This is a genomic window from Mesorhizobium sp. ES1-6 (genome assembly GCF_020164775.1).
Lineage (GTDB): Bacteria > Pseudomonadota > Alphaproteobacteria > Rhizobiales > Rhizobiaceae > Mesorhizobium.
Genome location: NZ_JAIUGU010000013.1, coordinates 111,215 through 167,110, shown reverse-complemented (window position 1 = coordinate 167,110; position 55,896 = coordinate 111,215). Strand labels below are relative to the sequence as shown.

Below are 55,896 nucleotides of genomic sequence, written 5' to 3'. Positions count from 1 at the left end.
AATCGTGCCAGGCAACTTTGCCTGGTGCTACTTCGTCCCGTACATGCGGTCGCCGGCATCGCCGAGGCCGGGCATGATGTAGCCCTTCTCATTGAGCTGGCGATCGATCGACGCGGTGAAGACCGGGACGTCGGGATGCGCCTTGGTGAAGCGCTCGATGCCTTCGGGCGCGGCCAGCAGGCACAGGAAGCGGATGTTGGTGGCGCCGCGCTCTTTCAGCTTGTCGATCGCCGCGATCGCCGAATTGGCTGTCGCCAGCATCGGGTCGACGACGATGACCAGCCGGTCGTGCAGATCACTCGGCGCCTTGAAGAAATACTCGACCGCTTCCAGCGTTTCATGGTCGCGGTAGAGCCCGACATGGGCGACGCGGGCCGCCGGCACCAGGTCGAGCAGGCCTTCGAGCAGGCCGTTGCCGGCGCGCAGCACCGAGGCGAAGACCAGCTTCTTGCCCTCGAGCGTCGGCGCCTCCATGGTTTCCATCGGCGTTTCGATCGTCGTCGTCGTCAGTTCAAGATTGCGGGTGACCTCGTAGCCGAGCAGCAGCGATATCTCGCGCAGCAGCCGCCGGAAACCTGCCGTCGAGGTCTCCTTCTTGCGCATGATGGTCAGCTTGTGCTGGACAAGCGGATGGTCGACGACGGTGACGCCCTTCATGATGTTCTCTCCTGATGCGGTGTCGCCCGATGCGCGCGTGCGCGGCAGGCAGCTCGGGAGACCCTAGCGACTATGCGCCGGGCAAGGAACCGCCTGGCTTCACCGGACCACAGATTTCGCCGAAATCAGCGAGAGGCACCATTCAGCCGGGCAAGAAGTGCCGTCTTGGTCTTCCTATCGACGAAAGCCGCCTCGATAGCCGTCCTGGTGACAGCTGCGAGCGCCTTCTCATTCATCGCGAAATGCTCCGCGGCGATATCGTATTCACGCTTCAGCGAGGTCCAGAAATAAGGCGGATCGTCGGAGTTGAGCGTCACCTTGCAGCCGGCGGCCCGCAGGGCCGGGAACGGATGGTCGGCGAAACTGTCGAACACCTTGAGCGCGATGTTGGAACCGGGGCAGCACTCCAGCACGACGCCCTCGTCGGCGATGCGCCGGACAAGGTCGGGGTTTTCGATGGCGCGCACGCCATGGCCGATGCGCGACGGACGGATGTGGTCGAGAGCCGCCTGGACGGTCTCCCAGCCCGTCAGTTCGCCGGCATGGATGGTGATGCCGAGCCCCGCCTCGCGCGCGATCTCGAAAGCCCTGACATAGTCTTCCATGTCGCCCATGCGCTCGTCGCCGGCGACGCCGAAACCGGTGACCAGCGGGTGCCCGCAGCGCGCGGCGAAACGGGCCGCCTGTTCGATCGACTCGACACCGACATGACGCACGCCGGTGACGATCATGCGCCCTTCGATGCCGGTCTTGGCCTTTGCGCGCAGTATGCCCTCGCCGAGCGCGTCGGTGTAGGCCTTGGGCGATAGCCCGGCCTTCGCCGCGTGGTCCGGCGACGTGAACACCTCGGAGTAGATCGCTCCGTCGCGGGCCAGGCTGGTCAGATAGTGGTCGGCCAGCCGCGCATAATCCTCCTCCGTCCGGAACAGGTCGGCGGAAAAGTCGTAGGCCGCGAGAAAGGAGGTGAAGTCGTGCCAGACGAAGGAACCGTTCTGGATATAGGGTGAGGTGTCCTTGCCGTATTTCTGCGCCTGGCGGATGACGAGATCGGGCGCCGCTGCCCCTTCAATGTGGCAGTGCAATTCCGCTTTCAAAGGCATTCAAACATCCCGTCGGTCAGTCCAGGTCTTGAAAACCCGCCACCTGGAAGCGCGGCCGAACACCGCGCCTTAAACAATAGCGCCCGCACCATCGATCGGCTATGGTCCCGCCGGTTTTATGACGGATCAAAAAAATGCCAGTTGAGAGAACCACGGCCGCCGGCGGCATGGAAACCTCCTATGGTTTCAAGCGTGTAGGGGAAGGCGAGAAGCAGTCTCTGGTCAACGATGTTTTCCACAAGGTCGCCAACCGCTACGACCTGATGAACGACCTGATGTCGGCTGGCCTGCACCGGCTGTGGAAAGATGCCATGGTCGCCTGGCTCAATCCGCCCAGGCGCGCGGGCTGGAAGGTCCTGGACGTGGCCGGCGGGACCGGCGACATCGCCTTCCGCATCGTCGATGCCAGCCATGGCCATGCCCATGCCACCGTGCTCGACATCAACGGCTCGATGCTCGCCGTCGGCCGCGACCGGGCCGAAAAGAAGGGATTGTCCGCCAACACCGATTTCGTCGAGGCCAATGCCGAGGAGCTGCCCTTCCCTGACGCCAGTTTCGACGCCTACACCATCGCTTTCGGCATTCGCAATGTCCCGCGCATCGAAGTTGCTTTGACTGAAGCGTTTCGCGTGCTGAAGCCCGGCGGCCGGCTCCTGTGCCTGGAGTTTTCCGAAGTCGAGATGCCGCTGCTCGACAAGGCTTATGAAGCATGGTCGTTCAATGCCATCCCCAGGATCGGCAAGCTCGTCACCGGTGACGGCGAGCCCTATTCCTATCTGGTCGAATCGATCGCGAAATTCCCCAATCAGCAAAACTTCGCCGCGATGATTTCCCGCGCCGGCTTCGACCGCGTCTCCTTCCGCAATTATTCCGGCGGCATAGCGGCCCTGCATTCGGGCTGGAAGCTTTGAAGCCGTCGTCCATATCCGACATGCGATATACCTTGTGCCAGTTCGATGAACCGGCGGGGCGGACGCGGCCATGAGCACCCTCAGCGCTGGGTTCCGGTTGGTACGGGCCGGTTGGGTCCTGGTGCGCGAGGGCGTCGTTGCCGCCTTGCCCGGCGAGGAACTGTCCGGCCTGCCGAAATTCGGCTGGCGGCTGGCGCGGCTCTTCACCCGCCGCCGCGCGCTCGCCTATGAGCGCAGCGATCGGCTGGCCAAGGCGGTGGTCCGGCTCGGCCCGTCCTACGTCAAGCTTGGCCAGTTCCTGGCGACGCGGCCCGATGTCGTCGGCAACGACATGGCGCTCGATCTCGCCATGCTGCAGGACAAGATGCACACCTTCCCCAAAGCCGAGGCCGTCGCAGCGATCGAAGCCTCGCTCGGGCGCAAGATCGGCGATCTCTATGCTGAGTTCGGCGACCCGGTCGCCGCCGCCTCCATCGCTCAGGTCCACGTCGCCGAAACCCTCCATGACGGCGCCGCGACCAAGGTCGCGGTGAAGGTCATCCGGCCGGGCGTGCGCCGCCGCTTCTTCCAGGACCTGGAGAGCTATTTCCTCGCCGCCCGCCTGCAGGAAAAATACATCCCCTCCTCGCGCCGGCTGCGGCCGGTCGAGGTGACCGAGACGCTGGCCCAGACCACAAAGATCGAAATGGACCTGCGCCTCGAGGCGGCCGCACTCTCCGAACTTGGCGAGAACACCAGGGACGATCCCGGCTTCCGCGTGCCCTCCGTCGACTGGGAGCGCACCGGCCGCGACGTGCTGACCATGGAATGGGTCGATGGCGTCAAGATGAACAACATCGCCGGCCTCGAAGCCGCCGGCCACGACCTCAAGGCGATCGCCGCCAACCTCATCCAGTCGTTCCTGCGCCATACGCTGCGCGACGGCTTCTTCCACGCCGACATGCATCCGGGCAATTTGTTCGTCGAGGCCAACGGCACCATCGTCGCCGTCGATCTCGGCATTGCCGGCAGGCTGGGCAAGAAGGAGCGCCGCTTCCTCGCCGAGATCCTCTATGGCTTCATCCAGCGAGACTATCTGCGCGTCGCCGAGGTGCATTTCGAGGCCGGCTATGTCCCGCGCCAACACAATGTCGCGGCTTTCGCCCAGGCGATCCGGGCGATCGGCGAGCCGATCCACGGCCAACCGGCCGAAACCATCTCCATGGCCAAGCTCTTGACGCTGCTGTTCGAGGTGACAGAACTCTTCGACATGGCGACGCGGCCCGAACTGATCCTGCTGCAGAAGACCATGGTGGTGGTCGAGGGCGTGGCGCGCACGCTCGATCCCGCCTTCAACATGTGGAAGACGGCCGAACCGGTGGTGGGCGGCTGGATCGCCGGCAACCTCGGACCGCGCGGCATGATGATCGATGCGCGCGACGGCGCCAAGGCGCTACTGACCCTGGCCCGCCAGGCGCCGGAACTGGCCGCACGAACCGACCGGCTGTCGCGCGAGATCGACCTGATGGCCGAGCACGGGCTGCGCTTCGACGAGACCACGGCGCGCGCCATCGGCAAGGCCGAGGCCCGCTACAGCCGCTCCGGCCGCGTGGCGCTGTGGGTGATCGCGCTGACGCTGGTCTATATCGCCTGGAAGCTGCTCTGAGCGATTGCAATGACAGCGGTGCTGTCATTGCAATCATTCTACCGGTGGCCTAGATTTAGGACACAGGAGCGATCTTATGAGCACGATAACAGTCCGCAATCTCGATGACAGGGTGAAGCAGAGATTGCGGCAGCGAGCTGCGGTCAGGGGAGTGTCTATGGAGGAGGAGGTTCGTAGTATTCTTGCCACCAGCGTTCTTTCAGAAGGCTCCGACCAGAGTGATCGAGGCGAGTCGCTTTACGCTGTAATTCGTAGGTTGGTGGAACCCCATGGTGGTTTCGATATCCACTTGCCCGAGCGCGGTCCTGCGCGCGAGCCACCGAAATTCGACTGACCATGTTCGTGCTGGATACGAATGTCATTTCGGAAATTTTCAAACCAATACCCGATGCAGGAGTGGCTGCCTGGATGGACAGTTCGTTTTCGATCCATTCATACGTCACCGCGATGACCAAGGCAGAACTGCTTTTGGGACTTGCGTCTATGCCCGGTGGAAAACGCAAGGCTGCGCTGGGCGATGTAATCGGGGCCTTCTTTGCCATCTGGCTCAAGACTCCGGTGCTCGCATTCGGTGACCGAGAAGCAGAAACCTATGCGGAGATTGTTTCGAAAAGGCGATTTCTGGGACACCCCATCCATGAATTCGACGCCCAGATCGCCTCGGTTGCGCGGTCACACGGTTTTACGGTTGTTACCAGAAATGTTGCCGATTTTGCCGATTGCGGCATCAACATAGTTAATCCTTGGGAAGCTGCATGACCCTCTCCGGCAAGCGCATCCTGCTCATCATCGGCGGCGGCATCGCTGCCTACAAGGCGCTCGACCTGATCCGAAGGCTGCGCGAGCGTGGTGCGGCTGTGCGAGTGGTGATGACTGCCGCAGCCCAGGAATTCGTCACCACGCTGTCGGTCGGCGCGCTGTCCGCCGACCATGTCTTCACCGACCTGTTCGATCGCAATGATGAACACGATGTCGGCCATATCAGGCTGTCGCGCGAGGCGGACCTGCTGGTGGTGGCGCCGGCTACCGCCGACCTGATGGCCAAGCTCGCCAATGGCCATGCCAACGATCTGGCTTCGACCGTACTCCTCGCCACCGACAAGCCGGTGCTGATGGCCCCGGCGATGAACCCGAAAATGTGGTCGCACCCCGCCACCCGCCGCAACCGCGCGACCCTCGGCAAGGACGGCATCAGCTTCGTCGGCCCCGCCAGGGGTGAGATGGCCGAGAGCAACGAGGCCGGCGAAGGCCGCATGGCCGAGCCGCTGGAAATCGTCGCCGCCGTCGAGGCGCTGCTCGATGCCGGCCCCAGGCCGCTGGCGGGACGCAAGATCATCGTCACGTCAGGCCCGACGCACGAGCCGATCGATCCCGTGCGCTATATCGCCAACCGCTCGTCCGGCAAGCAGGGCCACGCCATTGCCGCCGCACTGGCAAGGCTCGGCGCCGATGTGCGCCTCGTCTCCGGTCCCGTCACCATCGCCGACCCGGCCGGGGTGAAGACCATCCATGTCGGACGGGCGCAGGAGATGCGCGAGGCCGTTGAACAGCTTCTGCCCGCCGACGCCGCGGTGTTCGTCGCCGCCGTTGCCGACTGGCGCACCGAGAATTCCGCCGGCGAGAAGATCAAGAAGGTGGCGGGCGAAGGTCCGCCGGTGCTGCGCATGGTCGAGAACCCCGACATCCTGGCTGGCGTCGGCCACCACGAGCAGCGACCAGGCCTGGTCGTCGGCTTCGCCGCCGAGACCCAGGATCTCCTGCGCAACGCCGAGGCCAAGCTCAGGAAGAAAGGCGCCGATTTCATCGTCGCCAACGACGTGTCGCACGAAAGCGGCATCGGCCCTTCAGGCGTGATGGGCGGCGATCGCAACCGGGTGCGGATCGTATCGAAGGCGGGCGTCGAGGAATGGCCTGAAATGACCAAGGACGAGGTGGCGACGCGGCTAGCCGCGCTCATCGCCGAGCGGTTGAAAACGATCGTCGTTTGAAGTGTATTGGCGGCAGCCCCCTGCCGCCAATCACTTGCTAGAGCAATTCCAGAAAAATGTGCAGCGGTTTTCCCGGGAGAAGCGCGTAGCGCTTCCCCTTGGGAATTGCTTGGAAACAAAGAGTTAGAGCGGTTCGGCGATTCTATCAAACGCTGAACCGCTCTAGCCGCACCACGGTCGACCCAGCCGTCAGTTGGCCAAAAGCTCCGCCGTGCGGGCAAGCGCCCCGCCAAAGCCATTGAGCGGAATGGAAAAACTTACGACTTGGCCCGTATCGGCCGCGACCGCGTCGATCTTGAGCGTGGTGCCGTTCTTGAGCAGCGGCGTGACATTGGCATCGAACGCCACCGGCACCAGGCAGCCGACCACCTGGCAGGTGTTGAACGGCAGGCTGCCGTCGAGCTTCTGGTCGTCGATGGTCAGGGTGACGCCCTTGGCGAGCGCCAGACCGAACGGCAAGGCAAGCGTTCCGGTCGCATCCTCGCCGGTCTTGCTCGACAGCTCGATCGCCAGAAGCCGCTGGTTGTTTTGCTTGTTGAACTGCTGATGCGACAGGCTGCAGACCTTGTTGGTGCCCGCTATCTGGCAATTGACCGTCCAGTCGCCATGGGTTTCCGACAATGCCGAGGCACCACCGGGCAGTTGCGGCGCGTCAGCCGCGGCGGGCGGCGTTGCCGCCACTTTGTCGCCTTTGGTCTGCGCCGCCATGGCCGGCAGGCCTGCGATACAGGCCACACCCAGCACTGCTGCGAAATACGCGTACTTCCTCATCAAGACCCTCCCGCCCGGCACCGCCCCAGGCCAGCTAGAAACTGACCTTGAGAGACGCGCTGACTGCGTTCTGTTTCACTGTTTCGCCGAAGGCGCCATTATACCTGACGGACATGCCGACGCCATTGACGCCATTCAGCTCGAGGCCGGCGCCGACCCGATAGAGCGGCGAATCGATCGCTTCCGTCAAGTGCAATGCCGGGTTGCCGGGCAGATTCTCAGCCGCGGCGAAGCGTCCTTCGATTTCCCACTCCTTGGTGGAAAACTCCACCCCGGCCTTTCCATAGAGGCGGATGCTGGCAATGTCGCTGAGTGGGATGTCGGTTCCGATCTCGAGCGCCGGCGTCGCCGCATAGAAGGTGTTTGCCGAACCGTCGAAGTTGAAACCGGCAACCGACCCTTCCTCCTTGCCCGAAACACGCAGCCAGCGCGCGTCGAACTGCAAGGTCGGCTGCAGGTAGAACGCGCCCATCTGTTGCGTGAAGCCAAGCCGCGCCGAGCCGCCGAACTGCGCGGTCTTCTGCGTGTAGGTGACGCTGTTACCGATCCCGGGCAGCATTTCCTCGTCCAGATAGATGCCTTCCAGCGTTTCGCCGGGAACGAAGAACGCCGGATCGATATGGGTATCGCGTTCGCCCTTGAACGAACCGGTCCCGCCGCCGAGCGCGAAATCGACGAAGTAGTTCTTGTCGGCGTACTTCGCCAGCGCGTAAGCCTGCCAGGCTTCGCCGCTGGTTTGCGACAGCGGCTCGCCATTGAAGCCGATCCGGGAATCGAACTCCGTGCGGCCGATCGTGCCGCCAAGCGACCAGTTCTGGCCGACCTCGCCGATGCCGCCGAGCGACATCGTCTTCAGCACGTCGTCGCGGGTCGTGGTTCCGGCACCCGCATCGCGGGTGTATTCGGCCTGCGGGCTGATCGTTGCCCAGACGCAGCGGCCGTCGGGGTTCTTGTAGGCGGGAACGCCGGTGCATTCGCGCGCCGTTTCCAGCATGATGTCGGTTTCGCGGTTGATCATGTCGAACGTATGCACGGCATAGTGCGGCGTCAGCCGCGTCAACGCCGCGCCGATCTCGGCTTTGCTCGGCAGGAAACGAACCAGATTGATCAGGCGCGCCATCGGGTTGTCCGGCGTGGACGCCGCCTCGATGTCATCGAGATATTGCGCCAATTGGAACACGCCCGGATCGTTGACGCCGGACTGCGGATCCTGCGCGAGTTCCAGGAATGTGTCATTGTCGGTGGTCAGCACCAGATCGGTGCCGTTTTCGACCTGGAAAATGAAATTGAAACCCGCCGCCGGATGCAAGGTCTTCGCCACGATGCCGGAATCGGCCATCGCCGAGCCCTGTGCCAGCGTATAGGCGGTAAACAGCTTGTCGATGGACAGGAAGTTGAGAGGCGCCGTGCCGTCGAAATCGCCGGCTCCCGTCAGTGCCACGGCATCCGTGATCTGGTTGTTGAGATCTATATCGGTGACGAAATTGCCGCTGGCGTCCTGCGTGAAACCGCCGCCGACATCGACTTTGGCAACCACGCCGATGCCCTGGTTGGTATAAAGCCCGTCATTGGTGAACAGCCCGCCACCGAGATCGATGGTCTTAAGAGCGACCATCGAGGAGTCGGCGAAGTTTTCAAAGCTGTTGTTGCCGCCGCCCAGATCGATATTGCCGATGACGCGCCCGAGCGTGTCGGCCGTCGGCGAATTCTTGACATGATCATCGCCCGACGTGCCGGTGATGGCGAGCGGGCTGAAATCGTCCAGCAGCGATTCCAGGATCGCGTTTGTCGGCACCACCGGGCCTGGCGCCAGCAGGAAGGCTTGAAATGCCTGGAGCTGCGATGCCTGGATGTCGAATGTCGGATTCGCGCCCATCGCATAGAGCAGGCTGTGGTTGGTCAACGTGTTGTTGGCCCCGCCGACCAGCATCGCCGCGACACCCGTTCCGGCGCCACCGATCGTATACTGCCCATTGAGATTGATGGTGATGTTGCCCTTGCCGCCCTTGGCCGTGCTTTCGCCATAGACAGCCACCGAATCCGCGCCTTGTGCGAACAGGTTCGACTCCGCGGTCAGAGTAACAGCGCTGGAATTGCCTTGGCCGGTCGCGCTCTGACCGAACAGCGCATAGCTCTCCGCGCCAAGGACAGCGATCTGGCTGTTCGCCGTCGCGGCGGCGGCATTGGCATCGCCAATACCGCCGGCCGAGCCGGCGCCCTTGTTCAGGCCGCCGGCGATGCCGCCGCCGCCGCCCACCGCCTGGGCGACAATGCCATGCGAGCGCAGACCCGAGGTTTCGATCTCCCCGGTCTGGATAACGGTGACGGTGCCTCCGACGCCTTTTGAGCCGTCCAGCATTTCCAAGGTCAACCCATCGGGGCCGTCGCCGTCGTCACTGGTAGCGAACCTGCCGAAACTGGTGCCGCCGATGCCGCCACCGCCGCCTACGGATTGCGCGACGATGGCGATCGAATCCGTGCCCTCGGTGACGATCGTCCCGGTGCGCTCCACATAGACGTTGCCGCCGTCGCCGCCGGCTCCGCCGAGCCCGCCAACGCCAAGCGACACCGCGGCTTTGCCGGACGCATCCGCGCCCATTCCGCCACCGCCGCCGACGGATTGCGCAACCACGCCATGCGCCAGAGCGCCTGTTGTATGGATGTCGCCTGCGACCAGCACTTCGACATAGCCGCCTTTGCCGCCGAACCCGCCGTTCACGCCGACCTGAAGCGAGTAAGATCCGTCGCCAGCGGACGCGTTTGTCATCGAGCCGCCGAAGCCGCCGCCGCCGCCGACCGACTGGGCGAAGATGCCGATGGCACCAGCGCCGGATGTGTTGATGGTACCTGCGTTGTGATGGACGTAGACCGCACCGCCGTCGGCGCCGGCGCCGACCACCTTGTTCGGGCCGGGAAGCAGATCCTCGGGCGCCAGTTGTATGCCAATGGCCGTCTTTCCATCCGAAGCCTGCGTCAAGGAGCTAGACGCGCCGCCGCCACCACCGATGGATTGCGCGAAGATGCCGTGCGACATCACACCGAGAGTGGTGATGTCGCCGTAATTCGTGACCCGCACGGTGCCGCCGTCGGAGCCCCCGGCGCCGGTGCCGCCGAGTTGCACGGTCACGGTTGTATCACCGCCCTTGGCCTGGCTGTTGCCGGCGCCGGCCGACCCGCCGCCGCCGCCCACGGATTGAGCGAAAATGCCGTCCGCATTGTCACCGGCGGTCGTTATGACGCCCCGCGCGTTGTTGGTGACCGTTACGTCGCCACCCTTGCCGCCCTTGCCGCCCTTGCCGCTGAGCGAGGCGGCGATCTGATATTCCGCCTCCTCGCTGGTGGTACCCGCAGCTCCGCCACTGCCACCGCCACCGCCTATGGATTGCGCCTGGATGCCATGCGATCCATGACCGGTGCGCGCGCCGGTCAACAGATCTAGAGTCCCCGTCGTGATGATGCCGGAATTCTCGACGATCACGTCGCCGCCGCGACCGCCGCCATCGGCAAAGCCGCCGACGACCAGATTGACGGTCAGTGTATCGCCGGAGCCTCGGCTCTCGCCACCGCCGCCGGCGCCGCCGCTGCCGCCGATCGATTGTGCGAAGATACCGACGGACCTATTGCCCAAGGTGCGGATTTCGGCAGTGTCCGTGTTGGTGACGTGAACGAAACCACCGATACCCGCGGCGCCGCCGAAGCCACCCACCGAACCGCCAATCGCATACTCGGCCTCGACGCCCGAGGATGCCGCGCCGCCGATACCGCCGCCGCCGCCAACGGAACTCGCGGTAACGCCATTCGATTCGTCGCCGTCCGTTTGGATCTTGACGGCGTTTTTCACTTCGATCTCGCCGCCATTGCCAGCGTCGCCGCCCGCCAATCCGATGCCCGCACCGACCGAAACGGTCGCGCTGCCGCCATATTTGCCCTCGCTGCCCGCGGCCGCCGCGCCGGCCACACCGCCGCCGCCGCCAACAGACTGCGCCACGATACCGGCTGATCCATAGCCGCGCGTATGGATGTTGCCGGAGTTGTCCACCTTCACTTTCATGCCGCTGCTGCCGGCATCCACCCCAAGTGCATAGGTGCCCCATTCGGCTCCATTGGTGACGCCGTCGCCGTCCCGGTCGCCGTTGGCATCGCCGCCGCCGCCGCCGATTGCGAGGTTCGCGTCGACCGTGGTTCCCTCGCTGCTGCCGAGGTTGAGCGCCTTGGCATCGGCCGACCCGCCGGCGCCGCCGCCGCCGCCGATCGACTGCGCGAGGATGCCGTTGGAGAAATCGCCGTACGTCTCGAGCACACCAGAATTTATGACGGTGACCGCGCCGCCATTGTTGCCATCACCACCTTGGCCGCCGATCGCCACATTGGCATTGACGTTGACATTCGAGCCCGAGTTGATCGAGGCGGTCGTACCGCTGGCCGAGCCGCCGGAACCACCGCCGCCGCCAATCGATTGGGCGAGGATCGCGTTGCTGGTATTGCCGCCTGTCGTGATCGTCGCGGCATTGGTGACATTGACCGTGCCGCCGGTGTTGCCCGAGCCTCCCCAGCCACCAACAGTCACGGTGGCGTTGACGGTAACGGAGCCGCCGAGGCCTCCGGCGCCCGCCATGGAATCGCCGCCATTGCCGCCGCCGCCGCCGACCGACTGGGCGAGGATGCCGTGCGAATTGTTGCCCGTGGTCACGATCGAACTTGTCGGGTCGGAAAGGCCGTAGTTGACGGTAACGGTGTTGCCGCCGCCGCCGCCGCCGCCCTTGCCGCCGACCGAGGCGCCCAGATTGATACTCACCGTTGGGCTGAAACTGCCCGAATAGGTGCGGCTGCGCCCGCCGTCGCCACCGCGGCCACCGACCGACTGCGCCAGTATGCCCCCGCTGTTGTCGGGGTTGATCGGCTTGCCATCATCACCAACCACCGCGGGATTCGGGATCGATGCGATATGGCCGTTCCCGTCAACCTCCACCGTTCCGGCATTACCGCCCGCACCGCCGGAACCGCCGACGGACACCGAAAGCGCGCCTGCGGGATAGGGATAGACATTTGCCGCCGCGGCGAGCGCGAACGCGTCGCCGCCGCTGCCGCCGTTCCCGCCTACCGACTGGGCGAAGATGCCCTTGGCGCCGCCGCCACTGACGGTGATGTCGCCGGTATGACGAACAATCACATTGCCGCCGACGCCGCCGCCACCGCCACCGCCACCGATCGAAACGGATATCGCGGCCAAACCGGCCGACACCGAATTCGAGGCGCCGCCATTGCCGCCGCCACCACCGACAGACTGTGCGAGAATGCCGTGCGAAAGGCCGCCATAAGTCCTGATGTTGGCATTGTTGGTGACGTCGACCAGCTTGCCGTCGCCACCCTTCCCGCCACCGCCACCAACCGACACGGCGGCGGTCGTGCCGACCGCATAGCTGAAGCCCCCATCGCCGCCGCCGCCGCCGACCGATTGCGCGAAGAGGCCTATCGAACCATATTTGAGCGTCGTGATGTTGTTGGTGTTGGTTGCACGAACCTCGCCACCGCTGCCGCCACCATCGCCGCTGCCCGCGACCGATACAGCCGGTCCGAGACCAGCCGCGATGGAGAATCCGCCGGAACCGCCGCCACCGCCCACGGACTGCGCCAGGAAGCCGTGCGAGAAAATACCGTCCGTTTTCAACTCCGCGCCATTCGACGCGGTGACGTTGAGTCCGATGCCGCCAACGCTTCCACTGCCACCGACGCCGACATTGACGCCCAGCCCGGCTGCGATCGTCGAGCCGCCGGAACCGCCGCCGCCGCCAATGGATTGGGCGACAAAGGCGTGGGAATATTCGCCTGAAGTCGAGATGCTGCCGCCATGAATCGTGGCGACGACCTCGCCACCGTTGCCGCCGCCAGCGCCTTTGCCGCCTATGCCGACTGACACCGCCAGGGATCCCGCAAGCGTGAAGCCGCCGCTGCCGCCGCCGCCGCCGACCGACTGGGCAAGAACGCCTATCGCGCGGTCGCCACCAGTGACGATCGTGGCGGTACCGACATCGACGTCGACGCGTTCGCCATTGCTGCCTTTGCTGGAGTTACCTCCGACACCGACGGCAACGCCGGCCGAGATATTGACCGAGAAGCCGCCATTGCCGCCGCCGCCGCCGATCGACTGAACGATGAGACCGGCGGAATCGTTGCCGCGCGTGGTGATCGTGGTGGTGTTGGACGTGTACTTGGCCGTGCTGGTGGCGCCGCCCACACCGCCATTGCCGCCAATGCCGACCGCAACCGCGAAGCTGCCCGTGAACGCGCCGCCGCCATTGCCGCCGCCGCCGCCGACCGACTGCACGATGATGCCCGCCGATCGGTCCTGAAACGTATCGACAGTGCCGTTGAAAGTGGCGTCCGCGGCCATCGACTTGCCGCCGCCGGCACCGTCGCCGCCAACCGACACCGCCGCGGCGACACCGACCGTCCCGGAGAAGCCGCCATTGCCGCCGCCGCCGCCAATCGACTGCACGATCAATCCGGCCGAATCCGTCCCGTGCGTTTCGATGTTCTGGAGGCCGTCGGCCACCGTGCGGAAAAACACCTGGCCGCCATCACTGCCTAAGGCGCCGCTTCCGCCAACGCCGATCGCCGCGCCGAGGCTGCCTGCGATGCTGAAGCCGCCATTGCCGCCGCCGCCGCCGATCGACTGCGCGATCAACCCGGCAGACCGGTCACCACCGGTCTTGATCGACCCGCCACTGGTGACATCGACCAGCTTGGCGCTGCCGCCGGCGCTGCCGCTGCCGCCGACGCCCACGGCCACGCCAAGCGACCCGCTTATGGCGAACCCGCCATTGCCGCCGCCACCGCCAACCGATTGCGCAACCACACCAGCGGAATCAGCGCCAACTGTCGTGACGGTTGCGTTGCCAACGTTGTAGCGCACCTCGCCACCGTCGCCGCCCCGGGAGCCCGAACCGCCAATGGCGACCGAAGCGATACCGGCGGCGGCGAACGCGCCACCGCCATTTCCACCGCCGCCTCCGACTGACTGGGCCAATATGCCAATGGCGGACCGCCCAGAGGTGGCTACGGTTGGTCCGGCACCTGTGGATTGGTTTACGTTTACGGCCCTGCCTTCACCGGCAGTGCCGCCGCTGCCGCCGATGCTGACCGACACCGAGGTCGGATTGATCGAGAGGGCAAACCCACCATTGCCGCCGCCGCCGCCAACCGATTGGACCAGTACCCCATGTGCGCCATCCCCGCCGGTGGTGACCGAACCCCCAAGGTTTGCCGTCGCGGCGCCTGCATTGCCGCCGCCGCCGCCGCTGCCGCCGACCGACACCACTCCGATGGCATTGCCACCATCGCCGCCGCCACCGCCAACGGACTCGACCAGCATGCCTATGGCTGCAAGTCCGTGGGTCGTGATGTTGCCCGTGTTGGTGCCGGTTGCCGACTTGCCGTCATTGCCGTCAGCACCAGAACCGCCACCGCCCCATGCGCCGAAACCGCTGCCGCCATCGCCGCCGCCGCCGCCGACGGACTGCACGACCATGCCACCGGCGAAATTCCCATAGGTGAATATGTCGCCCGAGTTGACGCCCGTCGCGTCGCCACCGACGGTTGGCAAACCACCATTGCCACCGTCACCGATAATCAGGCCGCCGCCGCTGGCGCCGCCACCGCCGACACCACCGGCCGCGCGCACGAAAAGACCGCGCGCGAAATCGCCCCTCGTTTCGATGAAGCCCTGGTTCTCGCCATATGCCGTGCCTCCGCTACCGCCGCGCCCGCCCTCACCGCCATCGCCGGAGCCGAACGATCCGCCAACGCCGCCGTCGCCTCCATTGCCGCCACTGGCATTGACGAGAATGCCGTGCGCGGAGTTGCCGGTTGTACGGATCTGACTGACTGTCGTGGCGACGGCGCGCGCGCTGCCCCCATTGCCACCATTGCCGCCGGCTCCACCATCCGTAAGGAAGAAGTCCGCCGCCCAACCGCCGTTACCGCCCTTGCCGCCCGACGCGTCGGCGTTCATGCCGTATGATTCGGTACCGGTCGTCCTCAGATCGCCGCTATTGGTTATGTCGACGGTCCCGCCGGGGCCGCCGTCACCGCCATCACCGCCGTCCACGGTCGGAGTCGGCACGCAGAATGGTGGAGGACCGCCGATGCACTGGATCGTCGCGACGGTCCCGCCATCGCCGCCATCACCGCCTCGCGCATCGCCGAAATAGGCCGTCACGCCCGAATTGACCGTCGCCGCATTCTGGTGAGGCGGCACATTCGGGCCAGTTACGCCGTCATCGGCGTTCGCGTTGCCGAGGACGTTTGATCCATCGTCGGCCTTGGCCGGTTTTCCGCCAATCACGACCTGAGCAAAGGCAGGTGACGCCAGAGTATACGCGAGCACTCCAAAAACGACAGATCGCGCAACAATGCGCCCTGAAAACAAAGCCATACACTTGCCCCCGTTTGCAGACATCCTGACTCGCCCCCGGGCTTGGCGCCGCAACCACATCTACGTATGCAATGGATATGCAATAAGAATGCTGGCAATCTGCAGTAAGCTCGATGCATCAAGGCCGGTGCTCTTGCGAGTGGTCGAGGAGCGCAGGCCTTTTTAGAATATACTAACTTGCAACAGATGGAACCGAAAGTTGCGTTTAGGCGATACGCGGGCGGCTGGCATCAGCCATTTGGTGGAGATCTCCGCAGCTGAAGATACTACGGCCACATCCGTCGGTTCATAGTCGTCATATGACGGTAATGCTCGGATTATACGTCCGAATATGACGGCAACGGCTTGCCGTCCGGTGCGCGGCATCAATTCCATTCTTTTTAGCCATGAAACATCGCATCGCCAGACAGGCGCCCTATATAGTGGGGATGAATAGGATCTTTTCGCGGAACGAGCGGATGTCTTTGCGTAGCCCATCGACGATTCTGGCATCGGCAGTGCTGGCCACGCTGGTTCTGGCTGGTGTGCCCGCCTCCGCCGAGGTGTTCATTCCCTCGGCAAACGGCAATGCCCAGATGCAGCAGAACGACCTGCAGGCCTTGCAGAACCGGGTTCAGCGGCAGCAATTTCAGCAGCAGCAGCAGCAGTATCGTGCCCAGGATCGCGTCATCGTCCAGCAGCCGCCGCCTGTCGTTCCGCGGGTCAGGCCGAGCTGCCAGACACAGATAATCGGCAACACCGCCGTCAGCACCTGCCGCTGACAGGTAAAGTCCACTTTTATTTAGCCGACTTACATGATAGGGGCCATTGGGTATCCCTGCGGCAGTTTGCATTTTGCAAAGGCGCCGCATCACGCTATGGGGCATTGCACCGACTGGATCTTTGCGAATGGTAGCCACCAAGAAAAAGGCTGTACGCCGCGCCAAGAAGGGCGAACGAATCCGCCAGGTGGCGGCGATCCCCTTTCGGCGCAATGCGCATGGCGGCATCGAGGTGATGCTGGTCACATCGAGGACGACGCAGCGCTTCATCGTCCCCAAGGGATGGCCGATGAAAGGCAAGAGCGGCCGCAAGGCAGCCACCATCGAGGCGATGGAAGAAGCCGGCGTGCTCGGCAAGACCCTGAAGGAGCCCGCGGGCACCTACTCCTACTGGAAACGGCTGGCCAACAACTTCATTCGTGTCGACGTCATCGTCTATCTCCTCGAGGTGACCGAGGAACTCGCCAACTGGCAGGAAGCCAGGCGGCGGCAGCGGGCCTGGCTGGCGCCCGCCGACGCGGCAATGCTGATCGACGAGCCGGATCTCTCGACGCTGGTGGCGACATTGACCATTCCCGGACCTGCGCCGATCGGCGCTGCCTGAGGCAGGCTTATCCGCCCTTGCCGTCATCTTCCGGAAAAGGCCGCGCCGGCGGGCCACCATAGGCCCACAGCCATTCGCGCGGCAACGGCCCCTTGTTCCGCTCGGCCTGCTGCGATTGCTCCCAGGCATGCGCCAGGATGCCAACCGACCGCGACAGCACGAAGAGCCCGCGCGTCAGCGGCGGCGGAAAACCGAGTTCGCCATAGATGACGGCGGTGGCGCCATCGATGTTGAGCGGGATTTTTTTGCCCTTGCGCCGCCCGACGTCGGCCTCGACCGCCCCGGCGATGTCGGCGAAGCGACCATTGATCACGCCGCGCACGGCAAAATCTCTGACCAGTTCCAGCAGACGCGGCGCGCGCGGATCGACAGGATGGAAGCGATGGCCAAACCCCGGCACATAGCCCTCTTCCTCCGCGAAGAACCGGTCAAGACGTGTCGAGACCGCTTCGTTGAGGGCAATGCCGCCCTCGAGCGCCACGGCAATATCGCCATAGAAGGAAAGCGCCTGCTCGCCGGCGCCGCCATGCACGTCGCCAAGCACGTTGATGGCGGAGGCCATGGCGCTGTTGATACCGACGCCGCAGGTCGCAGCCATGCGGGCAATGGCGATCGACGGCGCCTGCGGCCCGTGGTCGACGGCCGCCCCCAAAGCAATGCCGAGCAGTGCCGCCTGGTCCTCGCTGGGCAGTTCGCCACGCAGCATCAGCCAGATCATGGCGGGGAAGCTGACACGGCCGATCAGGTCCTGGATCTCATAGCCGCGCAGCCGGATCACGCCGGGGCTCATCTCGATGATGTCGGTCCGCCACCACTCCTCGCCGCGCTCGCGGCCTGTTTTCCTCTCCACGCCGCTCATGCCCTGGCCTTTGCCTTGGTGCGTGGCGGCAGGCCGGCGAACACCTCGTCCATATGCTCCCCCAGCACCGGCGGTGGCCGTGTCGGCAACGGTGCGGTGCCATCCACCATGAAGCCACCGCGCAGAACGGTCAGCGGCCCGTCCATGCCGGCCACATCGTCGAAACGAGCCGTCACCTGGCGTTCGAGCACTTGTGGTTCGGCCAGCACTTGCGGGATCGTCAGAACCCTGCCCGCCGGCACGCCGGCTCGATTGAGCGTTTCTTCCCAAACCGCCGCAGCAGCGCTGGCCAGAGCGTCCTCGATCTCGACCTTGAGTGCGGCGCGGTTCTTCTTGCGCGTCTCGCGCTCGGCAAAGCGCTGGTCCGACGCCAGTTCCGGCCGCCCGATCAGCACGCACAGCGTCACGAACTGCTCCTGCTTGTTGGCGGCGATGTTGATGAGCCCGTCGCCGGTACGGAAAGCGCCTGATGGAGCCGCCGTCATATTCTCATTGCCCATCGGCTTGGGATCGACCCCTGCCGTCAGATAGTTGGAGACCGGCCAGCCAAGCGCGGAGAGCGTGCATTCCAGCATCGACACGTCGAGGAACGCACCCTCGCCCGACGTCTTCTGCCTGACCAATGCCGCCGCGACGGAGAACGCCCCGACCAGGCCGCCCAGCGTGTCGGCAACGGGATAGCCGACGCGCAACGGCGCGGTTTCCGGCGTACCGGTTATGCTCATGATCCCGGAAAGGCCCTGGATGATCTGGTCATAGGCGGGGTTGTCGCGCATCGGCCCGCTCTGCCCGAAACCCGATATCGCGCAATAGACAAGGCCGGGCCGCACCGACTTGAGCTCGTCATAGCCGAGGCCGAGGCGTTTCATCACGCCGGGACGAAAATTCTCGACCAGCGCATCGGCGCTGGCAACCAGGTCGAGAAAGCGCTCGCGATCCGTCGCCTGCTTGAGGTCGAGCATGACGGATCGTTTGCCGGCGTTCTGCGCCAGGAACGACGCGCCCATGCCGGCACCGTTGAGCTTTGGCGAGCCGCCGAGCTGGCGCGCCAGGTCGCCGCCTTGCGGCCCTTCGACCTTGATCACGTCGGCTCCCAGCAAGGCCAGTTGATAAGCGCAATAAGGTCCGGCGAGCACATTGGTCAGGTCGAGGACGCGGATACCGGAAAGCAGGTCTGTCATATCTTCTCAAATCGCTCAGGCATCGCCCGGCACATGTTCGGGCCCGCGCCGACGCCGATGCTCGATGAAGGCCCAGATATGCGGGCCGGCGAGGCCGATGAAGGCAAGAGTCAGCAGGATCAGCGACAGCTTGTGTGTGTAGAACACCGACCAGTCGCCGTTCGAAATAGTCATGGCGCGACGGAACTGCGTTTCGGCGAGCGGCCCCAGGATCATGCCGATGATGACGGGCGCGGTCGGGAAATCGAAGCGCCGCATCAGGAAGCCGGCGGCCCCCAGGAGATAGAGGATGACGAGATCGATCGGCGACTGCGAGATGCCATAAGTGCCGACGGTGGCGAACACCAGAATCCCGGCATAGAGCTGCGGCGCCGGGATTTTCAAGAGCCGCACCCACAGGCCGATCAGCGGCAGGTTGAGGATGACCAGGATGACGTTGGCGATGAACAGGCTGGCGATCAGGCCCCAGACAAGGTTGGCCTGTGTCGTCAGGAGCAGCGGTCCGGGGTTGATGCCGTAGCTCTGGAAGGCCGACAGCATGATCGCCGCAGTCGCCGAGGTCGGCAGGCCGAGCGTCAGCATCGGCACCAGCACGCCGGCGGCGGATGCATTGTTGGCGGCCTCGGGGCCGGCAACGCCCTCGATGGCGCCGACCGTGCCGAATTCCTGCTTGTGCTTCGACAGTTTCTTCTCGATTGCATAGGACAGGAAGGTCGGGATCTCGGCGCCGCCGGCCGGCATGGCGCCGATCGGAAAGCCGATCGCCGCACCCCGCAGCCAGGCCTTCCACGAGCGCCCCCATTCGGCCGCCGTCATGTAGAGCGAGCCTTTCAGCGGCACGATCTCGTCCTTGCCGGCATAGCGGCGCGAGGCCATGTAGAGTGTCTCGCCGACCGCGAACAGGCCAACGGCGGCGATGATGACGTCGACGCCGTCGAGCAGCTCGGTCATGCCGAAAGTGAATCGCGGCTGGCCCGTCTGCAGATCGACGCCGATCATCCCGATGACAAAGCCGGCAAACAGGCTGGTCAGGCCGCGCACCGAGGATGAGCCGAGCACGGCCGAAACGGTGATGAAGGCCAGCACCATCAGCGAGAAATATTCGGCCGGACCGAAAGCCAGCGCGAACTTGACCACGACCGGCGCCAAAAAGGCGACGCCCAGCGTGCCGAGCGTGCCCGCGACAAAGGAGCCGATCGCTGACGTGGCAAGCGCGGCGCCGCCGCGACCGGACCGGGCCATCTTGTTGCCTTCCAGCGCGGTGACGATGGTTGCGCTCTCGCCTGGCGTGTTGAGCAGGATCGACGTCGTCGAGCCGCCATACATGGCGCCATAATAGATGCCGGCGAACAGGATGAAGGACGCCTCCGGCGCCACCTGATAGGTGATCGGCAAGAGCAGCGCGATGGTCAGTGCCGGCCCCAGGCCAGGCAGCACGCCGATGGCCGTACCGAGCGTGGTGCCGAGCAGGCACCACATCAGATTGGTCGGCGTGAACGCGACGGCGAAACCGTGTGCGAGATGGCTGAGCGTATCCATGGTCTCAGCCTCCCAGCGTGCTGGTGAAGGCATCGATCACCGTGTTCAGCTGGTTCTCGACGACACCGGCGCCGATATTGACGCCGAGCGCCTTGGCAAAGCCGAAATAGGCGGCCAGCGCCAGCACCAGGCCGGTCAGCACATCGCGCAGCGTGTGCCGGCTGCCGAAGCCGTAGCAGACGAGAACGAACATGATGACCGAGGCGGCCGTGAAGCCGAGCGGCTGGATGAGCAGAAGATTGGCCACAAGACCGATGACCACGAAGCCCATCGCCTTCCAGTCGGTCGGCGTCTCCTTTTCCTCCTCCGGCTGCCAGCCGCCGCGCAATGCGGCGAGGATCAGCAGCAGGGAAAGCACAATCAGGCCGACCATGGTGAGATAGGGAAAGACGGTCGGACCGACCTTGGAATAGAGCGGCGATACCGGGATCGCCAGCGTCTGCCAGGCGACGGCCCCGGCACAGGCCAGAAGGCCGATGCCGATCAGCAATTCCGGCACGGCAAGGCGAGAGGGCGCCGCCGGCTGGTTGATGGTGCTCATGAACGTCTCCCCGTTATGGTCGGCCCGATACGGCCAGCCTTCACCGCACCTTCGGCGGTGGACCGATCGCCTCCCTGCGGCCGGCTGCGATTGAAAAATGAGGGACGGCTCGCGCCGTCCCCCTGGGGAAAATCAGGCGAGGCCGAGATCCTTGAGAATGGCCTCGATGCGAGCCGTGTCCTCGGTGACGAATTTCGCATAGTCGTCGCCGGTGAGCAGGATGGGCGTCCAGTTGCGGTTCTTGCATTCGGTTGCCCATGCATCGCTCTTGGCCATGGTCTCGACCAGGGTGATCATCGCCGCCTTGTCCGCGTCGGAAATGCCGGGCGGCGCGAAAACGCCACGCCAGTTGAACAGTTCGACATCGATGCCGGCTTCCTTCAGCGTCGGCGCGTCGATGCCGTCCTGGCGCTTGTCGGCCGAGATGGCGAGCAGCCTGAGCGCGCCCGCCTTGACCTGTTCGGAGAACTCGCCGAAACCGGAAATGCCGGCCGCCACCTGGTTGCCGAGCAGCGCCGATAAGGCCTCGCCGCCGCCGGCGAACGGCACATAGGAAAGACTGGGAGCCGGAACGCCAACCGTCTTGGCGATCAGGCCGAACAGGATGTGGTCCGAGCCTCCGGCGGAACCACCCGCGACTGGAACCTTCGTCGGATCGGTCTTGAGCGCGGCGACGAAATCGGCCGCCGTCTTGAACGGCGAGTCCGCCGGCACGACGAGTGCCTCGAACTCACCGGTGAGCCGCGCGATCGGCGTGACTTGCGTCAGATTGTTGGCTGCCTTGTTGGCGATGATGGCGCCGACCATGACCATGCCCGCGACCATCAGCGAATTGCCCTTGCCGTTCCACTGGCTGATGAACTGCGGCAGCCCGACCGTGCCGCCCGCGCCACCGACATTGGTGATCTGCGAGCCGGAGATGAGCTTCTCGCTGCGCAGCACCTGATCCATCGTGCGCCCTGTCTGGTCCCAGCCGCCGCCGGGTGCCGCCGGCACGAAAATCTGGATCTGCGGCGCGCCTTCGGCGAAGGCGGGCGTGAAATGAAGTCCTGCGAGGCCGGTGGCGCCGACGGCCGCCGTCCCCGTCAAAAATCTGCGTCTGTTCAGCATGGGATTCCTCCAGATCACGACACCTCCTCCGGTGCCTGCCAAAACGCGCCTGAGTTCAGGCCCGTGATCGAGTTCAAGCAGATGTTACCAAGTTCTGTCAACGGGAACGATATTCTGCTGGACAGAACGATCCAGCGGCGCGACACAGTCGCTCCGTTCGGCCTTCTTCGAATTGGGAACCGCAATGGACTTGGCAGGCAAATCGGCTGACGCGGAAATCCGGCGAGCGCCCGCCGAAGGCGTTGCGGCACTCGATCGGGCGATCGCCATCCTCGATGCCTTCACCACGGCTGACCGCTCGCTCAGCCTGGCTGAAATCGCGACGCGCACCGGTCTCTACAAGAGCACGATCCTGCGGCTGGCGAATTCGCTGCTGCGCGGACAATTGCTCGAGCGCCTGGACGATGGCCGCTACCGTGTCGGAGCCGCGACTTTCCGGCTCGGCGCGCTCTACCAGCGTTCGGTGGTGGCGGTCGATATCCTGCTGCCGATCATGCGCGATCTCTCCGAAAGAAGCTGGGAGAGCGTTGCCTTCTACGTCCGCTCGGGGGACGTGCGCACCTGTCTCTACCGGGTCGAATCCAAGCATCCGATCCGCTACACGATACGCGAAGGCGACGTATTGCCTTTGCTGGTCGGCTCCGGGGGCCGCGTGCTGGCGGCGTTTTCGGGACAGCAGGGCGAACCCTACGAAACCATCCGCAAAACCTGCAACTGCCTCGCCGTGGGCGATCGCGACCCCGAGACGGCGGGCGTGTCGGCACCGGTTTTCGGGCCGGGACGTGTGCTCCTCGGCGCCTTGACGCTGGCTGGTCCAAGCACGCGCGTCGACGCCGCGTTCCTTCAGCGCATGAAGCGCCCGCTGCTTGAGGCGGCGGCCCGCGCCACCCGTGCCTTCGGCGAGGATGCCACCATGCTGGAGCAGGCGAGTCTCGCGGTCTAGCGCCCGCCAAGTATCGAATACAAACTGATTCAACTTGAAGCAATTACTTGACGTCGCGTAATATTTAGCCGGCACGGCAAGAAAAAGTCTTGTCGAAAGTCGAACGATTTATTTGCTGTTAAGCCCCTCATGATAACCGGGTTGTGTCGCCATCCGAGCGACATGAGGGAACAACATCGTCTCAACCGGCGGATGAAAACAGCCGGACAGGCGCGCACAGGATCATGGCACGTCCATGAATTCGATGAAGCTGTCGTCGATGAACGCAAGTCCACGTCTTCTGGGGCTTGTGTGGCCGTTTATCGCCGTCGTCCTCATTCAGGCGCTGGTCGCCAGCCTGAGCCTCTATACGCTTTCGGCCGTCCGCGCCTATGTCGGCGGCGAAAGCCAATGGTCCAAGGGGCAGAAGCACGCCATCTACTTCCTCAGCCTCTATGCCGACACCGGCAATGAGGAGTTCTTCGGCGAGTATCGTGCGGCCATCGCCGTTCCACTGGCCGATCGGTCGGCCCGCCTGGCCCTCCAGCAGTCCGAGCCCGATACCCAGGCTGCCCGCGCGGGCTTTCTGCACGGCAGAAATCATCCCGAGGACATCGCCGGGATGATTTGGCTGTTCCAGAATTTCCGCAGCTTCAGCTATCTCGACGCCGCCGTGCGGCACTGGACGGCGGCCGACACCATGATCCTCGCCATCCAGCAGCTCGCCGACACGATGCATGACGAGCTGAGCAAGGGTCCGGCATCCGCGACCCAGATCAGTGGCTGGAAGACGCAAATCCGCCAGCTCGACCGTCAGATCAGCCCGCTCTCCAAGGCCTTCTCGGACAGTCTCGGCGAAGGGTCGCGCTTCATCAAGATGCTGCTCACGTCAGCCAATCTCGTTACCGCCGCCTTGCTGATATTGCTTGCCGTCTGGCGCACCCGCAAGCTGCTGGCGCAGCGCCAGGCCTTCCAGCTGGCGCTCAATGCCGAGCGCGAGCGTGCACAGGTTACCCTGGCTTCGATCGGCCAGGCCGTCATCAGCATCGGCCCAGACGGGCGGCTGGAATACATGAACGCGGTTGCCGAGAAATTGCTGGCATGCCCGTTCGGTTCTGCCAGAGGCAAGCCGCTGGCGTCGCTGTTTCGGCTGGTCGACAAGGACACCAGCGTCGAAGAGCCCCGATTGATCGAACGCCTCCTGGCCGGTGAGCCACGCCGTTCCAGCGCCCGCCCGCAAATTTTGCAGCGGCCGGATGGCTCCGTCGTCCCGGTCGCGCTGACCGGCGCGCCGCTGCTCGTTTCCGGTGAGGTCGTCGGCGCCGTGCTCGCCTTCCACGACATGACGCGCGAAGAAGACTACATCGAGCGGCTTTCATGGCAGGCTTCGCATGATGCGCTGACCGGGCTCGCCAACCGGCGCGATTTCGAGAGCCGGCTGGAGCGCACGATCGTCGAATCGCAGGGTGCGTCCCGGCACCACGCGCTGATGTATCTCGATCTCGACCAGTTCAAGCTGGTCAACGATACGTGCGGCCATGCCGCGGGCGATGAGTTGCTGCGCCAGATTTCCGCCCTGCTGGCCAACGAATTGCGACCCGGCGACGTGCTCGCCCGGTTGGGCGGCGATGAATTCGGCGTGCTGCTGATCGACTGCCAGGCGGACAATGCCGCCGACATCGCCGAACGGCTGCGCGCCGCCGTGCAGGAGTTGCATTTCGCCTGGGACGGCAGGCCTTTCAACACCAGCGTCAGTGTCGGCATGGTGGAGATCGCCAATGCGCATGTGACGATCGAGGAGGCCCTGCGTGCCGCCGACGTCGCCTGCTACATGGCCAAGGAGAAGGGCCGCAACCGCGTCCAGATCCATAGCGACGGCGACATGGACTTGCGCGAGCGTTTTGGCGAGATGGCCTGGGTGCAACGCCTGCACGCGGCACTCGAAGAAGATCGCTTCAGACTCCATGCCCAGGAAATCTGGCCGCTCAACGACGATGTCGCCGAGGCGGGGGCGCATATCGAGATCCTGTTGCGGCTGACCGATGAAGACGGCGGCTTCGTCACCCCGCAGAGCTTCATTCCCGCCGCCGAGCGCTACGGCCTGATGCCGTCGATCGACCGTTGGGTGGTGCGCAATACGTTCCGCATCCTGGCCGCGCGGCAGGCCGATCAGCGCATGGCGCCGATCGCCACATGCGCCATCAATCTTTCCGGGGCGACGTTCGGCGACGAGACATTTCTCGGCTTCCTGCGCGAGCAGTTCCTTGTCCATGGCATTTCGCCGTCCATGATCTGCCTGGAGATCACCGAAACCAGCGCCATTGCCAACCTTACCAGCGCCATGCGCTTCATGGCCGACCTGCGCGGGTTGGGCTGCCGCTTCGCCCTCGACGATTTCGGCTCCGGCATGTCGTCCTTCACCTATCTGAAGCACCTGCCGGTCGACTACCTCAAGATCGACGGCGGCTTCGTCAAGGACATGCTGGACGACCGCATCGACCGGGCCATGGTCGAGATGATCCATCATATCGGCAAGGTCATGGGCAAGCGCACCATCGCCGAGTTCGTCGAAAGCGACGACATCGCCATCGCCTTGAAGGAAATCGGCGTCGACTACGCGCAGGGCTACGGGATCGCCAGGCCGCGGCCCTTCGATGCCTCGACGGTGCTGCTGTGCCAAACCATTGCGCCCGCCGCGCGGACCAACGCCGACCCGTGGGCTGATGTGGCCAAAAAGCTGCGTCGCAAGGCCAGCTAGATATTCAGGACAGCCGCTCCAGCAGGATCATCGGGGCGTCGTGATAGAGGGTTCGCACCACTTCCCGGTAGCCGCATTTCGTCGCGACGTTCAAGGAGGCGGCATTCTCGGGATCGATGATGCAAACGGTTCTGGAGCGCCCGAACGTCTCTTCGCCCCATGCCAGGACACGGCCGACCACCTCGGTGGCAAGGCCCGTCCCGTGCACCGACGGCGCCAGCGCCCATCCTGCTTCGGGGGTGCCTTCGATCGACGGCTCGATATCGCGCTTCAGATCGTGGAACCCGGCCTCGCCGACGAAGCGGCCGGTCGCTTTCTCCTCGATGGCCCAGAAGCCGTAGCCGAGCAGCGACCACAGGCCGGCGTGACGCAGGAAGCGCATCCAGCTTTCCTCACGCGTGCGCGGTTTGCCGCCGATGAAACGGGTGACGACCGGATCGGCCCACATCGTGACATAGGCGTCGAAATCGCCCAGCCGGTGAGCCCGCAGGATGGTTCGCGGCGTCTCGATGACCGGGGCGATGATGGCTTGCGTCGTGCTCATTGGATTTGCCTCGCTTTACCGCCTGCGGTTAGCAAATCGCCGGCGCGGTGCAAGAGCCAGGGAAACAGGGACCATCATCCAGCACCAAACGCAAACTCCGGCAGCGCTTCACGACATCCAAGCCACGCTATGGGATTTTTGCGCGGGGGTGTTATTTTCGACGTGGGCTGATTCAGCACGCCCGAATTTTGAGGCGCCGGCCGGTGCCGCCGATCCAGGGAAATCCGAATGGACACCACGGACCTCGTGCTCGCCATCATCCACCATCTGCTGGTGTTCTCGCTGGCGGCCATCATAGGCGCCGAATTCGTGCTGATCCGTGGCGACCTGCCCGCAGCGACGCTCAAGCGGCTCGCCGGCATCGACCGCCACTACGGCATCATCGCCGCGCTCATCATCATCGTCGGCATCGGCCGCGTCTTCTGGGGCCTAAAGGGCTGGGAGTTCTACGTCCACAACTGGGTGTTCTGGGCCAAGATGGCGGCGTTCGGCATTGTCGGCCTGCTGTCGATCATCCCGACCGTGCGTTTTATCTCCTGGAACAGGCAGGCCAGCACCAATCCCGCCTTCGCCGTGCCGGCGGCCGAACTGGCCTCGGTGAAGTCCTATATCCGCGCCGAAGGAGCCATCTTCCTCTTGATCCCCGTCTTCGCCGCGGCGATGGCGCGCGGCTACGGAATCTGATCTTCGGCGGCCGTTTCGAGCGGAGCGATCGGCACCAGCGGCGCCGGAATGCTGGTCGTCTTCACCGCTGCCTTGCAGATATCGGCGATGACGCAGGCCGGGCAATCCGGCTTGCGCGCCTTGCAGACATAGCGGCCATGCAGGATCAGCCAGTGATGCGCGTGGCGCATATACTCGTCCGGGATGATCCTCAACAATCCCTGCTCGACTTGTTCCGGCGTCTTGCCGGGCGCCAGGCCTAGCCGGTTGCCGATGCGCAAGATGTGCGTGTCGACCGCCATCGTATGCTGGCCGAAGGCCATGTTCAGCACGACATTGGCGGTCTTGCGCCCGACACCTGGCAGCTTGACCAGCTCATCGCGGTCGTCCGGCACCTCGCCGCCATGGTCGCGGATCAGCGCCTGCGATAGCGCGATGACGTTCTTGGCCTTGTTGCGCCAGAGGCCGATGGTCCTGATATGGTCGCCAACCTCGGCTTCACCCAGCGCCAGCATCTTTTGCGGCGTATCGGCGGCCTTGAACAAAGCCCGCGTCGCCTTGTTGACGCCGGCATCGGTTGCTTGCGCCGAAAGCACCACCGCCACCAGCAGCGTGAAGGCGTTGACATGTTCGAGCTCGCCCTTCGGCTCCGGCCGTTGCACCGAAAAGCGCCGGAAGATCTCGTGCACTTCCGCCGGGCTGTAGAGCGAACTTGACCGCGCGGGCCTGGGGCGCGGTTTGGCGTTCGAGCCGTCACGGCGTCCGGGCAACGGTTCACTTTTGGTCAGGGACGAATCTTTGGACTTGGGGCGCGCCATTTCCCTCCTATAATAGTCTGTCATGAGCGACACAAACGCCTCGTTTCAGGCTGACGAGCCCTTCTTCCACGCCTTGCTGACCCCACACCGGTCGCTGGGCAGGACGGGCTTCCTGATCCTGATGGGCGCGCTGATGTTCGGCTGGCTGGTGACGGGCGCGTTTTTCCTGTCGCGCGGCGCCTGGCCGGTGTTCGGTTTCTTCGGCCTCGATGTGATCGCCGTCTACATCGCCTTCCGCGTCAACTATCGGGCCGCCCGCGCCCGCGAGGAAGTATCGGTCTCGCGAACCAGCCTCGATATCCGCAAGACTGCCCCCTCGGGAAAGTCGGAAGCGCACCGCTTCAATCCGTTCTGGGCACGGTTTTCGGTCGCCCGGCACGCAGAGATCGGCATCACCAGAATGACCGTGGAAGCACAGGGCCAGAACGTGCCGATCGGCGGCTTCCTCGATCCCGAGTCCCGCGAGAGCTTCGCCACCGCCTTCGCGCGCGCGCTGGCGACCGCCAAGGCGCGCTGATCCCTGCACGCGTGCGCACCGGCCCTTTTATCCCTCGATGGAATTTGCTCGTTCGTCAGCCATCACCCCCAAGAAGGCAAGTTTCGGGTGGCGATCGGCGCCCCAAGGGGCGATATTCCAGCCTAAGGAGACAGGTTCATGAGCACACACACGGCAGTCCTCAGGAAGGACATCACGCCCGAGGGCAGCGACTACGAAATCGTACGCCGCGCCATCGAGAAGATCAGCCTCGACTTTCGCGACCAGCCATCACTGGAAGAACTGGCCGAAGAGGTCGGCGAGACGCCGACCGGCCTGCAAAAACTCTTCACCCGCTGGGCCGGCCTGTCGCCCAAGGCCTTTCTGCAGGCGGTGACGCTGGACCATGCGCGCAAGCTGCTCGATTCCGGCATGCCGCTGCTCGAAACCTCTTTTGAACTGGGCATGTCCGGTCCCGGCCGGCTGCACGACCTGTTCGTCACCCATGAGGCGATGTCGCCTGGCGACTACAAGACGCGCGGCGCTGGCCTCACCATCCGCTACGGCTATCACCCCTCCCCGTTCGGCACCGCCCTGATCATGGCCACGGACCGCGGGCTTGCCGGCCTCGCCTTCTGCGACGCCGGCGAGGAGCGCACCGCCTTCGCCGACATGTCGGGCCGCTGGCCCAACGCCCTCTATGCCGAGGACAGGGAAGCGACAGGCCCCTATGCCGCGCGCATCTTCGAGCCGACGCTGTGGCGCGCCGACCAGCCGCTGCACGTCGTCATGATCGGCACCGACTTCCAGGTTCGTGTCTGGGAAGCCTTGCTGCAAATCCCGATGGGCAAGGCCCGCACCTATTCCTCGATCGCCGCCAGCATCGGCGCGCCGAGCGCCAGCCGCGCGGTCGGCGCCGCCAACGGCGCCAATCCGCTCTCTTTCGTGGTGCCTTGCCACCGCGCCATCGGCAAATCAGGCGATCTTACCGGCTATCACTGGGGCCTTACCCGCAAGCGAGCCATCCTGGGATGGGAAGCGGGGCAGATTTTGGCCTGAATGTCGATATTTGTATATTCACGCAGGAAATATATGAATCTTCTGGTTACGAAGTATTCGTGCGACTTATCTTCGGATTTTCTGGATACAACCGGGGACAACCATCGGTTTATTTGTCGCTTTTGTTCCAGAGCGTTATTTCAGTTTACGCTAAATTAACCACGATAAAGCGATGATGACCCATATTAAATCGGGCGATCCGACTTAATAGGAGGGTCTCGATGAAGTTGTTTCGCACCACCGTCGGTGCGGCCTTGCTGGCCGCGTGCCTGGACCACGCCGCGATGGCCACGACGCAGAACGTCATTTTCAACGGCACGGTCACCGCGACCTGCACCCTTGTTGTCGGCACCAACGGCACGATGACGGTAAGCGCGGACTTGCAGTCGCTGAGCTCTCACAACAGTGGCGGATCGGCTGGAACTGTCACGCTTACCACCACCGGGGGCGTCTCGCTGAGCGTCGATCCGGTGACCCTCACCACCGTGCCTGCCGCCGACAGCACGGCCACCACCTGGACACCGACCTATTCGGCCAGCGGCGCCCACACGATCGCGGAAACGGGATCCGCCACCGCCCTGGCTGCCCCCGGCGCCGACCTTGTCTCGGTCCATCTTGCCGGCGCCAAGGGCGGCAGCAACCGCTTCGCCTCCGGAAACTACCAGGCAACGGTAACACTGCGCTGCGAATAGGCGGTCGCGAAGGAGGGATCCTTGAAATATGCCCGAATCCTGGCGACGGCCCTGGCTGTCGGCCTGCCGACCATTGCCGCCAAGGCCCAGTCGATGTCGCCGATGCGCGGCGAGGTCAACAGTTTCACCGACGTCTTCGCGGTGCGCGTTTTTCCCGCCAATCCATACGACCAGAAGATCAAGGTCGAGATCCACGTCTACGATCAGGATTTTCAGCCGGTGGACGCCAAGATCTCTCCGAGTGTCTTCCAACTGGGGTCGCAGGCTTCCCGCCCAGTCCTTGTGGTCGTGCCCTTCGGCGGAGCCGCCGAGCGTAAAGTGCGTATCTGTACCGAGAGCATCCCCTTTCCCAATCAACAGACGCAGATAAGGGCACAAATATGCGGAAAGTTTTTTGGGCACCGCAAGTCCTGACGGCCGCGTTTGCGGCGATGACGGTGGGGATTTCGCCGGCTCTGGCCGAGGATGTCTACAATCTCAATCAGAACGAGAGCGGCTTCAACCTGCCTGGAGTGACGTTGCCCCAGGGGCAGGACGAGGTCCACGCATCGGACGGCACCACCTGCCGCTCCGCCGTATCGGGCACCGGCGCCTATTTCGACCTCGGTATCATCAGAGGCAACAACCAGTCCAACAATGACGTCGCCACATATGGCCGCGTGGTGATCCCGATCGGGCGGACGCCGAAGCGCGTCGATTGCAGCCGCCTCTACGAGCTCGAGGTCGAGCGCCTGCAACTGGAGCTGAAGCTCCTCAAGATGGGCCTCGGTGCCGACGGTCCGACGGCGAGCGTGACCACCAGCGCTCCCGCTGCCGCGCCCACGGCCGCGTCGCCCGGATGGGCCAACGAAGGCTGGAGCATCAGGACCGGAAATGGCGATGGCAAGAAAAAGAAGAAGAAATAACCACGCGCAGCTCGCGGTGGCGGTACTTGCCGGTTTCTGCTTTCCGGCGCATGCGGCGATCATCGGCACCTGCACCATCATGGTCGGCGCATCGGGCACGATGACGACGAATCCGGCCATCGGCATACTGGGCTCCAAGCAGGCGGGCGGATCAAGTGCCAGCGCCACCGTGGTGGCAAGCTCCCTGCTGTGCTCAATCCTCAACTTGCTTGACTGCTATTCGGTTTCAGCGCCGGCGCCTGCCGCATTCTCGTCCGCGCCGAGCGGCGGCGGCACCAACGTGACCTTCGTCTCGGTCTTCCGCCTCGATGGCTCGGGGGTCGACAACAACGGCAGCGTGCCGCAAAGGGTCACCAACGGCACCCACCCCATGCAGATCGATCTCACGGCCACCAAGTCGAGCGGTATCTTTCCCTCCGGCAGCTATCAGGGCACGGTCACCGTGCGTTGCGAGTGAGGCGGTAATCGTGCTGGACCATTCGAGTGGTCTGGCATCGAACCGCTTGGCAGGATAGCTTCCGTGCATTCAGCAGGAGGCATTTCTTGATTATCGTAGTCGGCTCGATCAACCTAGACCTCATCGCCAAAGTTGAGCGCTTGCCGAGCCCCGGTGAAACGGTGAGCGGCTCTGGTTTCTCGACGGCGCCTGGCGGCAAGGGGGCCAACCAGGCGCTGGCCGCCGCGCGTGCCGGCGCTCCGGTGCGCATGGTCGGCGCCGTCGGCAAGGACAATTTCGCATCCGAAGCCCTGGCCTTGCTGCGCGAGGCCAAGGTCGACCTGTCGGGCGTGGGAGAAACCTTCGCCTCGACAGGCACGGCCCTGATCATGGTCGGCGATGACGGCGAAAACATCATCGCCGTGGTGCCCGGCGCCAACGCTTCCGTAGTGCCCGGCGACCTCTCCAAGGCTTTTCTGAAGAAGGGCGACGTCGTGCTGCTGCAGCATGAAATTCCGCTCGCCACGGTCGATGCGGCCCTCGACCAGGCAAGGCCGGCCGGGGCGGTCACCGTGCTCAACACGGCCCCGTTCCACGCCGAAGCGTCCGGCTTCCTCGGCAAGGCTGATTACGTCGTCGCCAACGAAACCGAGTTCGACCTCTATGGCGAGGCCCTGGCGCTTAGCGGCCGCGACCGGGCGGCGCGCATGCGCGATTTTGCGGGGAAAACCGGACGCACCATCGTCGTCACGCTTGGCGGCGAAGGCGTGATGGCGGCGACGCCGAGCGATTTCCTGACCGTTCCCGCGTTGAAGATCACGCCGGTCGACACGGTCGGCGCCGGCGACACTTTCTGCGGCTATTTCGCCGCCGGCCTGTCGGCGGGCCTCGCGCTCGAACAGGCACTTGCGCGTGCCGGCGCCGCCGGCTCGCTCGCTTGCCTCAAGCCCGGCGCCCAGCCGGCGATCCCGCTAGCGAAAGACGTTGACCAGGCCTTGCAAGAGGCCGGTTGATGCGCCCCCGCACGAAGCATGCCGTGCCCGCGGCCAGCGATATCTGCCGCCTGTCGGCTGTAGAACTCGCCGGCGCGATCCGCCGAAAAAAGCTCTCCGTGCGCGAGGTGGTGACGGCGTTCCTCGATCGCATCGATGCGGTCAACCCGCTGGTCAACGCCATCGTCTCGCTGCGCGACCGCGCCGACATCCTGCGCGAGGCCGACGCCGCCGATGCCGGGCGCACGGATGGAGCCGGCGCCCTCTTCGGCCTTCCCATCGCCATCAAGGACCTTGCCTCCACAACGGGCCTCAGAACCTCGTTCGGCTCGCCCATCTTCGCCGATTTCGTCCCGCAAGAAGACGATTTCTTCGTCGAACGCATTCGCGACGCCGGCGCCATCATCATCGGCAAGACCAACGTTCCCGAATTCGGGCTTGGCTCCAACACCTACAACACCGTTTTCGGGCCGACGCTGAACGCTTTCGATCCGGCGCTCACCGCTGGCGGCTCGAGCGGCGGGGCGGCGGTTGCGCTGGCGCTGGACATGCTGCCCGTCACCGACGGCAGCGATTTCGGCGGCTCGCTGCGTAACCCGGCGGCCTGGAACAATGTCTACGGCTTTCGGCCCTCGCAGGGGCTGGTGCCCGGCGGTCCCGACGTCGAGGTCTTCCACGCGCAGATGGGCGTCGAAGGGCCGATGGGCCGCAATGTCCGTGACATGGCGCTGCTGCTCGACGTGCAGGCCGGGTACCATCCGCAAGCGCCTCTCTCCTATGAGAAGCCGGGATCCTTCCTTGACGGGCTCGCGACGGCGGCGACCGGCGGCCGCGTCGCCTGGCTTGGCGATCTCGGCGGCCATCTGCCGGTCGAGCCCGGCATCCTCGACCGGTGCGAGGCGGCGCTCGCACGGTTCGCGGATGCATCCTTCGTGACCGAGCCCTTGCTGCCGGACTTCGATTTCGAAGCGCTCTGGCAGGCCTTCGTGACCTTGCGCCAGGCCAGCAGCGGCTGCGCGCTGAAAGTGCACTATGACGATCCGGCCAGGCGTGGCCTGCTGAAGCCGGAAGCCATCTGGGAAGTGGAAAACGCCATGCGGCTAACGGCGCCGCAAATCCGCGCGGCCTCGGTCGTGCGCACCTCCTGGCACCGGACGCTATTATCGATCCTCGAACGCTTCGACCTCATCGCGCTGCCGACCGCGCAGGTCTTCCCCTTCGATGTCGGCACCCATTGGCCGCGCGAGGTCGCCGGGCGGGGAATGGATAGCTATCATCGCTGGATGCAGGTTTCGGCCTTCGCCACCTTGGGCGGTTGTCCGGCGGTCAACGTCCCGGTCGGCTTCGACGACAGCGGCCGGCCGATGGGCATGCAGCTCATCGGCCGCCCCCGCGGCGACCTCGCCGTGTTGCAGGCCGCGGCCGCCTACGAGGCGACGCTGCCCTGGCCGGCAGGGGCTTGAACCCAGCGCGTCGCGCCAGCTTGCGTCGTCCTCGCCGTCATGCATTGATTGTCGCCTGACAGGCCGCGACGCGGCATTGAGAGGGAAAATCATGTCGCTGGAACTCTACGCCGCCTATGTTCTTGCCTGCATCGTCATCATCCTGGTGCCGGGGCCGACGGTCACCTTGATCATCGCCAACAGCATCCGCCACGGTTCCCGCGCTGGTCTCGCCAATGTCGCCGGCACGCAAGCCGGCCTTGCCAGCATGATCGCCATCGTCGGCATCGGCCTCAACACGCTGATCTCGGGCATGGGACATTGGTTCGAATGGGTGCGGCTGATCGGCGCCGCCTACCTGATCTGGATAGGCGTTCAGATGTTCCGCGCCAAGGGCACGCTGAACGCCGACGGCACCGCCCGGAAACCGCGTGGCGGCTTCTTCCTGCAGGGCTTGGCCGTGGCGCTGAGCAATCCAAAGACGCTGATCTTCTTCGGCGCCTTTTTCCCACAGTTCATCTCTCCCGCCGGCAACTACCCGCTGCAGATCGTCATCATGGGCCTCACCGCTATGATCTTCGCCGCCATGTCGGACTCGACCTATGCACTGGCCGCCGGTCGCGCCGGCCGCATGCTGTCGGCCAGCCGCATCAAGCTACTGTCCAGGATCAGCGGCAGCTTCATGATCGGCGGCGGCCTGTGGCTGGCGTTTTCAAGGTCCAAGTAACGGCAGCCCAGGCCGGCGCCGCGTTAAAGCTGCGTCGCCGGCTGATTGAAAGTCTACTTTCCAGCTACCACATGAATCGACATTGAGGGATTCATGCATCCACCGTCGACTTATGAGGGTTTGAAGAGGAACGCGCCTAGCGTGGTCTTCTTCGCCGGTTTTTTTGCGATAATGTTCATATTGGCCCAGAGTCAGTGGGAGAATGACGCAACGCCGATTCGATCAATTGACCCGATCGACGCTACGATCGAGGGCGTTTACTGGCACAGGACCAGCACGTCTCAATATGGATTGTTCCTAGAGAACAATGCTCTGGTTTTCGTTGACGACGATCGACCCCGCCTGATTGGCTCCCGTGTCAAAATTGAGCGCGTCACCCGCGACAATGGCTCCGTCTTCTACCGGTTTGCCGATTGAGGGGCTGTTCGTCGTGTGCCGACACGCCATGAACTACCAGGTCAGACTACTCAATCGCCGAGAATGGGGCTCTAAAGCCGCCCCAATCTCTCCACCAGCAGCGCGAAAAACCCATCATGGTCGATGTCGCGCATCACCATGGCGTTCTTTTCCCGCTTGGTGACGCCCCACCAGTCGACCACGGTCATGCCCATGGTCAGTTCCGAGGCGGTCTCCACGCTGACGTTGCAGTGGCGCCCCTTGAACAGCTCCGGCTTCAAGAGATAGGCGATGACGCAGGGGTCGTGCAGCGGCCCGCCGTCTGTGCCGTATTTGCCCTCGTCGTAGCGTTCGAAGAATTCCAGCATCTCGGCGGTCGCGGTGCCGACCTTGGTGCCCAGCGCGCGAAAAGCCTGTATGCGCTTGGTGGTGGTCAGCGCCTTGTGGGTGACGTCGAGCGGCATCATCACGATCGGGATACCGGACTTGAACACCAGGTCGGCGGCCTGCGGATCGACATAGATGTTGAATTCGGCCGCCGGAGTGACGTTGCCGCCTTCGAAGAAACCGCCGCCCATCAGCACGATTTCCTTGATGCGCGGCGCGATGCGCGGCTCGCGGATCAGCGCCAGCGCGATGTTTGTCAGCGGCCCGAGCGGGCACAGCGTAATCGTGCCGCTCTCTTCTCGCATCAGCGTCTCGACGATGAAGTCTACCGCATACTGGTCCTGAAGCTTCATCGTCGGCTCCGGCAATTCCGGCCCGTTGAGGCCGGTCTTGCCATGCACTTCCTCGGCGGTGACCAGTTCGCGCGCCAACGGACGGATGGCGCCGGCATAGACCTTGACGGCCGGCCGGCCGGCCAGTTCGCAGATCTTGCGGGCGTTCTTTTCGGTCAGTTTCAGCGGCACGTTGCCGGCAACGGCGGTAATGCCGACGATGTCCAGTTCGCTACTGCCGAGCGCCAGCAGAATGGCGACGGCGTCATCCTGGCCGGGATCCGTGTCGATGATGATCTTTCGGGATTGGGGCATTTCAATTCCTTGTTTGGCTGGCCGCGAGCTCACCGGGCCGGTCGCACGCCTGGAGGGCGACCTTGGCGCTTCTCCTTGCATCCGAGCGCCGTTTCAAGCGCCATGTCGATTATTCCTGTGAGTCCACGACCTGATCCTTTTTGGTTATTCCTGTGAGTCCAAGGCCGGGTCTTTTGGGCGGGTCTTCCGATGGCTTGAACTTGGTCGCGGGGCGGACCATATCAAGACCATCGGGAAAAATGCCATTTGGGTTTTTCCAGTTTATGTCGCTCTTGAGAGGACAGTGTAACATGAGCCGAATGACGCCTTTCTCCAGCCCGCTTCTCCTGGGTTTCGACGCCATGGAAAAGACGCTGGAGCGCCTGGCGAAGTCCGGCGACAGCTACCCTCCCTACAACATCGAGCGCCTCAGCGGTGCCGACGGCAAGGCCGAAAGGCTGCGTATAACACTCGCCGTCGCCGGTTTCGCCGAAAGCGATCTCGATGTGACTACGGAGGAAAACCAGCTGGTCGTGCGCGGCCGCCAGACCGACGACACCGAGCGCGAATTCCTTCATCGCGGCATTGCCGCACGCCAGTTCCAGCGCTGTTTCGTGCTGGCCGACGGCATGCGCGTGATCGCGGCGGAACTGAAGAACGGTCTTTTGTCGATCGATCTCGATCGGCCGGAGTCCGAACGGCTGGTACGGAAAATAAATATATCGGTGAAAGACTGATCTTCACCGATGGCTCTCATGCGGGATGGCCTTGAGCGGCGTCCTCGCGCCAAGGAGGCTTGAAATGACCAGAACTGACGAAACCATCACCATGACCAGCGGCGAGTTCGCCCATCTCGGCGAAGGCTCTGTCGCCTATCTGCGCAAGGTCTCTAGCGACGAACTGCTCGGCCGCTTCCCCAACATCGGCGAAATTGCGCCCGGCATGGAACTGTGGGCCCTGTTTGCCGCCAACGGCCAGCCGATCCTGCTGTCCGATGCGCGCGACCGTGCCCTGGCCGGCGCCATGGAAAACGACCTGACCACCGTCGCCATTCATTAAAGGCGGTTGGCAGGCTGAAACGAGAAGGGCCGCTCACAGCGGCCCTTGGAGTGGTCTCTTAAAAAAGATGGCTTCAGGCCGCGTGCGAGGCCTGCGTGTCCGACAACAGCGCGTGGATCGCCGTGGCATCACGCGTTCCCCTGATCTTAGCCACCGTGTCGGCGTCGCGCAGCACGCGCGCGATGCGCGACAGCGCCTTGAGGTGATCGGCACCCGCGCCTTCCGGCGCCAGCAGCAGGAACACCAGATCGACCGGCTGGTCATCCAGCGATTCGAAATCGACCGGCGTTTCCAGCCGCGCGAAAACGCCGGCGATGCGCTTCACGCCGGCAAGCTTGCCATGCGGGATGGCGATGCCATTGCCGACGCCGGTCGAGCCCAGGCGCTCGCGCTGCAGGATGGTGTCGAACACTTCCCGCTCCGGAATGCCTGAAATCGCCGCGGCCCTTTCGGACAGCAATTGCAGAAGCTGCTTCTTCGAGTTCGCCTTCAACGCCGGCAAAATCGCCGGAACGCTGATAAGATCGCTCAGATCCATGCTTGAAAATCCTTGTTCGCCTGCCGCGCCAGTCCCCACCCCTCGTGCGGCTGGCTTTTATCCCTGTGCGACTTTGGTCGTGGACGGGTCGATCCAGCCGATATTTCCGTCGGGCCGGCGATAGACGATGTTGAGATGGTCGGTTCCGGCATTGCGGAAAACGAACACCGGGCTGTCTTTGGTGTCGAGTTCGATGACGGCCGAGGCCACCGACATGGTCTTCAGCGTCATGGTCGATTCGGCGACGATGGCGGGCGCGAAATCCTCCGGGATTTCCTCGTCGTCATCGGCAAGCGGCGCCATCACCGTATAGGCGATGTCGGTCAACTCGCCATTGCCATTGCCGGAATTGTGCGATTTCAGACGGCGCTTGTAGCGCCGAAGCCGGGTCTCCAGCCGATCGGCCGCGGCCTCGAAGGCGAGCGTCGGATCCTGGGCATCGCCGGTGGCCTGCAGCGAGGCGCCGGAATCCAGCCGGATCATGCAGTCCGCCTGATAGCGCGAGCCCGATTTGATGACGGTGACATGCCCCGCGAAGCCCCGATCGAAATATTTGCCGATCGCTTCACCGACACGATCGTTGATGCGTGTGCGGAACGCATCGCCGATATCCATGTGCTTTCCCGATATGCGCAGATTCATCTGAAAACTGACCTTCCTTGCTCAGGCTTCAAACTGGCCCGAGTTTATACTCGTGATCCGTGCGCACAAGCTTTGCGGCGTCACTCGCGCCGATTTAAATCCGAACTTTCCGGTTGATCACAGGCCGCCTTCTTGACCGTCCCGAGGCCATTGTCGTGACGGACCATCCGCTAGCGGGCAACAGCCCGTCTCATGCGGGCGGGCTTCTAGCCACTTCACCGCAGCTTGTCAATGAAACTCGAAAGCTGTGGAAATCGCAAGCGTATCGAGCTGTCCATCGTTTCACGGAAACGCAGAACCGCTCCATCTCTTTGTCTTGGCGCAATTCCCAAGGGAAAGCGCCATGCGCTTTCCCTTGGGAATTGCTAGCGGCCGGCGCTGGCGAGTGCCCGTTTCTCGCGCCGGCGCTGTACCGACGAGGGAATATTCATGCCTTCCCGGTATTTGGCGACCGTGCGCCGGGCGATATCGACGCCGCTTTCTTTCAGCATGTCGACGATGGCGTCGTCCGACAGCACGTCGACCGGCTTCTCCTCGTCGATCATCTGCTTGATGCGGTCGCGTACCGCTTCGGAGGAATGCGCGTCGCCGCCGCCCGAGGCCGCGATCGAGGCGGTGAAGAAATAGCGCAGTTCGAACACGCCGCGCGGGGTGAGCATGTATTTGTTCGCGGTGACCCGGCTGACGGTCGATTCGTGCATGCCGATGGCGTCGGCCACGGTGCGCAGGTTGAGCGGCTTCAGATGGCGCACGCCGTGGACAAGGAAGGCGTCCTGCTGGCGCACGATTTCCGAGGCCACTTTGAGGATCGTCTTTGCCCGCTGGTCGAGGCTGCGCGTCAGCCAGTTGGCGTTCTGCAGGCACTCGGCCAGGAAGTCCTTTTCAGCCTGGTTCTTCGCCTGCGGCGACACCTGGGCGAAATAGATATGGTCGACCAGCACGCGCGGCAGCGTTTCGGCATTGAGTTCGACGGTCCAGCTGCCGTCATTGGCCGCGCGAACCTCGACATCGGCGACAATGGCGTCGCTGGCACCGCCCGAGAACGCCATGCCAGGCCGCGGGTCGAGCGCCCGGATTTCGGCCAGCATGTCGAGCAGATCCTCCTCGTCGACGCCGCAGAGCCGCTTCAGCGCCTGGAAATCGCGCCGCGCCAGCAGCTCCAGATTGGCCACCAGCGCCTTCATCGCCGGATCGAGACGGTCGCGCACGGCAAGCTGCAGCGACAGACATTCGGCAAGGTCGCGGGCGAACAGGCCGGACGGCTCGAACGTCTGGCACACCGCCAGCACCTTGCCCACGGCGGCGGCGTCGGTGCCCAGGCGCGCGGCTATCTCCGCCATATCCGCGCGCATGTAGCCGGTTTCGTCGAGGCCATCGGCGAGTTCCCCGGCAATCAGCCGCGCGGCAGGATTGGTGAAGGCGAGCGCGACCTGCTCGCCGACATGGTCGCGCAGCGTAATGGCGCTCGCCGCCATGTCGCCGGCGTCGAGCCCCTCGGACGAGGAGCCGCCGCCATTGCCCGAAGCCGATTTCCATTGCGCCGTCAGGTCGGGCCCGAGCCGCTCGCTGGTGCCTGGATCATCGGGAAACAGATTTTCCAGCGATGTGTCGAGCTTTTCCGAGATTGCCTCGGCACTCCATCCCGCCTCGCTCTCGAACCAGTCGCCGCCATCGGCGGCCGCTTGTGGCTCCGCCTCGGGCTTCTGCGCCTGGTCGCTCGCGGCATCGTCCTGCGGCTCGGCACGCTCCAGGAGGGGATTGCGCTCGATCTCCTCGTCGATGAAGTGCTCGAGTTCCGTATGGGTGAATTGCAGCAGTCGAATCGACTGCATCAGCTGCGGCGTCATCACCAGCGACTGCGACTGTCGGAGCTGTAGTTTCGCCGCCAACGCCATGGCTAGGTTTCAAACGCCTCCTGAACGCGTCCGGACTTCCGGAATGAATTTCACGGCGGGCATAGAAACTGGCCCGGCTTTTGCTTGTCAAGGCAAAGCCTAGCAAAACCCGCTTACCGGAGCGTTATCCCGGAGCAAAATCGCGGAAAAACAGGCGGCACCGCGCAAAAAATCGTGTCAGGAAACAAATTTCACGCCCAGGCCGATTTCGGCGGCGGGAAAACTCCGAACGGAATCCCTAAAAAGAGACGGAGCCGTTCGCCGTTTCAGGCCGTGAACCGCTCAGAGCGTGAAGCCCTCGCCGAGATAAAGCCGCCGCACGTCGGGATTTGCCACCACTTCGTCGGCGCGGCCATGCGTCAGCACCTGGCCGGCATGGATGATATAGGCCCGGTCGATCAGGCCGAGCGTCTCACGCACATTGTGGTCGGTGATGAGGACACCAATGCCACGCGCCGTCAGGTGACGTACCAATTGCTGGATATCGGCGACGGCAATCGGATCGATACCGGCGAAGGGTTCGTCGAGCAGCATGTAGGCCGGACGCGTCGCCAGCGCGCGCGCGATTTCCAGGCGCCGCCTTTCGCCACCGGAGAGCGACATGGATGGCGCCTTGCGCAAATGGCTGATGTGGAACTCCTCGAGCAGTTCGTCGAGGTTGCGCTCGCGGACCTTGCGGTCCTTTTCGACCACTTCGAGCACGGCGCGGATGTTCTGCTCGACATTCAGGCCACGGAAAATCGAAGCCTCCTGGGGCAGATAGCCGATGCCGAGGCGCGCGCGGCGGTACATCGGCATCGAGGTGACGTCGAAGCCGTCTATCTCGATCGTGCCTTCATCCACCGGCACCAGGCCGGTGACCATGTAGAAGCAGGTCGTCTTGCCTGCGCCGTTGGGGCCGAGCAGACCGACGGCCTCGCCGGCGCGCACGCCGATGGTGACGCCACTGACGACCTTGCGGCCCTTGTAGCTCTTGGTCAGGCCCTTGGCGATCAGGGTTCCCTTGAATTTCCCTGCATCGACGGTGACCGTGGCCGGCGCAGAAACCTTGCCGGCGGCACGTCCCGGAAGACGCGCCGTCAGCGATGACAGGCTGGCCATCAGGGGTTCGTCGCTCCCGATTTCGATGCATCCGATTTCGGCGGTGGTGTGATCGACATCTGGACACGCTGTCCGGCGCATGGATCGACCTGGGCCAGCCCGCTTTTCATCTGCACGGTGAGCTTGCAGCCGACCAGGACATTGTCGTTCTGCGACAGGACGACCTTTTTGCCCGACAGCACCAGCACCTGGCTCTTCATGTCGAAACTGCCCTGATCGCCGGTAGCGACCTGCTGGTCCGACTTGATGTAGACCTTGTCGGAGATCTCCAGGTGGTCGATGTTGGCCGAACCGGTCATGGCGGCCGCCCCGGCGGCTTCAGCGCCCTTGGCGCCCGCGTTGGGATCCTTGACGTAGTAGACCAGCATCTTGCCGGCCTTCATCAGCGTCGGCCCCTGGACGACGGTGACGTTGCCCGTGAAGATGGCGACGCTGTCGGCCTGGCGGACTTCCAGCTTGTCGCTTTCGATCTGGATCGGCTTGTCGCCGGCCAGTTTGAGACCCGACACCTGGCTGGCCGCCCCGGACTGCGCCAGCGACGGCGTTAGGCTGAGCAGGAACAGCGCCGAAGTTGCGGCCGCAAGCCGTGTCGAACTATTGAGCCACATTCGCTTCTTCGCCCTTTGCCTCAGCCGCCTTCAGAACGGCGGGATCAATGTTGACACGCACTTTGTTCTCGAACACCAGGATCTTGCCATTGTCCTGGACCGACATCGAAGCCGCCGTGATCTGTGACCCGCCACGGCTGACATCGACCGGATCATCCGTCTTCATAGTGCCTTTGCCCATGTCGAGGAAGACCGATTTGAACTTGGCTTGCAGCCCGTCGGTCGTGGTGATGGTGACGTCGCTGTTCAGTTTCATCGTATTGCCGTCGCGGTCGTAGGTGCCGCGCGAGGCTTTCACGGCCGCGACATTGTCGGGAGCGATCGGCACCTTGGCGTCGATGCCCTCGAGTTCGATGATGCCTTGCGTGCTCACATCCTGTATGGCCCGCAGCGCCGTCATCGAATAGGGCTGCTTCAGCTTGGTGAAACCGTTGAGCTTGGGATTGGCCATCACCAGCTTGCCATTGGAAAAGGCCGTACCTTCCGCCTGCACCGCGACGGAGGCGGGCGCGGCGAGATAGGAATAGACGGGAAAGGCGACGGCGATCAGCGCCGCGGCCAAGGGCACCGCGAATTTGAGCACGCGCACGCGGCGCGAATGACGCTGCGCGCGGTCGAAGGCCTCGCCACGCGTCCAGCCATCCGCCGGGGGATCCAACTCCGTCTCCGGGCTGGTCGGTTCGTTCGGTCGCGCTAACATGACTGCTTTCTTCTAAAACCCTGCCCCCGGGAGCACCGCCTATAGGTGGGACGCCAGCGCCCTCAAGCAAGCACAAGCCGACGAAAACCGCAAAAATGTGACAGCTGCCGTTGCACAAACGAAACCGGTCAGCGCAACAGCCAGTGCTTCATAGCAGAAATCGACGCCCTTGCGTCATTTTTCCTCACCGAAGTTCTTCCCACTTACCTTGCGTCCCTCGTACAGGCCAGTAACAAAACAGACAGCATGGGAACGCTCGCGCGCGGATTGCCGCGCCATGCGCGGGACGGAACTGCTTCCCGATGAGGACATCATGGTCTAAAAGCGTCTCTTCCCGCTGACTGTGAGGCTGACGATGGCATTGAGAGCCGACGACCTGATCGACCGACGCCGCTTGCGGCGCAAGCTGACTTTCTGGCGTGTCGCGGCCTTTGCCGTCGTGGCGCTCGGCGTGATTGCACTGTCGGCCTGGTTCTATCGCGACGATCTCGGCGGCTCCGCCGTCGACCACATCGCCAAGGTCAGAATCGAAGGCACCATCACCGAGGACGACGAACTGATCAAGCGGCTGGAGACGATCCGTCAGTCGTCGAAGGTGAAAGGCGTGATCCTTGTGATCGATTCTCCTGGCGGCACCACCGTCGGCGGCGAATCGATCTACGAGGAGGTGCGCAAGGTGGCCGCCGACAAGCCGGTCGTAGCCGAGGTCGGCACGCTCGCCGCGTCGGCGGGCTACATGATCGCCAGTGCCGCCGACCATATTGTCGCCCGCAAGACCTCGATCGTCGGCTCGATCGGGGTGCTGATCCAGTATCCTGACGTCAGCGGCCTGATGGACAAGCTCGGCGTCAAGCTGGAGGAGGTTAAATCCTCGCCGCTGAAAGCCTCACCCTCGCCCTTCAAGCCGACCAATGACGATGAGCGCGCCATGGTCCGCAAGCTCATCCTCGACAGCTACGACTGGTTCGTCGGCATCGTCGCGGAGCGCCGCAAGATGACCCGCGAACAGGCGCTGGCGCTCGCAGACGGTTCGATCTTCACCGGCCGCCAGGGTGTTGCCAACGGGCTGATCGACGCTGTCGGCGGCGAGTCCGTGGCGATCGACTGGCTGGCGACCAAGGGTGTCGATGCCAAACTCAAGGTCGTCGAGTGGAAGGACACGGAACGGCGCGGCGGCTTCCTGTTCTCGAAGGCGATGGCACGCACGGTCGCCGGCGCGCTCGGCCTGCCAGACTCCGGCGGCGACGTCATCCATGAACTTGGCGCCGACCGCTTGTTTCTTGACGGTCTCGTTTCCGTCTGGCACCCTTGAGACGCGTTGGGACAGCTGAAAAAGCAAATAAAATCATCCTGATAAATTGACCGAACTGCTTTCACGGGGACCCGTCTGATGATCAAGTCCGAGCTTGTGCAGATTATTGCCACGCGCAATCCGCATCTTTTCCTGCGCGACGTCGAAAACATCGTCGGCGCGATCTTCGATGAAATCACCGACGCGCTTGCCGAGGGCAACCGGGTCGAATTGCGCGGTTTCGGCGCTTTTTCGGTGAAGAACAGACCCGCCCGCACCGGCCGCAACCCGCGCACCGGCGAATCCGTCGAGGTCGAGGAGAAGTGGGTGCCCTTCTTCAAGACCGGCAAGGAACTGCGTGAAAGGCTGAACGGCGGCAAGTAGGCGCGTCGGCGCCGGACGGCCTTATCGCGGCCCGCTTGCGACGGAAAATATCATGCTCAATCGTTTCATGCTCATCGTGGTCTTCGTGCCCCTGGCGATCATTCTGATCGCGCTGGCCGTCGCCAACCGCGAACTCGTCGCCTTCACGCTGGATCCTTTCAATCCCGGCAATCCGAAGCTGACGCTGACCTTGCCGCTGTTCATCTTCCTGTTCGTGGCGCTCGCCATCGGCATGATCGTCGGCAGCCTGGCGACCTGGGTCAAGCAGGGCCGCTACCGCAAGCTGGCGCGCCAGCGTGGCGTCGAGGCGGAAAATCTGCGCCAGGCGGTCAGCCGCGCGCCGACGGCGCCGCACGCCCCGGTCCAAGGACCGGCCCAGGGACCGGCATTGCCGAAGCCGACCGGTTGAGCCGCGGGCCGGCGCATTTCTTTTCACGGAGCCTTTCATGCTGACCATTTCGGCCGCCGAGGTCGATCGCGCGCTGACCTTTCCTGGACTGGTCGAAACGCTGCGCACCGCTTTTCGCCACGGCGCGGTGCAGCCGGTCAGGCATCATCACGCGGTGGAAAGGCCGGATGGCGCGGCGTCGACCTTGCTGCTGATGCCGGCCTGGACCGATTTTCACGCCGCCGGCGGTTCGGCCGGTGGTCATATCGGCGTCAAGATCGTGACCGTCTCGCCCGACAACAATGCCATCGGCAAGCCCGCCGTGATGGGGCTCTATCTCCTGCTCGATGGCGGCACCGGCGAACCGGAGGCCCTGATCGACGGCCAGCGGCTGACGCAGTGGCGCACGGCCTGCGCCTCGGCATTGGCGGCGTCCTATCTCGCGCGCGCCGACGCCTCGCGGTTGCTTGTGGTCGGCGCCGGCGCGCTGTCGCCCTTCCTCGCCAGGGCGCACAGCTCCGTGCGGCCGATCAAGACCATCCGCATCTGGAACCGCACCCCGGGCAACGCCGAGCAAGTCGCGGCCGATCTGCGCGCCGAGGGTTTCGCCGCCAGCGCCGCGACCGATCTCGATGCCGAGCTTGGCCAGGCCGACATCGTCTCCTCGGCGACGATCACCACCACGCCGCTGATCAAAGGGGCGCTGCTGCGGCCGGGAACCCATGTCGACCTGGTGGGCGGCTTCACACCGACGATGCGCGAAAGCGATGACGACGCGATCAGGTGCGCCCGCGTCTATGTCGACACCCGCGCCGGCGCCACCAAGGAAGCGGGCGACATCGTCCAGCCACTGGCCTCCGGCGTGCTGAAGCCGGAAGCCATCGTCGCCGACCTGCACGACCTGGCGCGCGGCCAGAAGCAAGGCCGCCGCAGCGCCGACGAGATCACGCTCTTCAAATCGGTTGGCGCGGCACTAGAGGACTTGGCCGCCGGCATTGCCGTCTACGAAGCGCTCAAGCGATAGCGCCCACAAGCTTCGCCGCAACGCTCATGGCGTCGGCGATCAGATGAAAATCATGCGCGGTGATTTCGAAAAGACCAAAGCGAAGCTGGTAACCCCAGTTCGATTTGCCAGCGGTGAACTCCAGCCTGTCGAGCAACGGCTTGATCGGCGTTTCCTGCGCCTGCGCCCAATCGACATCGCGGCGGTATGGCGTGAAGCCGCCGCCCATGATGCCTTGATAGGGCTCTCCTTCCCGCACGGTGCCAATCGCCGTGAACGCCTGCAAACCGTCTTTCTCGCCCAGGACCGTGGTTGGCGAGTAATAGACGATGCCATCGCCGGGCCTGATGCGGCGCAACGGTGCGGCCTTGCCGTGATTGACCTGCATGAAACCGTCGTTGCGGCCGCGCCGCACATGCTGCGCCGACGCGACCGCGATCCAGCAGGCGTTCATGCCTGTTCTCCGTCGTTCAGCCAATAAACGCGCAGACGGTGATTGTCGGGATCGAGCGCGACGAAAGTGCGGCCGAAATCCATGTCGGTCGGCGCCTGCAATATTTTCAGGCCGCGCCCGGCCCAGTCGGCATGCGTGGCGTCGACCGCGGCAGGCGTCTCCAGCGCAAACACGATCTCGGAACCGCCACCGGCCGCTTCTGCCGCCGGCTCGACCGTATGGCGCGACCACAGCCCGAGCTTGAAACCGCCATCGAGCACGAACAGCACGAAGGTCGGCGCGCTTTCGACCGGCTCCCGTCCCAGCAGCGCGCTGTAGAAGGCGCCGCTCTCGAGCGGCCGGTCGACATAGAGAATAACGAAGTTCGGGCTGGTCATGTCTGATCTCCAAGGGTCGGCGTTTCGATTGGGAGACCCTAGAACGGGCTACTGTCAGATTCTGGCAGTAGCCATCATCAGCCGCGCGGCTTGTCGAGCGTTGCCCGCCATTCCTTGAGCATCGCCTGGCGCCGGCGTGGATAGCGTGTATCCATCGGCGTCAGCTCGGCGATGCGATCCGTGCGAAAATGCCGGAAATCCTGCCGCGTCTCGCACCATGCCACCACGACCCGCACCTTGTCGAAGAAGCCGAGCGCGAACGGCCAGACGACGCGCTGCGAAGCGGCGCCGCCCGCGTCGCGGTAGCGGAAAGCGAGCTTGCGTTCATTGCGGATGGCCTGTCGCACCAGGCCGAGATCGATGCCCTCGATGACTGCGGCCGGTGGCCCGACCAGCAGCGTCGAGGCGTCGAGATCCTCACGCAAATCGTCCGGCAGCACGGCCGCGATCTTGGCCAGCGCATTGGCGGCGGCGGCAGAAAGACGCCGGTCCGGCTGCTTGGCCACCCAGCGCGAGCCGAGCACGATGGCTTCGATCTCCTCGTCGCTGAACATCAGCGGCGGCAGCATGAAGCCAGGCTTCAGCACATAGCCAAGCCCCGCCTCGCCCTCGATCGGCGCGCCTTGCCCCTGCAACGTTACGATATCGCGGTAGAGCGTGCGGATCGAGATCCCGAGTTCATCCGCCAATGCTTGCCCGCTCACCGGCCGGCGGTGCCGGCGAAGCGACTGGATCAGGTCAAGCAGGCGTTCGGAGCGCGACATCCGGCAGATTTGCCTGTTTCTTTGACATTGGTCCATCGCTTGCCGACATGAACGGGAGGCACGGCGAAGCGGACTTGGTTGCGAAGCCGGTTGCCCTATGCCAAAAGCGGCCACGCCGCTCGGAGATGCTCCCGCTTGAAGTCTTTTCGCGACAAACGCCGCGACAGCCGCCCGCCTGCGAAAGGCGGTGCGCAACAGGCGCGTCCGCACGACCGCGCGGCGGCAAGGCCGCAAGCAAAGCCACGCGAAGAACAGACCGGCAAGCCGGACAACCAGTCCGCACCGAAATCCGCGCCGCGCAACCTTGCCCGTCGCGACGGAGCGCTGCCGGCCGAACACCTGCCGCTGATCCTCGAAGTGGCGCCGAACGCCGATTATGCGTTGCTCGACAGCGGCGCCGGACAAAAACTCGAACAATACGGCCCCTACCGCATCGTGCGCCCCGAGGGCCAGGCGATCTGGCAGAAGGCTCTGCCGGCCAAGGACTGGGAGCGTGCCGACGCGATCTTTACCGGCGACACCGACGAGGAAGGCATCGGCCGCTGGCGTTTTCCCAAGACGCCGCTCGGCGAAACCTGGCCGATGAAGCATGACGGCATCGACTATCTCGGCCGTTTCACCTCGTTTCGCCATGTCGGCGTCTTTCCCGAGCAGGCCTCGCACTGGGACCATATGGCAGGGCTGATCGCGGCGGCCAGGCGGCCCGTCAAGGTGCTGAACCTGTTCGGCTATACCGGTCTCGCCTCGCTGGTGGCGGCGCGTGCGGGCGCTGAGGTCACCCATGTCGACGCCTCGAAAAAGGCGATCGGCTGGGCCCGCGAAAACCAGGAGATGGCCGGGCTTGGCGGCAAGCCGATCCGCTGGATCGTCGACGACGCGGTGAAGTTCGCCGAGCGCGAGGAGCGTCGCGGCAGCCGCTACGACATCATCCTGTTCGATCCGCCGGCCTATGGCCGCGGTCCCAAGGGCGAGGTCTGGCAGTTGTTCGAGGACCTGCCTGATCTGACCGACCTCTGCCGCTCGATCCTGACCCCGAAACCACTTGCCGTGGTGCTGACCGCCTACTCGATTCGCGCCTCCTTCTTCGCCATCCACGCCCTGATGCGCGACACCTTTGCCGGCATGGGCGGCAAGGTTGAATCGGGTGAGTTGATCATCCGTGAGAAGTCCGCCAGCCGCGCGCTTTCGACATCACTTTTTTCGCGCTGGGTGGCCTGACATGAACGAACGGCATGCCGGCGCACCCGGCCAGGTGAAGGAAGTCACCAGCCTCGCCAATCCCCTGGTCAAGGACATCAAGGCACTCGCCTTGAAGAAATTCCGCGACCAGCAGAACGCCTTCATGGCCGAAGGGCTAAAGCTGGTCATCGATGCGCTCGACCTGGGCTGGCAGATCAGGACGCTTGTGTTCGCGAAGGCCGGACGCGGCAATCCGGCCGTGGAAAAGGTCGCGGCGCGCACGGTCGCCGCCGGCGGCACCGTGCTCGAAGTCTCGGAAAAAGTGCTTGTCGCCATCACCCGCCGCGACAATCCGCAGATGGTGGTCGGCGTCTTCTCGCAGAAATTCCTGGCACTGAAGGACATCCGTGCCGACAATGGCGATGTCTGGGTCGCGCTCGACCGGGTGCGCGATCCCGGCAATCTCGGCACCGTCATCCGCACCGTCGATGCCGTCGGCGCCAAGGGCGTCATCCTGGTCGGCGACACCACCGACCCGTTTTCCGTCGAGACGGTGCGCGCTACCATGGGGTCGATCTTCGCCGTGCCGGTTGCAAGGGCGACGACCGAGGCATTCCTCGCCTGGCGCGGTGGCTTTTCGGGCCTCGTCGCCGGCACGCATCTGAAAGGCGCTGTCGACTACCGCTCGGTCGATTTTTCTCGTGGACCGGTGCTGCTGATGATGGGCAACGAGCAGCAGGGACTGCCCGAAAGCCTGGCGGCGAGCTGCGACAGGCTGCTCAGGATACCGCAGGCGGGCCGCGCCGATTCGCTCAACCTCGCGGTCGCCACCGGCATCATGCTGTTCGAGATCCGGCGCGGCGCGCTGAAACTCGAACCAATTCCGGACCAGCAATGAAGGTTGCCCAATCGTGAAATCATGGTCTCCCTACGCGCTGCTCGTCATCGTGGCCATCGCGCTCGACCAATGGATAAAGACGCTGGTCGAGGCCGGCCTGCCGTTTCAGGAAAAGCTTGATCTGGTGCCCTTCCTGGCGCTGTTTCGCACCTACAACACCGGCATCGCTTTCTCGATGTTCTCCTCCTTCGGTGACACCGGCCTCGTGGTCATCGCCGTCCTGGTCGTCGCTTTCGTGCTTTACCTTGCCACGCGCACGCCTGCGGGCCATGTCATCGCCCGCATCGGCTTTGCCCTGATCATCGGCGGCGCGCTGGGCAATCTGATCGACCGTGCCGTCTACGGCCATGTCATCGATTACATCCTGTTCCACACGCCGGTCTGGTCCTTCGCCGTCTTCAACCTCGCGGACGCCTTCATTTCCGTCGGCGCGGCGCTGGTCGTCTTCGACGAACTCATCGGCTGGCGGCGCGAATCCACGCCTCCGAACGCCAAGCCTTCCAAGGATTGACCCCGCGCGACCGTCGCCGCACAGTCAGACGCCAAGCAAGTTCGCGGAGAGAAAGATGCCCGAAACCTTCAAAGCCATCCTCGTTTCGCGCGACGCCGAGAAAAAACAGTCGGTCGCCGTGACCGATCTCACCGACGCCGATCTGATGGAGGGCGACGTCACCATCGCGGTCGAGGCGACGACGGTGAACTACAAGGATGGATTGGCCATATCGGGCAAGGCGCCGGTGATCCGCCGATGGCCGCTGGTGCCGGGCATCGACCTCGCCGGCACCGTCCTCTCCTCTTCCAATCCCGATTGGCGCAAGGGCGACAAGGTCATCCTGAATGGCTGGGGCGTTGGCGAAACGCATTTCGGCGCCTATGCCGGGCGCGCCCGTGTTAAGGGCGACTGGCTGGTGCCCTTGCCGGAAGGCATGAGCGCGCATGACGCCATGGCGGTCGGCACCGCCGGCTACACGGCCATGCTCTGTGTCATGGCGCTGGAGCGGCACGGCATCCTGCCCGATCGCGGCCCTGTCGTGGTGACGGGCGCTGCCGGCGGCGTCGGGTCGGTCGCGGTCTCGATCCTGTCCAGCCTCGGCTACCATGTCATTGCCTCGACCGGCCGCAACGCCGAAAGCCCTTATCTGATCAATCTTGGCGTCGCCGAAGTGATATCGCGCGACGAACTCAACCAGCCCGCCAAGCCGTTGGCCAAGGAGCGCTGGGCCGGAGGCATCGATTCGGTCGGCAGCCACACACTGGCCAACGTGCTGTCTATGACGTCCTATGGTGGTGCGGTCGCGGCCTGCGGCCTGGCGGGCGGCATGGATCTGCCGTCGAGCGTGGCGCCCTTCATCCTGCGCGGCGTCTCGCTCCTCGGCATCGATTCGGTGATGGCGCCGAAGGCCGTGCGCCTCGAAGCCTGGCGGCGCATCGGCTCCGATCTCGATGTGGACAAGCTCGCCAGCCTGTCCACGACCATCGGCTTTGACGGCATCATCGGTGCCGCACGCGACATCGTCGACGGCAAGATCCGCGGCCGTGTCGTCGTCGACATGTGACCCGGCTTAGGGATCGCAGGCAGCGGACGGAATTGCCACATAGGCCGGCAAATCCGTCGCCGCGGGGCAAAAACGCGCTATCCGCTAAAATTCGAACGATCCCCCGCAATTTTCCATAATCTCTGTCTGGCAAAGGATTTCGCATGATCGCGGAATCCGACAGCCAACAGGCCGACGCTGGCGACGACATCGATGCGGCACCGGCGCATGCGTCGGCATCGGTGCGACGGTTTATCGCCGCGCCGCCGCTGGTGCCCGATCAGCAACCGGTCAAGCGCGAGGGCCTGCCGATCCTGGCCTTCGTTGTCATGGCGCTGGCCGGCCTCTCCTACCTGACCGGGGCGCCGCCCTTCATCAGCCTTGCCTTGCTGGCAACAGGCCTTGCCGGCTTGGCCATGCATCTCCACGCCAGGCGCGGCGTACGCCACACAACGGTCCTGCTCGACGAGACCACCGCTCGCAACCGCGCCGAGATCGAGACGCTGGCCGACCGCATGTGGGAGATGCAGGAAAGCGAGGAGCGCTTTCGCGGTCTCATCGACGCCCTCGGCGACCTCGTCATCCATCGCGACCGCGACGGTCACATCGTCTATGCCAACAAGGTGTTCGCCGACCTCGTCGAAACCGATCAGCGCGACCTTGCCGGCAAAACGCTGGCCGAGCTCGGCATCGAGGTCGGCATCGTTCCCGATGCCGCTTTCTCAGACCATGAGTGCCTGAGTTCCACCGACGTCGCCATCCGCACGCCCACCGGCCCGCGCTGGTTCTCGTGGATCGAGCTGTCGGTGCGCGACAAGGACAGCGGTGCCGTCTCGCATCGCGCCATCGCCCGCGACATCACCGCCCGCAAACGCGCCGAATCATCCATGATCACCGCGCGCGAGCGGGCCGAGTTCGCAAGCCAGGCCAAGTCGCGCTTCCTGGCCACCGTCAGCCACGAGATCCGCACGCCGATGAACGGCATCATGGGCATGGCCAGGCTGCTCGCCGACACCAGCCTGTCGCCGGAGCAGCAGACCTATGTCGGCGCCATCTCGACCTCGGCCAGCGCCTTGCTGGCCCTGATCGAGGACCTGCTCGACTATTCCAAGATCGAGGCCGGGCGCTTCGATCCCGAACCGCAGCCCATGTCGGTGCGCGAGATCGCCGACAACATCATCGAGTTGATGGCCGCGCGCGCCTTCGCCAAGAATATCGGCCTCGGGTGCCATGTCGAACCGGATGTGCCGCAATTGATCACCGCCGATCCAGGCCGGGTCAGGCAGGTGCTGCTCAACCTCATCGGCAACGCCATCAAGTTCACCGACAGCGGCGGCGTGCTGGTCACCGTCGCGCGCGCCCGAACCGAGACCACCGACCGCATCTGCTTCACCATCGCCGATACCGGTCCCGGCATGCGCGACGAGGACATGGAGCGCATCTTCGAGGAGTTCGAGCAGGCCGACGGCACCTCGACGCGCACGCATGGCGGTGCCGGACTGGGACTTGCCATCTCCAGGCGCCTGGTGGCCGCCATGGGCGGCACGATTTCGGTTTCCAGCCGGCTTGGCCAGGGATCTGAGTTCGTCTTCGAGATCCCCGCCATATCAGCCACCGAACCGCCGCAGGGCCGGATGAACGCGCTTGCCGGCCGACGCGCCGTGATCCTGTCCAAGAATACCGTCGAAGCCGACGCCATCGCCCTCACCATCCGCGCCAATGGCGGCGCGGCCGGCATCGCCACCACCGTGGCCCAGGCAGCGTCCTTCGCCGACGGCTGCGACGTGCTTCTGGTCGACGCGGCCATGGAGGAGAGTGACGGAAGGCTGCTCAAGCGGCTCCGCCAGCATGGGTTTTCCGATTGCGAAGCCGTCACGCTGATCGCCCCCACCGACCGCGGCATGCTTGGCGAGTTTCGCGCCAGCGGCTACGCGACATTCCTTGCCCGGCCGGTGCGTGGGGGAACACTTTTGCGTGTCCTTTTGAGCAGCCATGCACCGGTGCAGGCCCCACCGCAGTCGGAAAAACGCCGCGCACCGGCACATCGTGCCGCGGGCGAACGCCAGCAGGGCCTGTCCGTGCTGATCGCCGAGGACAACGACATCAACGCCATGCTGGCCCGCGCAACGCTGTTGAAGGCCGGGCATCGCGTCAAGGTGGTCGGCAACGGCAAGGCCGCCGTCGAGGCGGTCACCGGCGCCGGGCACAACCGCCGCTTCGACGTGGTGCTGATGGACCTGCATATGCCAGTCATGGACGGGTTGGACGCCATTGCCGCGATCCGCCGCCATGAAGAGGAAACCTCCGTGCCGCCGGTGCCGATCATGGTTCTGTCGGCGGACAGCCAGGAAAAGACCCGCCATACGGTGCTTGCCCACGGCGCCAGCGGCTTCGTCACCAAGCCGCTCGATCCCGACGCGCTGGTCAGTGCCGTCGAGGGCCAGGTCGCCGCTTAGCCACCTTTTCCCGGTGCGTGGCTGACAAGACCACCAAAAAAGCAGCCCGGTTTCGGCGCCCGCGAACGCAAAGCGCATAGGGCTCTTGTGACGCAACATAGCCGGTTGACCGTTTTCGCCAGCCGACGAAGTATTGCCCGCGACGCCGTATCACGGTACTGTCACAATCCTGTTGCACCTACACCGTATCCCCGTGCCAAGAGGGATGGCTCGAAGGAGAATCACTCGTGCATACAGTTATGCCGGAATGTGACACTCGGCCGAACGCCAGCAGCGCCTTGCTCGCCGGACGTAATGTCGATTCCGTCATAAAAGGCGCGGCACTCGGCCGTATCGGCAATCTCGAAGTGCGGCTCGCCCGCAACGAGGCCGAGATCGCGGCCGCGCAGGAAGTGCGTTACCGCGTATTCTATGACGAGCTTGGCGCCAGGAAAGACCTTTTCCAGGCGCAGGATCGCCGCGATGCCGATCGCTTCGATCCGCTCTGCGATCATCTGCTCGTCCTCGATACCTCGCTTTCCGGCCCCGAGCATCGCCGCATCGTCGGCACCTACCGCTTGCTGCGGCAAGAAATCGCGGCAACCGCCGGAGGCTTCTATTCCGAAGGCGAATTCGAGTTGACCAAGCTCATCGCCCGTCACCCCGGCCAGCGTTTTCTCGAACTCGGCCGCTCCTGCGTTTTGCCGCAATATCGTTCGAAGCGCACCATCGAAGCGCTGTGGCAAGGCATCTGGGCCTACATCAACCACTACGAAATCGGTGTGATGACCGGCTGTGCCTCCTTCCACGGCACCGTACCGGCGGCGCATGCCGAGGCACTCACCTATCTCGCCCATCACTGCCGTACCAATTCCGCGTGGGACGTGCGCGCTGTGTCGGGGCGTTATTGCTCGATGGACCTGATGCCGATCGAGGCGGTCAACACCAAGGCGGCGATCGCGGCGATGCCGCCTCTGGTCAAGGGCTATCTGCGGGTCGGCGCCCGCATCGGCGATGGTTGCGTCATCGACCGCGAATTCTCGACCGTCGACGTCTTCGTCGTGATGCCGGTCAAGGAGATCGGCGCCCGCTACGTCAACTATTATGGCGGGGAAGCGCAGCGCTTCGCGGCTTGAAGTGAGTGGTGCGTGATGAACGCTACGCAGCGACATCACGGACTGACTACTGACTACTGACTACTGACTACTGACTATTCCCTACTCACTCACGGAATGTCTTCGGGCCGCCGGCCGGGGCGGCTCTTGTAGGATGGGAACGCCCAACCGAAACGCAGCGCACCGCCACGCACCGCGAAGGCAGCGGCGAAGCCGGCCACCTCCGAAACGATCGGCGGCAATCCCGCGACGTCGCCAGCCGTGAAGATGGCGGCGCCTACCAGAGCCGCGGTAACGTAGATTTCCGGCCTCAGCAGCACAGAGGGTTCGCCGGCCAGCAGATCGCGCAGGATGCCACCAAACGTGGCGGTGAGCACGCCGGTGATGACGGAGACAACCGGTGAGCCGGTAATTGCCAGCCCCTTGGCCGCCCCCATCACCGAAAAGGCCGCCAGCCCGATCGCGTCGAGCCACAGCAGCCATTTCCACCGGGATTCGACACGATGCGCACCAAAGAACACCAACACCGCGACCGCCGCGCAGATCAGCACGTAGCTGGAGTTGGCGACCCAGAAGACCGGCAGATTGAGGATCACGTCGCGAAGCGTACCACCGCCGATGCCGGTGACGCTGGCCAGGAACAGGAAGCCGATAGTATCGAGCTGTTTGCGCGAAGCCGCCAATGCCCCGGTCGCCGCGAAGACGGCAACGCCGGCATAGTCGAGAAGGGCGATGGGATTCATGGAGTGAGTAGTGAAGTAGTCGGTAGTGAATGGCAATTGGCGAAGCAGGCGCTACCCGACCCGGTCCTTGCTACTCACTACTCTCTATTCGCTACTCACGCATCCTTCTCCGCCTGCTCATTGACCGGCCCCGGCTCGACCGGCGCCTCGGCGGCGATTTTGGGACCTCCCTTGGCGACGCCGACCATGGCCGGGCGCAGCACCCGCTCGCCGATCGAATAGCCCGGCTGCACGACCTGGACCACGGTGTTGGCCGGGACATCCGGATTGGGCACTTCGAACATGGCCTGGTGGAAATTGGGATCGAACTTCTCGCCTTCCGGGGCGAGTTTCTTGACCCCATGCCGTTCCAGCGCCGACAGCATGGCGCGTTCGGTGAGATCGACGCCTTCGATCAGCGCCTTGAAGCCGGCGTCGCCCGACGCCTTGGCCTCGGCGGGAATGGCATCCAGCGCGCGGCGCAGATTGTCCGACACCGACAGCATGTCGCGGGCGAAATTCGCCACGGCATAGGTGCGCGCGTCATGCACGTCGCGAGCGGTGCGGCGGCGCAGGTTCTCCATCTCGGCCGCGACGCGCAGCGCGCGGTCCTTCAGCTCTTCATTTTCCTTCAGCAGCCGCACAAGCGCTTCGTAGTCGCCGTCGATCCCGCCTTCCATGCGCTCGGCATTGGCCTCGGCCGTCTCGGCTTCACTGGGCGCGCGTTCGTCTTTTGCCTGGTCGCTCATCGCCGTTTCCCGTCATCTCGAATGGTGTGGATTTTGTGCCCGATATCGAGGTTCGCAGGCCAAAAATCAAGGGGAAAGCGACCGCAAGGCCCTTTGAACGGACCTGGAAGGCATCA

Annotated in this window: 55 protein-coding genes; 32 read left to right on the top strand and 23 right to left on the bottom strand. The window is 64.3% G+C overall.

Features of this window, described 5'->3' with window-relative positions:
• Positions 1 to 27 precede the first annotated feature (27 nt).
• Together upp and LB564_RS26295 are read right to left on the bottom strand one after the other, a co-directional pair.
• Entirely contained in the window at positions 28 to 657 is a 630-nt protein-coding gene (gene upp / locus LB564_RS26300) for a uracil phosphoribosyltransferase (RefSeq protein WP_140704238.1), read from the bottom strand.
• Between the two features lie 125 nt (positions 658 to 782).
• On the bottom strand, positions 783 to 1,757 hold the full coding sequence (locus tag LB564_RS26295) for an adenosine deaminase (protein ID WP_224542057.1): 975 nt from the start codon (positions 1,755 to 1,757) through the stop codon (positions 783 to 785).
• 134 nt (positions 1,758 to 1,891) lie between these two features.
• Between LB564_RS26295 and ubiE the strand changes: the two genes are divergently transcribed.
• From ubiE to coaBC, 5 genes are all read left to right on the top strand, one after another.
• Entirely contained in the window at positions 1,892 to 2,668 is a 777-nt protein-coding gene (ubiE, locus tag LB564_RS26290; protein ID WP_224542055.1) for a bifunctional demethylmenaquinone methyltransferase/2-methoxy-6-polyprenyl-1,4-benzoquinol methylase UbiE, read from the top strand.
• A 70-nt stretch (positions 2,669 to 2,738) separates the two neighbouring features.
• Positions 2,739 to 4,313, top strand: coding sequence for a 2-polyprenylphenol 6-hydroxylase (gene ubiB / locus LB564_RS26285; protein ID WP_140704233.1), 1,575 nt, complete (start codon positions 2,739 to 2,741; stop codon positions 4,311 to 4,313).
• 76 nt (positions 4,314 to 4,389) lie between these two features.
• On the top strand, positions 4,390 to 4,647 hold the full coding sequence (locus tag LB564_RS31790) for a FitA-like ribbon-helix-helix domain-containing protein (RefSeq protein WP_411910195.1): 258 nt from the start codon (positions 4,390 to 4,392) through the stop codon (positions 4,645 to 4,647).
• A 2-nt stretch (positions 4,648 to 4,649) separates the two neighbouring features.
• The gene (locus LB564_RS26280) at positions 4,650 to 5,072 is read left to right on the top strand and encodes a type II toxin-antitoxin system VapC family toxin (RefSeq protein ID WP_224542054.1); all 423 of its coding nucleotides are present in this window, start codon (positions 4,650 to 4,652) and stop codon (positions 5,070 to 5,072) included.
• Complete coding sequence (coaBC, locus tag LB564_RS26275) at positions 5,069 to 6,301, top strand: bifunctional phosphopantothenoylcysteine decarboxylase/phosphopantothenate--cysteine ligase CoaBC (RefSeq protein WP_224542052.1); 1,233 nt, start codon at positions 5,069 to 5,071, stop codon at positions 6,299 to 6,301. Before LB564_RS26280 ends, coaBC begins: the two co-directional genes overlap by 4 nt.
• Before the next feature lie 189 nt (positions 6,302 to 6,490).
• Here coaBC and LB564_RS26270 read toward each other — a convergent pair whose 3' ends face one another.
• Both LB564_RS26270 and LB564_RS31560 read right to left on the bottom strand, forming a co-directional pair.
• Positions 6,491 to 7,072 carry an invasion associated locus B family protein gene (locus tag LB564_RS26270; RefSeq protein WP_140704225.1) on the bottom strand — a complete coding sequence of 194 codons (582 nt, stop codon included), beginning with the start codon at positions 7,070 to 7,072 and terminating at the stop codon, positions 6,491 to 6,493.
• A gap of 34 nt (positions 7,073 to 7,106) precedes the next feature.
• Complete coding sequence (locus LB564_RS31560) at positions 7,107 to 15,416, bottom strand: autotransporter outer membrane beta-barrel domain-containing protein (RefSeq protein ID WP_263493396.1); 8,310 nt, start codon at positions 15,414 to 15,416, stop codon at positions 7,107 to 7,109.
• Positions 15,417 to 15,964: 548 nt separating this feature from the next.
• Here LB564_RS31560 and LB564_RS26260 point away from each other — a divergent pair.
• Positions 15,965 to 16,267, top strand: a complete 303-nt coding sequence (locus LB564_RS26260; protein ID WP_224542050.1) for a hypothetical protein — start codon at positions 15,965 to 15,967, stop codon at positions 16,265 to 16,267.
• Positions 16,268 to 16,394: 127 nt separating this feature from the next.
• Positions 16,395 to 16,871 (top strand): NUDIX hydrolase, encoded by a 477-nt coding sequence (locus tag LB564_RS26255; RefSeq protein ID WP_140704221.1) that lies wholly within the window; start codon positions 16,395 to 16,397, stop codon positions 16,869 to 16,871.
• A gap of 7 nt (positions 16,872 to 16,878) precedes the next feature.
• Here the strand turns inward: LB564_RS26255 and LB564_RS26250 are convergent, their stop codons facing one another.
• The 5 genes from LB564_RS26250 to LB564_RS26230 all read right to left on the bottom strand — a co-directional run bounded on the left by LB564_RS26250 (position 16,879) and on the right by LB564_RS26230 (position 22,101).
• Entirely contained in the window at positions 16,879 to 17,730 is an 852-nt protein-coding gene (locus LB564_RS26250) for a citryl-CoA lyase (protein WP_224542048.1), read from the bottom strand.
• On the bottom strand, positions 17,727 to 18,911 hold the full coding sequence (locus LB564_RS26245; RefSeq protein ID WP_224542046.1) for a CaiB/BaiF CoA transferase family protein: 1,185 nt from the start codon (positions 18,909 to 18,911) through the stop codon (positions 17,727 to 17,729). The genes LB564_RS26250 and LB564_RS26245 overlap by 4 nt, the downstream gene beginning before the upstream one ends.
• 15 nt (positions 18,912 to 18,926) lie before the next feature.
• On the bottom strand, positions 18,927 to 20,450 hold the full coding sequence (locus LB564_RS26240) for a tripartite tricarboxylate transporter permease (RefSeq protein ID WP_140704215.1): 1,524 nt from the start codon (positions 20,448 to 20,450) through the stop codon (positions 18,927 to 18,929).
• A 4-nt stretch (positions 20,451 to 20,454) separates the two neighbouring features.
• Positions 20,455 to 20,991 carry a tripartite tricarboxylate transporter TctB family protein gene (locus LB564_RS26235; RefSeq protein ID WP_224542044.1) on the bottom strand — a complete coding sequence of 179 codons (537 nt, stop codon included), beginning with the start codon at positions 20,989 to 20,991 and terminating at the stop codon, positions 20,455 to 20,457.
• 132 nt (positions 20,992 to 21,123) lie between these two features.
• On the bottom strand, positions 21,124 to 22,101 hold the full coding sequence (locus LB564_RS26230; protein WP_224542042.1) for a Bug family tripartite tricarboxylate transporter substrate binding protein: 978 nt from the start codon (positions 22,099 to 22,101) through the stop codon (positions 21,124 to 21,126).
• A 184-nt stretch (positions 22,102 to 22,285) separates the two neighbouring features.
• On the opposite strand from LB564_RS26230, the gene LB564_RS26225 reads away from it, so the two are divergent.
• The gene (locus LB564_RS26225) at positions 22,286 to 23,044 is read left to right on the top strand and encodes an IclR family transcriptional regulator (protein ID WP_140704209.1); all 759 of its coding nucleotides are present in this window, start codon (positions 22,286 to 22,288) and stop codon (positions 23,042 to 23,044) included.
• Positions 23,045 to 23,279: 235 nt separating this feature from the next.
• On the top strand, positions 23,280 to 25,781 hold the full coding sequence (locus tag LB564_RS26220) for an EAL domain-containing protein (protein WP_224542040.1): 2,502 nt from the start codon (positions 23,280 to 23,282) through the stop codon (positions 25,779 to 25,781).
• Between the two features lie 4 nt (positions 25,782 to 25,785).
• On the opposite strand, the gene LB564_RS26215 is transcribed toward LB564_RS26220, so the two are convergent.
• Positions 25,786 to 26,325 (bottom strand): GNAT family N-acetyltransferase, encoded by a 540-nt coding sequence (locus LB564_RS26215; RefSeq protein WP_224542038.1) that lies wholly within the window; start codon positions 26,323 to 26,325, stop codon positions 25,786 to 25,788.
• A gap of 228 nt (positions 26,326 to 26,553) precedes the next feature.
• Between LB564_RS26215 and LB564_RS26210 the strand changes: the two genes are divergently transcribed.
• The gene (locus tag LB564_RS26210) at positions 26,554 to 27,009 is read left to right on the top strand and encodes a DUF2214 family protein (RefSeq protein ID WP_224542036.1); all 456 of its coding nucleotides are present in this window, start codon (positions 26,554 to 26,556) and stop codon (positions 27,007 to 27,009) included.
• Here LB564_RS26210 and nth read toward each other — a convergent pair.
• Positions 26,997 to 27,806, bottom strand: coding sequence for an endonuclease III (gene nth / locus LB564_RS26205; protein WP_224542034.1), 810 nt, complete (start codon positions 27,804 to 27,806; stop codon positions 26,997 to 26,999). The two genes, LB564_RS26210 and nth, sit on opposite strands and share 13 nt — an antisense overlap.
• Before the next feature lie 22 nt (positions 27,807 to 27,828).
• Between nth and LB564_RS26200 the strand changes: the two genes are divergently transcribed.
• The 10 genes from LB564_RS26200 (at position 27,829) to LB564_RS26155 (ending at position 34,951) form a co-directional block, all read left to right on the top strand.
• Positions 27,829 to 28,323, top strand: coding sequence for a DUF2244 domain-containing protein (locus tag LB564_RS26200; RefSeq protein ID WP_140704199.1), 495 nt, complete (start codon positions 27,829 to 27,831; stop codon positions 28,321 to 28,323).
• 138 nt (positions 28,324 to 28,461) lie between these two features.
• Entirely contained in the window at positions 28,462 to 29,340 is an 879-nt protein-coding gene (locus LB564_RS26195) for a methylated-DNA--[protein]-cysteine S-methyltransferase (protein WP_224542033.1), read from the top strand.
• Between the two features lie 221 nt (positions 29,341 to 29,561).
• A complete protein-coding gene (locus tag LB564_RS26190; protein ID WP_140704195.1) occupies positions 29,562 to 30,032 on the top strand; it encodes a hypothetical protein in 471 nt (156 codons plus the stop codon).
• Between the two features lie 21 nt (positions 30,033 to 30,053).
• Entirely contained in the window at positions 30,054 to 30,446 is a 393-nt protein-coding gene (locus LB564_RS26185) for a hypothetical protein (protein WP_140704194.1), read from the top strand.
• Positions 30,413 to 30,937, top strand: coding sequence for a hypothetical protein (locus LB564_RS26180; protein ID WP_140704192.1), 525 nt, complete (start codon positions 30,413 to 30,415; stop codon positions 30,935 to 30,937). Before LB564_RS26185 ends, LB564_RS26180 begins: the two co-directional genes overlap by 34 nt.
• Positions 30,912 to 31,394, top strand: a complete 483-nt coding sequence (locus LB564_RS26175; RefSeq protein ID WP_181173634.1) for a hypothetical protein — start codon at positions 30,912 to 30,914, stop codon at positions 31,392 to 31,394. Before LB564_RS26180 ends, LB564_RS26175 begins: the two co-directional genes overlap by 26 nt.
• 86 nt (positions 31,395 to 31,480) lie before the next feature.
• On the top strand, positions 31,481 to 32,386 hold the full coding sequence (locus LB564_RS26170) for a ribokinase (protein WP_140704189.1): 906 nt from the start codon (positions 31,481 to 31,483) through the stop codon (positions 32,384 to 32,386).
• Complete coding sequence (locus LB564_RS26165) at positions 32,383 to 33,828, top strand: amidase (RefSeq protein ID WP_224542031.1); 1,446 nt, start codon at positions 32,383 to 32,385, stop codon at positions 33,826 to 33,828. The genes LB564_RS26170 and LB564_RS26165 overlap by 4 nt, the downstream gene beginning before the upstream one ends.
• Positions 33,829 to 33,919: 91 nt before the next feature.
• Complete coding sequence (locus LB564_RS26160; RefSeq protein WP_224542029.1) at positions 33,920 to 34,534, top strand: LysE family translocator; 615 nt, start codon at positions 33,920 to 33,922, stop codon at positions 34,532 to 34,534.
• A 141-nt stretch (positions 34,535 to 34,675) separates the two neighbouring features.
• Positions 34,676 to 34,951, top strand: coding sequence for a hypothetical protein (locus LB564_RS26155; RefSeq protein ID WP_224542027.1), 276 nt, complete (start codon positions 34,676 to 34,678; stop codon positions 34,949 to 34,951).
• Between the two features lie 71 nt (positions 34,952 to 35,022).
• Here LB564_RS26155 and LB564_RS26150 read toward each other — a convergent pair whose 3' ends face one another.
• Entirely contained in the window at positions 35,023 to 35,964 is a 942-nt protein-coding gene (locus tag LB564_RS26150; protein WP_224542026.1) for a nucleoside hydrolase, read from the bottom strand.
• Between the two features lie 290 nt (positions 35,965 to 36,254).
• Between LB564_RS26150 and LB564_RS26145 the strand changes: the two genes are divergently transcribed.
• On the top strand, positions 36,255 to 36,680 hold the full coding sequence (locus LB564_RS26145; protein ID WP_013893014.1) for an Hsp20 family protein: 426 nt from the start codon (positions 36,255 to 36,257) through the stop codon (positions 36,678 to 36,680).
• 64 nt (positions 36,681 to 36,744) lie between these two features.
• On the top strand, positions 36,745 to 37,002 hold the full coding sequence (locus tag LB564_RS26140; RefSeq protein WP_137932812.1) for a DUF1150 family protein: 258 nt from the start codon (positions 36,745 to 36,747) through the stop codon (positions 37,000 to 37,002).
• Positions 37,003 to 37,075: 73 nt separating this feature from the next.
• On the opposite strand, the gene ptsN is transcribed toward LB564_RS26140, so the two are convergent.
• The 6 genes from ptsN to lptC form a co-directional block, all read right to left on the bottom strand.
• Positions 37,076 to 37,540 (bottom strand): PTS IIA-like nitrogen regulatory protein PtsN, encoded by a 465-nt coding sequence (ptsN, locus tag LB564_RS26135; protein ID WP_010911486.1) that lies wholly within the window; start codon positions 37,538 to 37,540, stop codon positions 37,076 to 37,078.
• Positions 37,541 to 37,597: 57 nt separating this feature from the next.
• Entirely contained in the window at positions 37,598 to 38,182 is a 585-nt protein-coding gene (gene hpf, locus LB564_RS26130) for a ribosome hibernation-promoting factor, HPF/YfiA family (RefSeq protein WP_137932810.1), read from the bottom strand.
• Positions 38,183 to 38,547: 365 nt separating this feature from the next.
• Positions 38,548 to 40,077 carry an RNA polymerase factor sigma-54 gene (gene rpoN / locus LB564_RS26125; RefSeq protein WP_224542024.1) on the bottom strand — a complete coding sequence of 510 codons (1,530 nt, stop codon included), beginning with the start codon at positions 40,075 to 40,077 and terminating at the stop codon, positions 38,548 to 38,550.
• 282 nt (positions 40,078 to 40,359) lie between these two features.
• Positions 40,360 to 41,178 carry an LPS export ABC transporter ATP-binding protein gene (gene lptB, locus LB564_RS26120; protein WP_140704177.1) on the bottom strand — a complete coding sequence of 273 codons (819 nt, stop codon included), beginning with the start codon at positions 41,176 to 41,178 and terminating at the stop codon, positions 40,360 to 40,362.
• Positions 41,178 to 41,786 carry an LptA/OstA family protein gene (locus tag LB564_RS26115; protein ID WP_224542021.1) on the bottom strand — a complete coding sequence of 203 codons (609 nt, stop codon included), beginning with the start codon at positions 41,784 to 41,786 and terminating at the stop codon, positions 41,178 to 41,180. The genes lptB and LB564_RS26115 overlap by 1 nt, the downstream gene beginning before the upstream one ends.
• Positions 41,773 to 42,486 (bottom strand): LPS export ABC transporter periplasmic protein LptC, encoded by a 714-nt coding sequence (gene lptC / locus LB564_RS26110; protein WP_140704173.1) that lies wholly within the window; start codon positions 42,484 to 42,486, stop codon positions 41,773 to 41,775. Before lptC ends, LB564_RS26115 begins: the two co-directional genes overlap by 14 nt.
• A gap of 355 nt (positions 42,487 to 42,841) precedes the next feature.
• On the opposite strand from lptC, the gene sppA reads away from it, so the two are divergent.
• From sppA to LB564_RS26090, 4 genes are all read left to right on the top strand, one after another.
• Positions 42,842 to 43,798, top strand: coding sequence for a signal peptide peptidase SppA (gene sppA / locus LB564_RS26105; RefSeq protein WP_224542019.1), 957 nt, complete (start codon positions 42,842 to 42,844; stop codon positions 43,796 to 43,798).
• A gap of 78 nt (positions 43,799 to 43,876) precedes the next feature.
• Positions 43,877 to 44,161, top strand: a complete 285-nt coding sequence (locus tag LB564_RS26100; RefSeq protein WP_006200394.1) for an integration host factor subunit beta — start codon at positions 43,877 to 43,879, stop codon at positions 44,159 to 44,161.
• Positions 44,162 to 44,213: 52 nt separating this feature from the next.
• On the top strand, positions 44,214 to 44,570 hold the full coding sequence (locus tag LB564_RS26095) for a LapA family protein (protein WP_224542017.1): 357 nt from the start codon (positions 44,214 to 44,216) through the stop codon (positions 44,568 to 44,570).
• A 37-nt stretch (positions 44,571 to 44,607) separates the two neighbouring features.
• Positions 44,608 to 45,573 (top strand): ornithine cyclodeaminase family protein, encoded by a 966-nt coding sequence (locus tag LB564_RS26090; protein ID WP_224542016.1) that lies wholly within the window; start codon positions 44,608 to 44,610, stop codon positions 45,571 to 45,573.
• On the opposite strand, the gene LB564_RS26085 is transcribed toward LB564_RS26090, so the two are convergent.
• From LB564_RS26085 to LB564_RS26075, 3 genes are all read right to left on the bottom strand, one after another.
• Entirely contained in the window at positions 45,563 to 46,006 is a 444-nt protein-coding gene (locus tag LB564_RS26085) for an EVE domain-containing protein (RefSeq protein ID WP_224542013.1), read from the bottom strand. The two genes, LB564_RS26090 and LB564_RS26085, sit on opposite strands and share 11 nt — an antisense overlap.
• A complete protein-coding gene (locus tag LB564_RS26080; RefSeq protein WP_224542011.1) occupies positions 46,003 to 46,383 on the bottom strand; it encodes a VOC family protein in 381 nt (126 codons plus the stop codon). Before LB564_RS26080 ends, LB564_RS26085 begins: the two co-directional genes overlap by 4 nt.
• Before the next feature lie 77 nt (positions 46,384 to 46,460).
• Positions 46,461 to 47,147: a helix-turn-helix transcriptional regulator gene (locus LB564_RS26075; protein WP_224542009.1), complete on the bottom strand. Its 687-nt coding sequence runs from the start codon at positions 47,145 to 47,147 to the stop codon at positions 46,461 to 46,463.
• 135 nt (positions 47,148 to 47,282) lie between these two features.
• Here LB564_RS26075 and LB564_RS26070 point away from each other — a divergent pair, with 135 nt between their 5' ends.
• From LB564_RS26070 to LB564_RS26045, 6 genes are all read left to right on the top strand, one after another.
• Positions 47,283 to 48,365 (top strand): class I SAM-dependent rRNA methyltransferase, encoded by a 1,083-nt coding sequence (locus tag LB564_RS26070; protein WP_140704160.1) that lies wholly within the window; start codon positions 47,283 to 47,285, stop codon positions 48,363 to 48,365.
• A 1-nt stretch (position 48,366) separates the two neighbouring features.
• The gene (locus tag LB564_RS26065) at positions 48,367 to 49,224 is read left to right on the top strand and encodes a TrmH family RNA methyltransferase (protein ID WP_224542007.1); all 858 of its coding nucleotides are present in this window, start codon (positions 48,367 to 48,369) and stop codon (positions 49,222 to 49,224) included.
• A gap of 13 nt (positions 49,225 to 49,237) precedes the next feature.
• Positions 49,238 to 49,735: a signal peptidase II gene (gene lspA, locus LB564_RS26060; protein ID WP_224542005.1), complete on the top strand. Its 498-nt coding sequence runs from the start codon at positions 49,238 to 49,240 to the stop codon at positions 49,733 to 49,735.
• A gap of 55 nt (positions 49,736 to 49,790) precedes the next feature.
• Positions 49,791 to 50,780, top strand: coding sequence for an MDR family oxidoreductase (locus tag LB564_RS26055; RefSeq protein WP_224542003.1), 990 nt, complete (start codon positions 49,791 to 49,793; stop codon positions 50,778 to 50,780).
• A gap of 143 nt (positions 50,781 to 50,923) precedes the next feature.
• Positions 50,924 to 53,215: a PAS domain-containing hybrid sensor histidine kinase/response regulator gene (locus tag LB564_RS26050; protein WP_224542002.1), complete on the top strand. Its 2,292-nt coding sequence runs from the start codon at positions 50,924 to 50,926 to the stop codon at positions 53,213 to 53,215.
• A 239-nt stretch (positions 53,216 to 53,454) separates the two neighbouring features.
• Positions 53,455 to 54,330 carry a GNAT family N-acetyltransferase gene (locus LB564_RS26045; protein WP_224542095.1) on the top strand — a complete coding sequence of 292 codons (876 nt, stop codon included), beginning with the start codon at positions 53,455 to 53,457 and terminating at the stop codon, positions 54,328 to 54,330.
• An 89-nt stretch (positions 54,331 to 54,419) separates the two neighbouring features.
• Here the strand turns inward: LB564_RS26045 and LB564_RS26040 are convergent, their stop codons facing one another.
• Together LB564_RS26040 and grpE are read right to left on the bottom strand one after the other, a co-directional pair.
• A complete protein-coding gene (locus LB564_RS26040; protein ID WP_224542000.1) occupies positions 54,420 to 55,052 on the bottom strand; it encodes a trimeric intracellular cation channel family protein in 633 nt (210 codons plus the stop codon).
• 95 nt (positions 55,053 to 55,147) lie between these two features.
• Positions 55,148 to 55,780 (bottom strand): nucleotide exchange factor GrpE, encoded by a 633-nt coding sequence (gene grpE, locus LB564_RS26035; protein WP_224541998.1) that lies wholly within the window; start codon positions 55,778 to 55,780, stop codon positions 55,148 to 55,150.
• Positions 55,781 to 55,896: the final 116 nt, after the last annotated feature.

Bases quoted from the DNA above. Each gene is read 5' to 3' on its own strand.
- upp (WP_140704238.1), bottom strand. From the start codon at position 657: ATGAAGGGCGTCACCGTCGTCGACCATCCGCTTGTCCAGCACAAGCTG.
- LB564_RS26295 (WP_224542057.1), bottom strand. From the start codon at position 1,757: ATGCCTTTGAAAGCGGAATTGCACTGCCACATTGAAGGGGCAGCGGCG.
- ubiE (WP_224542055.1), top strand. From the start codon at position 1,892: ATGCCAGTTGAGAGAACCACGGCCGCCGGCGGCATGGAAACCTCCTAT.
- ubiB (WP_140704233.1), top strand. From the start codon at position 2,739: ATGAGCACCCTCAGCGCTGGGTTCCGGTTGGTACGGGCCGGTTGGGTC.
- LB564_RS31790 (WP_411910195.1), top strand. From the start codon at position 4,390: ATGAGCACGATAACAGTCCGCAATCTCGATGACAGGGTGAAGCAGAGA.
- LB564_RS26280 (WP_224542054.1), top strand. From the start codon at position 4,650: ATGTTCGTGCTGGATACGAATGTCATTTCGGAAATTTTCAAACCAATA.
- coaBC (WP_224542052.1), top strand. From the start codon at position 5,069: ATGACCCTCTCCGGCAAGCGCATCCTGCTCATCATCGGCGGCGGCATC.
- LB564_RS26270 (WP_140704225.1), bottom strand. From the start codon at position 7,072: ATGAGGAAGTACGCGTATTTCGCAGCAGTGCTGGGTGTGGCCTGTATC.
- LB564_RS26260 (WP_224542050.1), top strand. From the start codon at position 15,965: ATGTCTTTGCGTAGCCCATCGACGATTCTGGCATCGGCAGTGCTGGCC.
- LB564_RS26255 (WP_140704221.1), top strand. From the start codon at position 16,395: ATGGTAGCCACCAAGAAAAAGGCTGTACGCCGCGCCAAGAAGGGCGAA.
- LB564_RS26250 (WP_224542048.1), bottom strand. From the start codon at position 17,730: ATGAGCGGCGTGGAGAGGAAAACAGGCCGCGAGCGCGGCGAGGAGTGG.
- LB564_RS26245 (WP_224542046.1), bottom strand. From the start codon at position 18,911: ATGACAGACCTGCTTTCCGGTATCCGCGTCCTCGACCTGACCAATGTG.
- LB564_RS26240 (WP_140704215.1), bottom strand. From the start codon at position 20,450: ATGGATACGCTCAGCCATCTCGCACACGGTTTCGCCGTCGCGTTCACG.
- LB564_RS26235 (WP_224542044.1), bottom strand. From the start codon at position 20,991: ATGAGCACCATCAACCAGCCGGCGGCGCCCTCTCGCCTTGCCGTGCCG.
- LB564_RS26230 (WP_224542042.1), bottom strand. From the start codon at position 22,101: ATGCTGAACAGACGCAGATTTTTGACGGGGACGGCGGCCGTCGGCGCC.
- LB564_RS26225 (WP_140704209.1), top strand. From the start codon at position 22,286: ATGGACTTGGCAGGCAAATCGGCTGACGCGGAAATCCGGCGAGCGCCC.
- LB564_RS26220 (WP_224542040.1), top strand. From the start codon at position 23,280: ATGAATTCGATGAAGCTGTCGTCGATGAACGCAAGTCCACGTCTTCTG.
- LB564_RS26215 (WP_224542038.1), bottom strand. From the start codon at position 26,325: ATGAGCACGACGCAAGCCATCATCGCCCCGGTCATCGAGACGCCGCGA.
- LB564_RS26210 (WP_224542036.1), top strand. From the start codon at position 26,554: ATGGACACCACGGACCTCGTGCTCGCCATCATCCACCATCTGCTGGTG.
- nth (WP_224542034.1), bottom strand. From the start codon at position 27,806: ATGGCGCGCCCCAAGTCCAAAGATTCGTCCCTGACCAAAAGTGAACCG.
- LB564_RS26200 (WP_140704199.1), top strand. From the start codon at position 27,829: ATGAGCGACACAAACGCCTCGTTTCAGGCTGACGAGCCCTTCTTCCAC.
- LB564_RS26195 (WP_224542033.1), top strand. From the start codon at position 28,462: ATGAGCACACACACGGCAGTCCTCAGGAAGGACATCACGCCCGAGGGC.
- LB564_RS26190 (WP_140704195.1), top strand. From the start codon at position 29,562: ATGAAGTTGTTTCGCACCACCGTCGGTGCGGCCTTGCTGGCCGCGTGC.
- LB564_RS26180 (WP_140704192.1), top strand. From the start codon at position 30,413: ATGCGGAAAGTTTTTTGGGCACCGCAAGTCCTGACGGCCGCGTTTGCG.
- LB564_RS26175 (WP_181173634.1), top strand. From the start codon at position 30,912: ATGGCAAGAAAAAGAAGAAGAAATAACCACGCGCAGCTCGCGGTGGCG.
- LB564_RS26160 (WP_224542029.1), top strand. From the start codon at position 33,920: ATGTCGCTGGAACTCTACGCCGCCTATGTTCTTGCCTGCATCGTCATC.
- LB564_RS26150 (WP_224542026.1), bottom strand. From the start codon at position 35,964: ATGCCCCAATCCCGAAAGATCATCATCGACACGGATCCCGGCCAGGAT.
- LB564_RS26145 (WP_013893014.1), top strand. From the start codon at position 36,255: ATGAGCCGAATGACGCCTTTCTCCAGCCCGCTTCTCCTGGGTTTCGAC.
- LB564_RS26140 (WP_137932812.1), top strand. From the start codon at position 36,745: ATGACCAGAACTGACGAAACCATCACCATGACCAGCGGCGAGTTCGCC.
- ptsN (WP_010911486.1), bottom strand. From the start codon at position 37,540: ATGGATCTGAGCGATCTTATCAGCGTTCCGGCGATTTTGCCGGCGTTG.
- hpf (WP_137932810.1), bottom strand. From the start codon at position 38,182: ATGAATCTGCGCATATCGGGAAAGCACATGGATATCGGCGATGCGTTC.
- rpoN (WP_224542024.1), bottom strand. From the start codon at position 40,077: ATGGCGTTGGCGGCGAAACTACAGCTCCGACAGTCGCAGTCGCTGGTG.
- lptB (WP_140704177.1), bottom strand. From the start codon at position 41,178: ATGGCCAGCCTGTCATCGCTGACGGCGCGTCTTCCGGGACGTGCCGCC.
- LB564_RS26115 (WP_224542021.1), bottom strand. From the start codon at position 41,786: ATGTGGCTCAATAGTTCGACACGGCTTGCGGCCGCAACTTCGGCGCTG.
- lptC (WP_140704173.1), bottom strand. From the start codon at position 42,486: ATGTTAGCGCGACCGAACGAACCGACCAGCCCGGAGACGGAGTTGGAT.
- sppA (WP_224542019.1), top strand. From the start codon at position 42,842: ATGGCATTGAGAGCCGACGACCTGATCGACCGACGCCGCTTGCGGCGC.
- LB564_RS26100 (WP_006200394.1), top strand. From the start codon at position 43,877: ATGATCAAGTCCGAGCTTGTGCAGATTATTGCCACGCGCAATCCGCAT.
- LB564_RS26095 (WP_224542017.1), top strand. From the start codon at position 44,214: ATGCTCAATCGTTTCATGCTCATCGTGGTCTTCGTGCCCCTGGCGATC.
- LB564_RS26090 (WP_224542016.1), top strand. From the start codon at position 44,608: ATGCTGACCATTTCGGCCGCCGAGGTCGATCGCGCGCTGACCTTTCCT.
- LB564_RS26085 (WP_224542013.1), bottom strand. From the start codon at position 46,006: ATGAACGCCTGCTGGATCGCGGTCGCGTCGGCGCAGCATGTGCGGCGC.
- LB564_RS26080 (WP_224542011.1), bottom strand. From the start codon at position 46,383: ATGACCAGCCCGAACTTCGTTATTCTCTATGTCGACCGGCCGCTCGAG.
- LB564_RS26075 (WP_224542009.1), bottom strand. From the start codon at position 47,147: ATGTCGCGCTCCGAACGCCTGCTTGACCTGATCCAGTCGCTTCGCCGG.
- LB564_RS26065 (WP_224542007.1), top strand. From the start codon at position 48,367: ATGAACGAACGGCATGCCGGCGCACCCGGCCAGGTGAAGGAAGTCACC.
- LB564_RS26055 (WP_224542003.1), top strand. From the start codon at position 49,791: ATGCCCGAAACCTTCAAAGCCATCCTCGTTTCGCGCGACGCCGAGAAA.
- LB564_RS26050 (WP_224542002.1), top strand. From the start codon at position 50,924: ATGATCGCGGAATCCGACAGCCAACAGGCCGACGCTGGCGACGACATC.
- LB564_RS26045 (WP_224542095.1), top strand. From the start codon at position 53,455: ATGCCGGAATGTGACACTCGGCCGAACGCCAGCAGCGCCTTGCTCGCC.
- LB564_RS26040 (WP_224542000.1), bottom strand. From the start codon at position 55,052: ATGAATCCCATCGCCCTTCTCGACTATGCCGGCGTTGCCGTCTTCGCG.
- grpE (WP_224541998.1), bottom strand. From the start codon at position 55,780: ATGAGCGACCAGGCAAAAGACGAACGCGCGCCCAGTGAAGCCGAGACG.